This is a genomic window from Bradyrhizobium sp. th-b2 (assembly GCF_000426785.1).
GTDB classification, from domain to species: Bacteria; Pseudomonadota; Alphaproteobacteria; order Rhizobiales; family Xanthobacteraceae; genus Bradyrhizobium; species Bradyrhizobium septentrionale.
In genome coordinates this window covers 112,201-168,735 of sequence record NZ_AUGA01000021.1, presented here as the reverse complement: position 1 = coordinate 168,735, position 56,535 = coordinate 112,201, and the positions used below count along the sequence as shown (strand labels likewise).

The window sequence follows — 56,535 nt, the reverse complement described above, 5'->3', positions numbered from 1 at the left end:
GGGACCTCGCATCGAATTCGTCTTCCGGGAGATAGGCGGCCTGATCTGGCTCCAGATTACATTGATTGTACTCGTCCTACGGATCGGTCTTTCGGCGATCGCCGGGCTTTGGCGCATGACCGCGCGCCGCGACCGGGTTTTGTATCGGTTACCGGAAGAGTAGTCATTTCTCGGCACGGCATCTGCATGTTGGGCTGACACCACGACCACTACAACAGGATCGAGCGATGGAACCAGCGACCCTGCCTGCCACCGCCTTCAAGTCGCCGGCGATCAGCCTTTCAGGCGTCGTCGACTACAATATGTATACCGCATTTCGAGCCCAGTTCGACAACGCTGCCGATAGAGACCTTGTCGTCATCGAACTGACGACACTAGGCGGCGATCCAGAGGTCGCCCGAATGATGGGCGAGGACGTGCGGTTCGCGAGCGAGATGGAGCCGCAGAGACGGTTCGTGTTCCTTGGCAAGGCGGTGATCTATTCCGCGGGCGTTACGTTCATGAGCTTCTTCGCGCGGCCGAACCGATACCTCGCGCGCGGCACGCGGCTGATGATCCATGAGCGAAAGCTTTCAAAGAGCTTGGTGATCGATGGCCCTTTAACGACCTGCATCGCCGTCGTGAGGGCAACGCTCAACGAAATCGAATGCTCGATCGCTATGCAGAACGAGGGCTTTCAAAATCTCATCCTGGGATCCAACGTGACGATCGACGAGGTAATGCAGAAGGCGCCGTCGAACTGGTATTTGGAGGCGCAGGAAGCGAAGACATTGGGCCTGATCGAGACGGTTCTGTAATCCTCGAAAGCGGCTGCGACGATAGTAGCCATCGCCCCAATAGTCAGACGAGGTTATTTTCGGTCCTGGGGAGGGCGTTGGCATGTCAGACGTCAAGAACGGCCTATACTCGATCCGGATCGTGATGGTTGACGGATCAAACGCGCATGCTACCGGCATCATCGTTCTTCTCGACGGCCGCATCTTGGGCGGCGATAGCCACTTCTATTACTCAGGTTCGTACACGTTCACGAACGGAAAGTGGCGCGGCGAGTTGACGACCGGCCAACACGCCGACGCGGTCGGTGTGAATTTCCTGTTCGGCGGTCGTGAAGTAACGTGCGGCTTCACAGGTACGTATAGCGACGGCGTGGCAATGGTCGATGGAACGGCGCTTGTCGGCAAAAAGAGCGTGCCGTTTCGGGCCAAGCTCGATCTTAAAGCTGCGCTTGGCTGAACATCTTGCCTGTTGCCCTCATGACGATACCGAGACGTCTTCCTTCGCCTCGCCACGGGCGACGATCTTGAGTGCGTCGTCAGGCAACGGCCGCTGCAGCGCCTTTGCCTCATCCCACGGCGCGCGCATCCACACGTCACGTTCTTCGTCGGTCGTCAGAATGACCGGCATCGCCTTGGGATGGATCGGGGCGACGACGGCGTTCGGCGCCGTCGTCAGGAAACCGTAGACGTTATGAGGGCCGGCGATCGGCTTCGACTTGGTGCCGCGGTCGCCCTTGAACACTGTCCAGATGCCAGCGAACGCCGTCAGCGGCCGGTCGTCAGTCAATGCGAACCAAACGACGTCTTTCTTCATGGTCGCCGGGTTCAACTCCGGCGCGTATTCAGCGAAGCTGTTGAACGGCACTAGGCAGCGGTGTTCCGGCTTCAGCCAGCCGCGCCAGTGCGGCGATGATGTGTTGCGGATGTTCGTCACCGGCGGGCCGCCCGTACGCGGCGGGGGCGACATTCCCCATCGCATCATCGCGAGTTCGGTCCCGGCGTCAGTGTTGCGAACAACGGGTGCGTTGTAGTCTGGGAAGACGCCGGGCAGTGACGCCAAGTTGCCGACGTAGCGGTTGATCACCCGAAACAGGTTGATGATCGCGGCCTGGTTCGTCGTTATGCTGTAGAGGTTGCACATGCCTATTTACGACGAGGTTCGTAAGTCACGATGACCGGATCAGACGAAGATGCCGTCTGAACTTGAGCTTGTAACCCTGTTATCTGAAGTATTGGGCCGGCAGGGCGATCCACGGGTGTTGCGCGTTGCTCGTTCCAGTGCTCACGCCATGATCCAAGTTGCCGGATGAATTTCTCCATTTCACTTTCGATCCAATCATGGATCGCGATCGCTTCCTGCAACGTGAACTTTCCATCGTCGGTCGGCCTTGCCTTGCCGAGGTGAAAAACCTGTGGCTCAAGCATTGCGAATGTGTTTGCGAGGTCACCCTTTCTTGACCTGAAGCCCTCGATGAAGTCGTGGGCTCTGAAGTTGTTTCCCTTCTCCCCATTGGTCAGAAAGGCGGCCAGATTGCACGCCGACACAGCGAACGACGCTAGAAACGCATTCCAGTCGAGCCAGAAGGTGGCTTGGCTCAACTGGGCAACTGAGTACCTTGCCATCATCAATTCATAAGGCAGGTGCTCGTTCAGCCAATCCTTTTTCTGCTGCTCTTCGATTTCCAACCGCGAGGGCGTCATTGTGCGCCGAACCTTTCTTGGATCATCGTTCCTCAGGCCACCGGTGCGACGGCGGATTGTTGGTGGAAATCTTGGTGGGTCGCAGCGCGACGAGATAGCTGCGTTTGTAGAGATAGCCTCGGACCTCCGAGCAGCCCTTGCAACGCATGTAGCGCTCTAGCTCATGGACCGGCGTGGTCTTCGGCCGTCGCACATGTCGAGCGCGACTGTTTGATGCGTCTCATAGCCGAGGCATTTCACTTCCAGGTAGCGGTAGCCCGCATTGAGCGCGTCGCCGAGCGCCGGCGACGGCTGCGCTGGCCCTCGAAAGGCAAGCATGCGGACGTTCCATGCCTCCACGGCTAGTCTATCGGACTGCTTGCGGGCCTCCCGTGCCCGCTCAGCCGCCGCACGGACGGACGCGCCATAGATCATCTCGCGAGATTTCGTGCTCATGGAGGCATCAAACCGAAGCGAGCGCTGCGTTGCAAATTATCAAGCAGTTGTGGGGATGGCCACCGCTGAACTACCGAACGTGGTGGGTGTGGATAAATCGGCTTGTGCCGTCGGCGGGACGCGAGCGGGGGCGACTGTACTGATCGCCGCGTGCTATTTGCTTTGCCGTGACATCAACCGCAGGTTTGTAAGTGCCTAAATCCGCAAAACGGCATGCCGGAGGTCGCGCGACCGAGACGGGCATGGACTTTCAGGCCGAGGTCGCCACATGGGCGGCGGCGCATCTTCTTGCACGATTGCCGATCGGTGGTCGGTTTGGCCTCATAAATACTGCGCTGCCTATCGAAATGCGTCTCGAGACTGATGAAGGTCTAGATGACACCCACATCGTCCTAGACGATGGCTCTTGGATTGATTTGCAAAGCAAGACCACAGCAGGCCTTTCACCGAAACCATCTAGTCCGCTCGGCAAAACGATCGCGCAGCTTACAAGACTTGTGAGCGCCTCCCAGAAGGCGGGCAACGTCCTGGATCCAGCAAAGGCGCGGGCTGTGCTCTCGGTTGGCGTTGGCGCACCGCAGTCCTTGAACGATCTCGAAAAAGGATGTCGAGCGTTCGATCTGGGAGGCTCTTGGGCCGACACTAAAGCGCAGCGATCCAAGGCGGAAAGCGATGCACTTGAGTTGTTCGAGACCCATGCTCGAACTGCGTGGTCAACGCTATCGGGAGGCACGCTGACCGACGACGACCTAGTGCTGATGGCGCGTCTATTTCGGATCGTGCGTTTTTCGATGGACGAAGGTGACGATAATTGGCGCGAAGCATCGCGTATTATCGGAGCCCGCCTCTATGGCTCCAACGCCGCAGGTGACGGGCCCTTGCGTGATCTTAAGGCCATCGTTCGCGATCTGATCGGAAGTGGTGCGCCGGCAAATCGCAGCGGCCTACTACGCGCTTTGCGTGCACGCGGGCACAACGACGTCGGCGCGCCTGATTATGATGCAGACCTCAGCCGTATTGCCGCCACAAGCGACGCCGAATTGGAGCGGCTGACCGTTCATACCCGTCTGCCGATTGCGGGTGGTATTCCTATTCCGCGGGAAAGTGCTGTCCCGCTCGCTACCGCCCTCGCAAGCGGATCGCTTATCGTTGTTGGCGAACCAGGCGCCGGTAAGACCGGCGCCCTAGTCGCGCTAGCGAGGGCGCGCCGCGACGCTGGACAAGTGGTAGTGTTCCTTTCGGTCGATCGCTTTCCTGGCGTCGGAATAGCGTCCGATCTGCAATCCGAGCTTCATCTCGACCATCCCTTGGTCGACGTTCTCGCAGCGGCGCCGGGCGCGGAACCTAAGCTCCTCGTTGTCGATGCGCTCGACGCCGCACGTGGAGGCCCCGCTGAGGGCGTTTTTGCTCAGCTAATCGAGCAAGCGAGCGTCCTGGAAGAGGCAGGCTGGACGATCGCGGCTTCGATCCGCACCTTCGACCTTAGGAACGGACGGCGCTTTCGCGACGCCATGCGGGGATCGCCGCTTGATCCGGCGTTTTCCGACCCTTCGCTTGGCACGGTTCGCCACTTTCAAATTCCGCGATTAACCGACGCTGATTTAACGGCCGCCGGCGCGAACGCTCCTGCGCTTGACGATTTGCTCACAGCTGCTCCCAGCATGCTTCGAGACTTGCTGCGCAACGTGTTTAACCTCTCCCTCGCAGCGCAGTTGATAACCGACGGAGCAACGCCTGACAGCATTCGCACTGTTTCTACCCAATCGGACTTGATCGACGCCTATGAAGATCGTCGTCTTATCGGAACATCGGTCCAACAGGCCGCCGCCGCGACCGTGAATGAGATGGTTCGGCGCCGTCGCTTGGCCATCCGAAAAGTCGTCATCGGACATGAGCATCTCGACGACGTTATTCGCTCAGGCGTGCTCAGCGATGCCGGCGACCTAGTCAGCTTCTCCCATCACGTACTTTTTGATCATGTCGCTGGCCGCTTCTTCCTCGATTGGGATGACCCGTCGAGGCTGATCGGGCAACTCGGCGGCGATAGCTCGATTGCATTAATGCTTGCGCCTGGGCTCCGCTTTGCGGTTGAGCGGCTCTGGCGCTCGGATCGTGATGGCAAATCGGCCGTGTGGCACTTTATCGCAGACGTCTACGCGGAGGCGAATGTCGACCCAGTTCTGGCGAACGCCGCGCTTCGCACGGCTATCGAGCGCGTTGGGGACATATCTGACGTCATGGGGCTCGCTGCGCTCCTAGCCGAGCGCGGAAGCGAAGAACCGGTTGCCACGATGTTATCCCGGCTGGCCCGCTTTGTCGGGCTTGCAGTTGATTTAAGAGGCGCAGTGGCGGCCGATGAAGCTATAGCCTGGGCAACGATTGCTAAAGCGGCCGCAAACGCTGGTTCGCGCGCGCTATCCGATGCTTCCCATTCTTTGCTTATGATGTTGTTTAATAAGGGCGACCTAGCACAACCGCTGTTGCTTGACGTTTTTGGTCATGCGGCGCGATCGTTACTGACGTTGGCGTGGGCAGCTAATCCTTCGATGCAAATCATTACCACCAACGCGATCCGCTTTGTCGGCAAAAGCTTCGCATCGGATCCAGTAGCGTCACGCGCTCTGTTGGATCGCGCGCTTCGCGATCCGCACTTCTCGGCGCACGCCGACAAGGAGGCGACCTGGCTCGCCGAGCAGATCATGCCGATTGCACGGGCCGATCCTGATTTCGCGGTTGAAATCTTCCGCGTATTCTATTCGCGCGACATCACCGACGACAGCAAGTCTTTCATGGGCGGCCAGCCTAGCCGCATCATGGCCCTGTCCTCAAACCGTCGTCAGGATTATAGCGGTTGTCGGTACAATTTGGCGCGCCAATCCAGTCATTTGCTTGAGCTGTCCGCTAAGTGGGGCACAAGGGCTGCGATCGAGGCGGCGATTGGCGATGCCGATCGTGGGGCGGCCGGTGGCTATGATCGCAACCACGTAGCTGTAGCTGGGCGGCCAACCTTCGACCTCATAGGAATGGAGCGTGGTTTCAATAGCTGGGACGATCCGGGCAGGTATCGCCCTGATCAAGACTATGACGTTCTTACCCATTATGTGGCGTTCCTGCGCGGCTGCTCGATTGGCGCATTCTCCGAAAGCATCGAGGCCGCGGCGTCAGGCTATTCGAGCCCCGCGGTTTGGGCGCGATTACTTGGCGTTGGCGCGGCGCGCGTAGTTGAAGTTGTCGACCTCCTTTGGCCTTACGCGACCAATCCGAACCTCCTTGCTCATGAGGACATCGTCCGTGATGCCGTCCGCTTTTTGGCTGCGGCTTATTCGGTCCGCTCGGTGGATGACCGGAGAGCGTTCGAGGTTGAAGCGTTAAGACCCGATTTGTTCGATAATGACGGCGAGCGGCGCTGGTGGCGGCGTACGCTTGCGCGGCTGCTCTCAGTAGTCGACGAGACCGCGCTCACGACGGACGCGATGCGCGCACTACGCGCCGACCTCGCGGCCGCGGATGAACTCAGTGGAAATCCGCCATTGCGTTCGACGATGACGAGTTGGGGCTCGACCCGCGGAGTGGCGAGGAGCCTCCTATCTAGCGAGGGCGTCAACGTCGACGATGGTGTAGACGCAAGGATGCTGGCGCAATCGGAGGCTCTATACGAGCTTGTCCAAGCAACGCCGGCGGATAGCGATGCGGATAAGTTAGCGGAGCTATGGTCAGCTACTGTTGCAACGATAGCGCTATTCGATGCTCATGCTGGCGAAGTCCATGAGCGCGTCGAAGAGCCGGTGTGGGGCCACATAAGCAACGCCGCCGAACGTCTCGCAGGCGCGAGCACGTATGAGCCCGGCAAATCGGGCTTGCCGACGATTAGCGAGTTCCTCGCTCTTCTCCGTCGCTTGTGGTCAAGCCGCTTTCCAGAGCCAAGCAAGGATGACAAATCAGGACTGGGTTGGGGCAACTGGGAGGTTCGGGTCTACGCCGCCAGCTCGTATGTACGTCTAGCAGCCCGCTTCGGCGTTGAACACCACGAGATCGTCGAGATGTTTACTGAGATATTGGCCGATCCAGTTCCTCAGGTCCGTTTGCAGACTGCACAAAATTTGCAAGTTCTTTCGCAGATCGCGCCCGAGCAAATGTGGCGTCTCGCCGAAAGGATCGGAAGTAAGGAAACACACGAGGGAGTGCTCGGCTCCTTTCTCAATTCGGTTCTCTGGAGATTTACGTGGCAGGAGGTTGATCGTTGCGAAGCAATTATAGAAACGGTTTTGGCCAGGGTATTCGTCGGCGAGCGGAAGGTGGCCAGTGGTCGCGACCAGGTCGCAGCCCCGCTAGGTCATCTTTGCGCTGAGCTGTGGTGCCGGCAAGGACGCTCAACGGCACTTGGATGGCTTACTCGCTGGTCCAGTGATCCGATCAGATATCAAGAGCTCTTAACGTCTTTTCTTTCGATGCTGCGTGAAGCGTTTTTCGCACGTTACGCGTCCGCGGAAGCAGATCAGGACCTATCTGACCGAGCACAACGTGCTGCAATGGTGATCCTGCAGGCATGCTCGACCACCGCCGTTCAGAGCCACGCCACCGCCGTTTCGGAGACATCTGGAAGGGAGGTGCGCGACGAGGCGGTCACCCGCTATCGCGGCGCGGAGAGCGTCATCGGGTTTTTGATGAAGCAGCTATACTTTGGATCTGGCGCGTACACCAATGGAAAAGCTATTGGGCTGGGAAGCGCAGATGCGATGCGCTTGTTTCTGGTCGATTATGATCAGATGCTAGGGCTGCTCGCCAACTCACACGAGCCAGCAACGCATCATCATCTGGTTGAACTCTACGAATTTCTTATTCCCGGCGATCCTGCCAAGGTATTCGACGCGTTGCATGCGCTTTTAGTCGGTGCCGGCGCGCGCGAAGGGTATCACCATGAGGGTCTCGCCGCGCCCGTCATCGTACGTATGATCACACGCTACATCGCCGATCATCGCTCAATCTTTGAAGACGACGCGAGGCGCGCTCGTCTCGTTCAGATACTTCGACTTTTCTCGGACGTCGGGTGGTCTGAGGCGCTCAAGCTTCTCTTTGATCTGCCAGAGCTGCTGCGCTGATGTTCAAGCGTTCTCAGACAGATCCGGGACAGCCTGATCGCGATCGAAAGCTTAGGGCGCGTTCCCGAAAAGTGAGCCGCCGCCCATCCCGTTCGAATGAAGCGCGTACGGCGCGATTTCTAGCTCGGTCGACGTGCTGCCAAGCCGAGCGAGGGGTTTGAGAAACTGAACGGAGCGCGCTAAGGTTGTGAGCATAGCGCAGCTTTCGGGGCACTGGGGCACGGCCCTTCATCGAGGCTGTTGCAGGTCAGTGTGGTCGACTTGATCCTGAACACTTCAAGGAGATTGTCGCGGTTCTTGCAGGGTAGGAGGGGTGGTGGTTACGCAGAACGAATACGACGCCTACAAAGCAAAGGTTCTTCTTGGTTTGAAAGAGTTGCTGAATAGCACGGGCACCAGACCGGTCCTCTTTGCTGGTGCGGGCATTAGCCGTCGTTATCTTGGTGCGCCGAGTTGGTTCGAGCTCCTCAGGCACATTTCGCAGATCGTGGGCATCAATGATGACGCTTTCAACTTCATCAGCCAAAAGGCCAATAATGATCCCGGCACGATTGGCTCTCTTCTTGTCGATCCCGTACACGAATGGGCTTGGTCGAAGGGTAAGAATGACTTTCCTTCGGAGTATTTTCAGGCCGGACTGGACAAATCCATTTTTTTGAAACACTTGGCGGCGGAGCATCTAAAGACCTTCAAGAAATTCGCCAAAGACGCGAAAAGCAAAGCCGAGTTGGATTTGTTCAAACGCTGCTCGCCCCACGCAGTGATAACGACCAATTTCGATACCGTTCTTGAAAATCTATATGACGACTTTGAAGTGGTGCTGGGCGAACGCATCATTCCCATGTCAATGAGTATTGTGGGAGAGTTGTATAAAATTCATGGGTCGGTCACCGACCCTACGACGCTGGTTCTAACCCATGAGGATTACGAGCGCTTTGCGCGCAAGCGCAAATATATCAGTAGCAAAATGATGACCTACTTCGCGGAGTATCCCGTGATCATCGTTGGATACGGATTGGGGGATAGCAACGTCAATTCCATCATAGCTGACTTGGGTGAAGCGATGAGAGAGAAGGGAGGTCTTCTCGAGAACGTATACTACATCGAGTGGGTGCCGGATGTTTCGGCGCTTACTCACCTCAAAGAAGAGCACGTGGTGCCTGGCGATGGCACAAATCCGTTGCGGTTGCGTGCTGTGGTCACATCGGACTTCGAGTGGTTTTTGCAGGGCCTCGCCGACCTGAGTTCGCCGGTTCCCGTTAACCTTAAAATACTCCGGCACTTGGCATCGCGCGTTGTTGATCTAGTCAGGCACGATGTTGCAAAGAACAATGTTGAGCTAGATTACAAGAAGATAGAGCACCTTACGGATGATACAGGTGCCCTCGGAATGTTGCTCGGCATAAGCAACATTACTAATCCTAATGTTGAGTATCCGTTTCTCCTATCGCAGGTCGCAAAAAAGCTGGGCTACGATTACTGGCCCTCGCTTAATGGCCTAATCGCTCAAGCTAACGAGCAGCTCGGTTACGACATCAAGAAGTCTGATAATGATTATCACTTCGCATTTAAGTCGGGCAGCAAGAGCGAAACGCGAAAGTACTCTCAGAAGCTGGTCGACCTTTTGAAGTCTATCAAGGCAGAAAATGCAAAAGCCGCCGCGAAGAAGTGAGGATCATCTGCTCTACAAGGGGGCCGTCCTCAAGGTGAAGAAGCTCCGGAAGGGTTGGCGAGTGTTCGTGACACTGCCCGGCGCCGATATTCGAGAGTGCATTGCGCCAACGACTTTCGATGACGCTGCGCGAGAAGATGTAATTGACCAGGCAAAGACGCTTGTTCACAGGCACTCCGATTTTTGATGCTAAAAATTCGGGTGGGTGACCGCATAAGGCCCTTTCATAAGCACCCTGGTGGCGCCTGCGAGCTGTCGTTTGCCTTGCGATTAGCCGGGCCATTGTTTGGACCCAAATTTGGACCCAAACTCAGTTGGATCCAAGGAAACTAGACCGACTGGACCGCCCGATAAGCGGCGTTTTGGGCCGGAAACCCCGACCAAACCGTCCTAGTTTGTCCCGCCCAAACTGCTCAAAACGAGCCCTCGCGAACTCCAAAACCGGGGGTCGCAGGTTCGAGCCCTGCCACTCCTGCCAGATTTTCCCTAATCATTTGAAGGTGTTGGCCGAGGTCCCGGACCCCGGCCATGATTGTCTTCACTCACTTGATGAGCGGGCAGCCGCCGTCCTTCAGCGGCCGGAACGCCTGGTCGCCGGGCACCTCGGCGAGCACCTTGTAGTAATCCCACGGCGCCTTCGATTCCTCCGGCTTCTTGACCTCGAACAGGAACATCGAGTGCACCATGCGGCCGTCCTCGCGCACCACGCCGTTGTCGGTGAAGGCGTCGCGGACCGGGGTCGCGCGCATCTTCGCCAGCACCGGCTTGGTCTCCTTGGTGCCGGCGGCCTTCACCGCGTTGAGGTAGTGCAGGGTGGCGCTGTAGGTCGCGGCCTGATTCATCGTCGGCATCCGCTTCATGCGCTCGAAGAAGCGCTTGCCGAAGGCGCGGGTGCGGTCGTTGAGATCCCAATAGTAGGCCTCGGTGATGATCAGGCCCTGCGCGAGCTTCAGCCCGAGGCTGTGGATGTCGGAAATGAACATCACGATGCCGGCCAGATTCTGCCCGCCCGCGACGATGCCGAATTCGGCGGCCTGCTTGATCGCATTGATGGTATCGCCGCCGCCATTGGCGAGGCCGACGATCTTGGCCTTCGACGACTGCGCCTGCAGCAGGAACGAGGAGAAGTCCGGCGTGTTGAGCGGATGACGGGCGCTTCCGATCACCTTGCCGCCGGCCGCGCGGACCACGTCGCCGGTGTCGCGCTCGATCGAATGGCCGAAGACGTAGTCGGCGGTGATGAAGAACCAGCTGTCGCCGCCATTCTTCACGATCGCGCTGCCGACGGTGTGGGCGTTGGCATAGGTGTCGTAGGTCCAATGCAGCGTGTAGGGCGAGCAGGACTTGCCGGTGATATCGGAGCTCGCCGCGTCCGTCACGATCATGATCTTCTCGAACTGCTTCGACATCTCCATGCCGGCGAGCGCCGTCGCCGAGGTCGGCATGTCGATGATCATGTCGACATTCTCAGCCTCGTACCATTTGCGGGTGATGGTGGCGGCGACGTCGGCCTTGTTGAGGGCGTCGGCGGTGACGAGCTCGATCGGCTTGCCGAACATCGAGCCGCCGAACTCCTCGATCGCCATCTTGGTGGCCTCGACATTCCCGGCGCCGCCGATGTCCGAATAGACCGACTGGAAATCCGTGAGCACGCCGATCTTGAGCGGCGCCTGTTGCGCGAGCGCTGGCCCCGCCAGCACTGCTGCGATCAGGCCGGCGGCAGACAGACTCGTGACGATGGATTTCATGATGATGGACCTCCCAGATTTTCTTAGCGGCTCGGTGTTCTTATAAGTTTGTCCGACAAAGCTAGATTTGCCCGGTTCCGCTGTCAATTCTTGCCGGCCGGGTGCGACATTCAGACAGCAGAAAAGCCTATTTGACGCTCCATATGCCTTCGCCTATCCTTTGTCCGACAAACGACAATCGGGAGCCCGAGGGAGCCAAGGATGGCCGCCACGCCGCTGTTCCGGCGCATCGATGTCGCGCCGGCCTATCAGAAGGTCGCGGACGCGATCGAACGCGAGATCATCAACGGCCGGATCAAGCCGGGCGAGCCGATCGGCACCGAGCAGCAGCTGGTCGCGCAGTTTGGCGTCAACCGCTCGACGGTGCGCGAAGGCATTCGCGTGCTCGAGGAGGGCGGGCTGATCCGCCGCGATTCCAGCCGACGCTTGCAGGCCTGCCTGCCGCGCTACAACAAGCTCGCCACCCGGCTGTCGCGTGCGCTGATCTTGCACGAGGTGACGTTTCGCGAATTGTTCGAGACGTCGATGACGCTGGAGGTCGCGAGCGTGGAAGGCGCGGTGGAGCGCGCGACCGACGAGAACATCGCCGAGCTTGCCGGCAATCTCGAACGCAGCGCGGCGGTGGTCGGCAATCCGGTTGATCTTGCCGAGCTCGATGCCGAATTCCACCTGCTGATGGCCAAGGCTTCGCAGAACCGCGTGCTGCAGCTCGCCCGCGAGCCCGCCGCGCAGCTGTTCTTTCCGACCACCGAGATGATCGTCGGCGGCGTGCCCGAGGGCGGCGCGCGCCTCGTCGAGGCGCATCGCCACATCCTCGATGCGATCAGGCGGCACGACAAGGAGGCCGGCGTGCTGTGGACGCGCCGGCATTTGCAGGACTGGCGGCGCGGCTTCGAAAAGATCGCCTCGCTCGATCGCTCGGTCGAGCACACCTACATGGAGCACGCCTACGCCGCACGGCAGTAGCGACAGCGGCGCCAAGCCAAGACAACGACAACAAGCACATTCGGGAGGGACATATGAGCGGAGACATCGCAGCAACCATCCAGCGCGCCCGCGAGCACAGCATCGGCGATCTGCTGCGCCGGTCGGCCAAGCGCTACCCCAACAAGACCGCGCTGATCTGCGGCGCGGTGAGCTGGACATTTGCGGAGATGGACGCGATCTGCAACCGGCTCGGACGCGGATTGCTCGCGCTTGGCGTCGCGAAGGGCGACCGGGTCGCGGTGCTGTCGCGCAACTCGCATGGCTTCGCCGCGCTGCGCTTCGCGGTGGCGCGGATCGGTGCGATCCTGGTGCCGATCAACTTCATGCTCAATCCGGACGAGATCAATTTCATCCTCGCCAATTCCGGCGCAAAACTGCTCGCGGTCGGGCCGGATTTCGTGGAGACCGCGCACGCTGCGGCCGCCAAGGGCTCGGCGGTCGAGACCCTGATCTGGCTGCCGGGGGAGGATCCGGCCACCGCGCCCGAAGGCATCACGACCCTCGACAGCCTGCTGCACAGCGACGCGTCGGCACCGGACGTGTCGGTCGACAGCCGCGATCCCGCGCAGATCATCTACACCAGCGGCACCGAGTCGCTGCCGAAGGGTGCGATCCTCACCCATGAAGCTGTCATGTGGCAGTATGTCAGCTGCATCATCGACGGCGGCATGACGACCGACGACACCGTGCTGCATGCGCTGCCGCTCTATCACTGCGCGCAGCTCGACGTCTTCCTGGGCCCCGCGATCTATCTCGGCGCCACCAGTCTCATTACCGGCAAGCCGGTGCCCGACAATGTCCTGGCGCTGATCTCAGCCCACAGGATCAACGCGTTCTTCGCGCCGCCGACGATCTGGATCGCGATGCTGCGCTCGCCTTCGTTCGATGGCACCGATCTGTCGACCCTGCGCAAGGGCTATTACGGCGCCTCGATCATGCCGGTCGAGGTGCTGCTCGAATTGCAGCGCCGGCTGCCCGATGTGAAGTTCTGGAACTTCTACGGCCAGACCGAGATCGCGCCGCTCGCAACCGTGCTGGCGCCGGCGGACCAGCTGCCGAAGGCGGGATCAGCCGGCAAGCCCGCGATCAATGTCGAGACGCGGGTGGTGAATTCCGACATGACCGACGTCGGGGTCGGGGAGGTCGGCGAGATCGTGCACCGCTCGCCGCATCTGTTGTCCGGCTACTACAACGATCCGGTCAAGACCGCAGCGGCGTTCGCCGGCGGCTGGTTTCATTCCGGCGATCTCGCGACCGTCGATGCCAGTGGCTACATCACCGTCGTCGATCGCGTGAAGGACATGATCAAGAGCGGCGGCGAGAACGTCGCGAGCCGCGAGGTCGAGGAGATGATCTACCGGCTGCCTGCGGTGTCGGAGGTGGCGGTGGTCGGGCTGCCCGATCCGCGCTGGATCGAGGCGGTGACCGCGATCGTGGTGGTCAAGGCCGGCGCGAGCCTCGAGGCCGAGGCCGTCATCAAGCATTGCGCGGCGTCGATGGCCCACTTCAAGGTGCCGAAGCAGGTCATCTTCGTCGACAGCCTGCCGAAGAACCCGAGCGGCAAGCTGCTCAAGCGCGAGCTGCGCCAGCGCTATCTCGGCGGGGCTACGCTGGACCAGGCGGTCCAAAAGAGCTTTGCCGGCTAGGACACGGGCAGGGGGATGATCCGAAGCTTCGGCGCGCGTCAGGGCAAACGCAATCACTGGCCAGCCGTCGGCGCTCCCTTGTCCGACCACTCCGGCGGCAATCCGAGCTTGCCGGCGGCCATCCCGACCAGGCCGGGATTGCGCCCGAACGCTTCGCAGGCCGCGTATTTCGGCTTGCCGCCGAACGACGCGCCGATCTTGTCGAACGATGGCAGGTCCGGCGGCTTTCCGAACGGCGTAGCTCCGGTGACGACGAGCTTGCTGAAGTCGTCACTGAACGAGGAAGCGAGTTCGTAGGCGTCACCGGCACTCGAGACCATCGGCGAACTGGTGAATGAATTTGCGCCGCGAGCCCAGATCATCGCCGCCTGCTGGCGACTGGCCGGATCCCGCACCTCGGCTTCGACCGTCAGGCTGCCGAGCCCGACCGGCAACCGCGGCACCGGCACGGGGACGCCTGCGCCGAGCGCGGTCGGCAGGATGCCGACCACCTTGGAAGCGCCCGCGGCGACTTCGTCAGTGGGCGCCGCCTGCGTGACGCGCGCGTATGCGGTGAGATCCGCAGGCTGATCGAGCGCAACGACCTGAAGCCGCTCGCTCAGGCCGACGCAGAGCGAACGATCGATGGCATTGGCCACCAGCTTCCTCTGCTCTTGCGACAGCGTAGGTGACGCGCCCTGTGAGAAGGTCGCAGGAACGATATGGATGGTCTTTGCGGCAAGGACGTCGTCCTTGTTGACGCGAACCAGCGACTTCGCCAGCAGCCCGTCGGATTGCGCGAGGTTGTCGTAGGATGCCAATGATCCGCCTCGGGTCATAGGAGCGCTGGCGCAGCCCGACAACAACACCATCGCAACCGCAGCGCCGGCAAGTGAGGATGACCGATTGCGCAAGCCATCGCGCGACGCCCGGCCCGTGCCCTGCGCATCAGCCGCAACGCCCGGCTGAAATTCTAATCTCATGTCACCCCTCGAACGACCGCTCACCCCACGAACGATCGCACGTCACGATAGAACAGGGCCGCCCGGGTCGGGATTAAGAGATATTAAGTCAGATGTAGGCCGTGAAACCGCGCGACCTATTTGAGCCACATTTGGACGTGCAGGCTTAACAAAACGCTATATTTGCACGCTGCGCATGTGAGGCCGGCGCCTCTAAAATACCGTGATGCAAATCCTGGAATACGACCTCGTGGCTTTCCCCGTCACCAACGCGCGCATCCTCTGCGTCGAGGACGACGCCGATATCGCGCGCATGCTGGCCGAGGTCCTCCAGGACAACGGCTTCAGAGCGATGCTGGTCGGTTCGGCCATCGAGATGGATGCGCTGCTCAAGCGCGCGAGCTTCGATCTCATCGTGCTCGACGTGATGCTGCCGGGCGAGGACGGGCTGAGCATCTGCCGGCGCCTGCGCATGTCTTCCTCGATTCCCATCATCATGGTGACGGCGCGGAGCGAGGACATCGACCGCATCCTCGGCCTCGAACTCGGCGCCGACGACTATGTCACCAAGCCGTTCAATTCGCGCGAGCTGGTGGCCCGCATCCGCGCACTGTTGCGCCGGGTCGAGAGCGGCACTGCGTCGCGCTCGCGGCCGCGTCCCTTGACCTTCGCCGGATGGCGCATCAACCCCACCACCCGCGAACTGCATGACCCCGCCGGTGTCCGCATCACGCTGACCGGGGCCGAGTTCGATCTGCTGCTGGCGTTCTGCCGCAATCCGGGGCAGGTGCTGTCGCGCGAGCAACTGATCGAGCAGGCCTTCGGCGGCCTGATCGCCTCGGTCGAGCGCAGCGTCGACGTTCATATCAGCCGCATCAGGCAGAAGATCGAGCCGGATCCGAAGGACCGCTCGATGATCAAGACCGTGCGGCTCGGCGGTTACCTCTTCACGCCTGCGGTCGAGCAGATCTGATGGGATGGGCGCAGCGGCTGATGCCGCGCAGCATCGCTGCGCAACTCATGAGCCTCGTCGCGCTCTCGGAACTGATCGGCATCACGCTCGCAGCGGTGACCGTGATTTTTCTGTTCGATTCTCCCTCGATCAACGACACGCAGAAGTTTCTTGCGGGGCGGGTCTCGGAGGTCGCGCAGCTGCTGCGTTCCACGAAGACACCAACCGACGCGGATGAACTGCTGGCCGCGGCCAGGCGCGGCGGTCTCGACGTCAGGCGCGTCGCCTTGAGCGAACTCGTGCCGCGGACGGCCGGAGAGACGCGGCCGTTTTCCATAAGAGCATTTCGGCAACTGGCGGCCGAGTCTGGAATTGAGTTGCTGGAGGAGCTGCGCCATCCGGCAGGTTCGTCGTCACAGGTGGTCGTGAAGCTCGACAACGGCCACGCGTTGATGGCCGACGTCGCGGTCAATGGCGGCTTTTGGTCCATTCTGCTCCGCCCGGCGGCCGGAGGGGCAATCATCCTGCTGATATCCATGCTGCTGCTGTCGGTCTATGCCGTGCGCTGGGTGATCGCGCCGCTGGCCGAAGTCGCGAGCGCCGCCACCTCGTTCGGCCGCTCGCCGCGGGCTCCCGAGGCGCTACGCCGGCGCGGTCCGCTTGAAATCGCCCAGGTCGCCGACGCTCTGAACGACATGCGCACCCGGATCCGCGCGCTGCTCGACGACCGCACCCGCATGCTGGCCGCCATCAGTCATGACCTGCGGACGCCGCTGACGCGGCTCAGGTTGCGCGCCGAGCGTGTCGGAGAAGATACTCTGCGCCCGGCCATGCTGGGCGATATCGCCAAGATCACGCGCATGATCAACGAGACGCTGGAGTATCTTCGCGACGATGCGCGCTCGGAGGCAGTCTCGCACATCGATCTGCCGAGCTTTCTGCAGACCATCTGTTCCGAGTTCGCCGATTTGGGCCACGCGGTGTCCTACGCCGGGCCTCCGCGTCTTCCCTATGCCTGTCGGCCTCGCGCCCTGTCGCGCGCCGTCACCAATGTCGTGGAGAACGCAGTCAAGCACGGCAGCACGGTCGCGGTCGCGCTCCGTCCCAAGGACTCGAACCAGATTGAGATCGAGGTGGTTGACGACGGGCCCGGCATCCCGCCGGCGCTGCGCGACAAGGTGTTCGAACCCTTCTTCAAGGCTGATAGCGCGCGGCAGGATAGCGGCGGCTTTGGGCTGGGACTGTCGATCGCCCAGGATATTGCCAAACGCCATGGCGGCAGCATCGAACTGAAGCCGCGGGAGCCGGTCGGATTGCGGGTATCGATGCTGTTGCCGCTGAAGTCCCTCCTGGCCTAGACGAAGCGGGGCGGTGTGCGTTATCGCACGCGACAGGGGCTCCTTCTTGGCGCCAATCCCCGGCGGGAAGTCCCGGAGGTGCCCCGGCGCCCCGGCTAAGCCGTTGAACTGAAGGGATCAATGCCCGCTCGGCCCGCGCTTGGCCCTCGTGGGGCGCGACCTCGCCGACCTTGACGTTTGGCCGGTCCCGCAGTAGATACGCGGCACTCGCAGCCGGCCCGCTTTGATGGCGGATATCCGGCGCGGCCTAATTCCCCGAACATTCGAGCTCGTTTATCGGCTCAACCTTCAAACGAGGGCTGGGTCCGTAAGGTCGGCTGTTCGGATTCCTTGAAACGTTACAATCGTCCGGTCACGGACGCGGATCCCACGATGGCTTTCAGCCCGTTCAAATTCCTGCAGGAAGTGCGCTCGGAGACCGCCAAGGTCACCTGGCCGACGCGCCGCGAGACGACCATCACCACCATCATGGTGTTCGTGATGGTGGCGCTGGCCTCGGTCTTCTTTTTCGCCGCGGATCAGATCATCCGCTATCTGATCACGCTGATCCTGGGCATCCACTGATGAGCATGGGAACCCAATTGATGGACAAGCGCTGGTACATCGTTCACGCCTACTCGAACTTCGAGAAGAAGGTTCAGGAATCGATCCGCGAGCAGGCCAAGCAGCGCGGGCTGGAAGAGCTCTTCGAGCAGATTCTGGTGCCGACCGAGAAGGTCACCGAGGTGCGCCGCGGCCGCAAGATCGACGCCGAGCGCAAGTTCTTCCCGGGCTATGTGCTGGTGAAGATGAAGCTGACCGACGAGGCGTTCCATCTGATCAAGAACACCCCGAAGGTGACCGGCTTCCTCGGCGCGGAAAACAAGCCGATGCCGATTTCGGAAGCCGAGGCGATGCGGATTCTGCACCAGGTGCAGGAGGGCGTGGAGCGTCCGAAGGCGTCGGTGTCGTTCGAAATCGGCGAGAATGTGCGCGTGGCCGACGGCCCGTTCGCCTCGTTCTCCGGCGTGGTGGAAGAAATCGACGAGGCGCGCTCGCGCGTAAAGGTCGCGGTGTCGATCTTCGGCCGCGCGACCCCCGTGGAACTGGAATTCGGTCAGGTCGAAAAGGTGGTCTGACCGGACGGCGTGGGGTATATGCCCCCCGTCAAGTGAGAGGCCGTGGGAGGGAGGAGGCGGTCGCCAGCCCCTTCAACCGAACCACGGAACCTGAAACCGCCGGCACCGTCCGGCACAACAGGAGTGATAAATGGCAAAGAAAGTGACCGGATACCTGAAGCTTCAGGTCCCGGCCGGTGCGGCGAATCCTTCGCCCCCGATCGGCCCCGCGCTTGGTCAGCGCGGTCTCAACATCATGGAGTTCTGCAAGGCGTTCAACGCGCAGACCCAGAAGGAAGAGAAGAATACCCCAATCCCGGTGGTGATCACGATCTACGCCGATCGTTCGTTCACCTTCGAGATGAAGACGCCCCCGATGTCGTTCTTCCTCAAGCAGGCTGCCAAGATCCAGTCCGGTTCGAAAGCTCCGGGCCGCGACAAGGCCGGCAAGGTGACCAAGGCGCAGGTGCGCGAGATCGCCGAGAAGAAGATGAAGGACTTGAATTGCGACACCATCGAATCGGCCATGAAGATGGTCGAGGGCTCTGCCCGTTCGATGGGTCTGGAAGTTGCGGGGTAACGGGCCATGGCAATCGGAAAGCGTTTGAAGAAGGCCCGCGAGGGCGTCGATCGCGAGAAGCTCTACCCGCTCGCGGATGCCATCAAGATGGTCAAGGAGCGCGCCAAGTCGAAATTCGACGAGACGATCGAGATCGCGATCAATCTCGGCGTCGATCCGCGCCACGCCGACCAGATGGTCCGCGGCGTCGTCAACCTGCCGAACGGCACCGGCCGCACGCTGCGCGTCGGCGTGTTCGCGCGCGGTGCCAAGGCTGAGGAAGCCAAGGCCGCCGGTGCCGACGTCGTCGGTGCCGAGGACCTGGTCGAGAAGGTGCAGGGCGGTGCGATCGATTTCGACCGCTGTATCGCCACCCCCGACATGATGCCGCTGGTCGGCCGCCTCGGTAAGGTGCTCGGTCCGCGCGGCATGATGCCGAACCCGAAGATCGGCACCGTGACCATGGACGTCACCAACGCCGTGAAGGGCGCCAAGGGCGGCTCGGTCGAGTTCCGCGTCGAAAAGGCCGGCATCGTGCAGGCCGGCATCGGCAAGGCCTCGTTCTCCGAGGACAAGCTGGTCGAGAACGTCAAGGCGCTCGCGGATGCGGTCTCCAAGGCGAAGCCGGCGGGTTCCAAGGGCACCTACATCCAGCGCGTGGCGGTCTCCTCCACCATGGGCCCGGGCGTGAAGGTCGAGCCGGGCACGATCCTCGGCTGAGGTCTTTGGCCGTGACGAGATAAAGAGGGGCGGGATCGGGCAACCGGTTCCGCCCCTTTGTTTTGCCAGAGCGTTTTCGAGCGAGGTGGATACCGGTTCGCGTGAAGAAAACGCGTCAAAACAAAAATCCAGAGCCCGTTCCGATTCAACCGGAACGGAAAAGACTCCGGGTGAGGCCTCTCGCAGGAAACAACAACAATGCCCGATAAGGTCCTGGTCTATTCGCGCTTTCCCAGAAACGAACTGGTGCGCTTCGGTGAGCGCTACGAGCTTTTGAATGCCGCGGGCAGGCGGCTGACCGAGGTGTTTTCGGCGGCGGAGCTTGGCGATATCCGGGCGATGATCACGGCGGGCGGTACCCCGCTCGGCGGTGAGGCGATGGACCTGCTGCCGAAGCTCGGCGCGATCATCTGCTACGGCACCGGATATGAGGGGATCGATCTTGCCGCCGCCGACAGGCGCGGAATTGCGGTCGGCCACAGCCCCGGCGCCAATGCCGCCTCCGTTGCCGATATCGCGGTGACGCTGATGCTGGCGGCGGCCCGCCGCCTGCCGGTCGCCGACAACTACGTCCGCAGCGGCGACTGGATCGGCGCCAAGCCGTCGCCGATGATGCGGCCGCAGGCCGGCATGCGCGGCCGCAAGGTCGGCGTCTACGGCCTCGGCGAGATCGGCCGCAAGATCGCGGCGCGGGTTGCCGCGTTCGAAACCGAGGTCGGCTATTTCAGCCGGTCACGGCAGGACGTGCCGTATCAGCATTTTCCGAGCCTCGAGGCGCTCGCCGACTGGTGCAGCGTGCTGATGATCGCGGTGCGCGCCGGTGCTGATACGGTCCATGCCATCAATGCCGACATCCTGCGCCGGCTCGGCAGCAGCGGGATCGTCGTCAATATCTCGCGCGGCTCCGTCGTCGACCAGAAGGCGCTGGTTGCGGCCCTTGCCGATCAGTCCATCGCGGGCGCCGGGCTCGATGTGTTTGCCAGGGAGCCGCACGCGCCCGACGAACTGACGGCGCTGCCGAACGTCGTGCTGTCCCCGCATATCGGCGGCCACACCCTGGAATCCCACGTGGCGATGCAGGACTGCGTGCTCGCCAATCTCGAGGCGTTCTTCGCCGGCACGCCGCTCGCTTATCCGGTGCCGTCGGCGTCCTGACCGGCGGTCAATTCCGGCGCGGCGCGTGGCGCAGCTTGTCGGGGTTGCGGACGACGTAGATCGCCGCGATCCGGTTGGTTGCGGCGTCGATCGCCAGGCTGAGCGTGTGGTCGATCTCGCCATCGAGCAGGACCAGCGCGCCTGCGCTGCCGTTGACCATCATCGGCTCGACACGGACCTCGCTGCCGGCATTCTTGCCGGCAATGCCGATGATGAAGCGGACGATCTTCTCGGCTCCCTTGATCGGGTTCAGCGCCGCCAGCTTGCGGCCGCCGCCATCGGTGATCGCGATCGCATCCTCGCGCAGCAGATCGGCCAGAGCGGAGACGTCGCCGCTGGCTGCGGCCTGGCAGAATGCCGTCAGCAATCTTGCGTGGCCCTCGGGCGGAGCCGCCGGGTCAGGGCGGCTGTCGCGCACGGTCCGCCGGGCGCGCGCCGCGAGCTGCCGGCAAGCCACCTCGCTGCGCTCGAGCGTGCGCGCGACTTCCGCAAACGGCCGGTCGAACACGTCGTGCAGCAGGAACGCGGCGCGCTCGAGCGGTGACAAGGTGTCGAGCGCAAGCATCAGGGCGAAGGAGAGATCGTCGGCAAGTTCGGTCGCTGCTTCAGCCGACAGGCTCTCGTCGAACACCGGCTCGGGCAGCCATGCGCCGACATAGACCTCGCGCTGGGCGCGGGCGCTCTTCAGCCGGTCGAGGCAGAGCCGGGTCACCACCGTGACGAGGAACGCCTCGGGATTGTGAACGCCGTCGGCCGCGGCGAAGCGCGGCCAGGCGTCCTGCACCACGTCGTCGGCGTCGCTGCGGCTGCCGAGCATGCGATAGGCGAGCCCGGTCAGCCGCGCCCGATACGGGCCGAGCGGGTCGGATTCAGGCGGCCTGCTTGATGACATCGATCTGATGGCCGGCCACGGTCACGCGGCGACACTCCCTAGCATAGCCTAGCGCCAACTTCATCATGGGGAAGATACGTCCGATTTGCAGGGCCATGGCGAGGTCGATCACGCCTTTTTCGCCCCAGCGCGCGCGAACCGCGTCGCGGCAGGCGTCATCCTCCGTGGAACGCTGCACGATCGCATCCGCGAAGCGGAAGCCGAGCGCGGTGTCCGCCGACATCGCGTCAACGTCGCGCCTGAGCACGGCCGTGATCTGCCGCTCCGCCATCCCGGCCTCGATCGCCATGTCGGCGACCAGCTGCGCGCAGGGACCGCAATCTTCGGCCAGCGCGCCGGTGAGCTTGGCGGCGAAGCAGGCTTCGACGGGCGCAACCTCGCGGCAGGCTGCGGCCTTCATCGCGCCGGCGAACGTGAAGAATGACGTCGGCGATTGCTTCAGCATCATCTCGAGATAGCTGGTGTCGTAACCGTAGCGCTTGGAATAGGCGCGCAGCATACGGCGCGCGATGAAACTACGCATGGTGTTCTCCTGATTGTTCTCTCGGGCTTGGCAGGGCGGAATAGAGTGCGAGGGCCGCGGGCAGGATCACCGCGATCAGGTCGGACGCGGCATGGCGGTCATGGCCGCCGGCGATCATCGCAAGATGCAGCAGGCCATGGCCCGCCAGGAACGCGGCGCCCGCGACCGCCGCGGGCCACCAGGCCGGCCGCCAGGCTCGTGCGGCGAGACCGAGCCCGGCTGCCAGGAAAGCGATGCCGACGTCCTGAACCAAATGGGGGTTGAAGGGGCCGGTATCGGCGGCGCCGGGAACCAGCGACCACCAGATGGAACCGGCTGACAGCATCGCCAGCCCATTGCCGAGGTTGAAGAGGGCGAGAATTCCTGCAATCCATCGTTTCATGCGAGCCTCCAGCGCCCAGACGAGCCACACCGCCGTCATGTGACGTTGTGTAGGAGAAATTTTCGCTGGGCCGGGACAGATCGGTGAACTGGTCTGAATTTTGCTCTTGGCAAGTGAGGCAGGACCAGCTACATAGCGCCTTCCGGGCGTGCTGGCACTTGCTGGCAGGTCCGTGCTCGCATTCCGAAAACCTGAGGTGATAGGAGATCATTCCTTTCCGCATGCCCGCAAGGATGCTCGAAAGGAAGGAAACCCGTCGCCTCCAACGGAATGAGAGCAGGGCGTTCGGCCTCGGCCGATAGCCCGATCCTGTCCAAGACTGCAGGCGCCCGCGAGAACTTCGTGTTTTCAACGGCTTAATCGCATGGCCTGCATAGACGGGTGAAGACCGGATTTTGTGCTCCACGTCGCGGCCTGGTCGCGGCTGGGAGGCTGGGTTTGGTTCGAACCTCGACAGCCCATGGCCGCAAGGCTTTGGGAGGGCAGGCTTCTAGATGTCGTCTTGCCCGGCATGTCCGAAGGGTCTTGCGCCCCCAGGATCAGGTTTAGGGCGGGACGATGGGTGCAACCCGGCGGTCCTGCCTTCGCGGATAAGGCCGCCAACCGGAAAGAGCTTGCTGTGGAACGAGCGGCAAAAAAAGAGGCGGTCGGACAGCTCAACGAGGCCTTCAAGGCCACGAGCGTTGCGATCGTCGCTCACTATTCCGGCCTCACCGTGGCCCAGATGCAGAAGCTGCGCATGCAGATGAAGCAGGCGGGTGCGTCGGTGAAGGTCTCGAAGAACCGTCTCGCCAAAATTGCTCTTGAAGGCACTGACGTCGCTGCCATCGGTTCCCTGCTGAAGGGGCCGACTGTGATCGCTACTTCAAACGATCCGGTCGCGGCGCCAAAGGTTGCCGTCGAATTCGCCAAGGCGAACGAAAAGTTCGTCATCCTTGGCGGCTCGATGGGTAAGACCGTCCTGAATGTCGACAGCGTGAAGGCGCTTGCCTCACTGCCGTCACTCGACGAACTGCGCAGCAAGATCGTGGGCCTCCTCGTAGCGCCGGCGACCAAGCTCGCTCAGCTCTCGAACGCGCCTGCGGCCAAGCTCGCACGCGTCATTCAGGCTCATGCCTCAAAGAGCGAAGCGGCCTGACCCTTCGCTAATCTCAAAACCTGGTTCGAACCAAACGTTTAAGGAAACAGATCAATGGCTGACTTGCAGAAAATCGTCGACGACCTCTCGAGCCTCACCGTGCTCGAAGCGGCCGAACTGGCCAAGCTCCTCGAGGAAAAGTGGGGCGTCTCCGCCGCTGCCGCCGTTGCGGTGGCCGGCCCGGCCGGTGGCGGTGCTGCCGCTGCTCCGGCTGAAGAGAAGACCGAGTTCACTGTCGTGCTGGCTGCTGCCGGCGACAAGAAGATCGAAGTCATCAAGGAAGTCCGCGCCATCACCGGCCTGGGCCTGAAGGAAGCCAAGGACCTCGTCGAAGGCGCTCCGAAGCCCGTCAAGGAAGGCGTCAACAAGGACGAGGCCGAGAAGGTCAAGGCCCAGCTCGAGAAGGCTGGCGCCAAGGTCGAGCTCAAGTAATGCACGATCCGGGAGCGCCGCAGGGCGCTCCCGGGCCATGCAAACGGCGTGCGGCGGCTTGTCGCGGACGCGCCGGACACAAGAAAGTGTGGGGATCCGTGGACTTAACCCTCGAATCTCCTTTATTGCCTTCCCATATCGGGTTGGCAGCAAAAAAACACGGTCGGCGGCGAGAACGGCAGGGTTCTCGGCGTAAGCCGTTGGGAGACAGTCAGATTTCGGGCTTTTTCAGTCCGTAAAGCGGAGCGTTTGGACGAGCGGGTGCAGTGATGCGCCCCGCGCGTCGTTTTGCGTTTTGGAGGAAATAGGGGCCGGGCTGGGGATTTAATTCCTGACCTCGCGCTTCGTTCCTTCGGGACGATTCGAAAATTCAACCCGGGGCCGATGGCAGTCGCTCCCGGAAGGTTCGCCCCACAAAGGCGACGAAAATGAGAGGCCACGATGGCGCAGCAGACATTCACCGGTCGCAAACGCGTACGCAAGTTTTTCGGTCACATCAAGGAAGTCGCCGAGATGCCGAACCTCATCGAGGTTCAGAAGGCGTCCTATGACCAGTTCCTGATGGTTGACGAGCCGGCCGGCGGTCGCCTCGATGAGGGCCTGCAGGCGGTGTTCCGCTCGGTGTTCCCGATCTCGGACTTCTCGGGCACCTCGATGCTCGAGTTCGTCCGCTACGAGTTCGAACAGCCGAAATATGACGTCGACGAGTGCCGCCAGCGCGGCATGACCTTCGCTGCGCCGCTCAAGGTGACGCTGCGCCTCATCGTGTTCGATATCGACGAGGAAACCGGCGCCAAGTCGGTCAAGGACATCAAGGAGCAGGACGTCTACATGGGCGATATCCCGCTCATGACGATGAACGGCACCTTCGTGGTCAACGGCACCGAGCGCGTGATCGTCTCGCAGATGCACCGTTCGCCCGGCGTGTTCTTCGACCACGACAAGGGCAAGACCCATTCGTCCGGCAAACTGTTGTTTGCCGCGCGCGTGATTCCCTATCGCGGTTCCTGGCTCGACATCGAGTTCGACGCCAAGGACATCGTGTTCGCGCGCATCGACCGCCGCCGCAAGCTGCCCGTGACCTCGCTGATGTATGCGCTCGGTCTCGACGGCGAGCAGATCCTGTCGACCTTCTACAAGAAGATCACCTACAAGCGGACCAAGGAAGGCTGGCGCGTGCCGTTCGACGCCAACCGCTTCCGCGGTTACAGCACGATCAACGACCTGATCGACGCCGACACCGGCAAGGTGGTGCTCGAGGCCGGCAAGAAGCTGACCGTGCGCAGCGCGCGCCAGATGCAGGAAAAGGGCCTCAAGGCGCTGCGGATGTCCGACGCGGAACTGGTCGGCAACTATCTCGCCGAGGATCTCGTCAACCCGAAGACCGGTGAAATCTACGCCGAAGCCGGCGAGGAGATCACCGAGAAGTCGCTCAAGGTGCTCAACGAGCAGGGCTACAAGGACCTGCCGCTGCTCGACATCGACCACGTCAATGTTGGTGCCTATATCCGCAACACGCTGTCGGCCGACAAGAACCTGACGCGTGAGGACGCGCTGTTCGACATCTACCGCGTGATGCGTCCGGGCGAGCCGCCGACGCTGGATTCGGCGCAATCCATGTTCCAGTCGCTGTTCTTCGACAGTGAGCGTTATGACCTGTCCGCGGTCGGCCGCGTCAAGATGAACATGCGCCTCGAGCTCGATGCGCCCGACACCCATCGCACGCTGCGCAAGGAAGACATCCTGGCTGTCATCAAGACGCTGGTCGATCTGCGTGACGGCAAGGGCGAGATCGACGACATCGACCACCTCGGCAACCGCCGGGTGCGCTCGGTCGGCGAGCTCATGGAGAACCAGTACCGGATCGGCCTGCTCCGCATGGAGCGCGCGATCAAGGAGCGCATGTCGAGCGTCGATATCGACACCGTGATGCCGCAGGACCTGATCAACGCCAAGCCGGCGGCTGCCGCGGTGCGTGAGTTCTTCGGCTCCTCGCAGCTGTCGCAGTTCATGGACCAGACCAACCCGCTGTCGGAAATCACCCACAAGCGGCGCCTGTCGGCGCTTGGCCCGGGCGGTCTGACCCGCGAGCGTGCCGGCTTCGAAGTCCGCGACGTGCATCCGACCCATTACGGCCGTATCTGCCCGATCGAGACGCCGGAAGGTCCGAACATCGGCCTGATCAACTCGCTGGCGACGTTCGCGCGCGTCAACAAGTACGGCTTCGTCGAGACGCCGTACCGCAAGATTAAGGACGGCCGGGTCACCGACGAGGTGGTCTATCTGTCGGCGATGGAAGAGGGCCGCTACCGCGTCGCGCAGGCCAACGTGCCGCTCGATGCCAAGGGCCGCTTCACCGACGATCTGGTGGTCTGCCGTCATGCCGGCGAAGTGCTGCCGGTGACGCCGGACAAGGTCGACTACATGGACGTGTCGCCGAAGCAGCTGGTTTCGGTCGCCGCGGCGCTGATCCCGTTCCTCGAGAACGACGACGCCAACCGCGCGCTGATGGGCTCGAACATGCAGCGCCAGGCGGTGCCGCTGGTTCGCGCCGAGGCGCCGTTCGTCGGCACCGGCATGGAAGGCGTGGTCGCCCGTGACTCGGGCGCGGCGATTGCCGCGCGCCGCTCGGGCGTGATCGACCAGATCGACGCCACCCGCGTCGTGATCCGCGCCACCGAGGATCTCGATCCGACCAAGTCGGGCGTCGATATCTACCGGCTGATGAAGTACCAGCGCTCCAACCAGTCGACCTGCATCAACCAGCGTCCGCTGGTGAAGGTCGGCGACATCGTCAAGAAGGGCGACATCATCGCTGACGGTCCGTCGACCGATCTCGGCGAGCTCGCGCTCGGCCGCAACGTGCTGGTCGCGTTCATGCCGTGGAACGGCTACAACTTCGAAGACTCGATCCTGCTCTCCGAGCGGATCGTGAAGGACGACGTCTTCACCTCGATTCATATCGAAGAATTCGAGGTGATGGCACGCGACACCAAGCTCGGCCCTGAGGAAATCACCCGCGACATTCCGAACGTCTCGGAGGAAGCGCTGAAGAACCTCGACGAAGCCGGTATCGTCTACATCGGTGCGGAAGTCCGCGCCGGTGACATCCTGGTCGGCAAGATCACGCCGAAGGGCGAGAGCCCGATGACGCCCGAAGAGAAGCTCTTGCGCGCCATCTTCGGCGAGAAGGCCTCCGACGTCCGCGATACCTCGCTGCGCGTGCCTCCGGGCGTGCAGGGCACCATCGTGGAAGTCCGCGTGTTCAACCGCCACGGCGTCGACAAGGACGAGCGTGCGCTGGCGATCGAGCGGGAAGAGATCGAGCGTCTGGCCAAGGACCGCGACGACGAGCAGGCGATCCTGGACCGCAACGTCTACAACCGCCTCGCCGAGCTGCTGGAGAACCGCCAGGGCATCGCCGGCCCGAAGGGCTTCAAGAAGGATACCAAGATCACCCGTGCGGTGCTCGACGAGTATCCGAAGTCGCAGTGGTGGCTGTTCGCCTCGCCGAACGACAAGCTGATGGCCGAGATCGAGGCCATGCGGAAGCAGTACGACGAGTCGAAGAAGGGCCTCGAGCAGCGCTTCCTCGACAAGGTCGAGAAGCTGCAGCGTGGCGACGAGCTGCCGCCCGGCGTGATGAAGATGGTCAAGGTCTTCGTCGCGGTGAAGCGCAAGATCCAGCCCGGCGACAAGATGGCCGGCCGTCACGGCAACAAGGGCGTGGTGTCGAAGATCGTGCCGATCGAGGACATGCCGTTCCTCGAGGACGGTACGCATGCCGACATCGTGCTCAATCCGCTCGGCGTGCCTTCGCGCATGAACGTCGGTCAGATTCTTGAGACCCATCTCGGTTGGGCCTGCGCCGGCCTCGGCAAGCGCATCGGCCAGACCATCGACGCCTACTATCAGAAGCAGGATCTCAAGCCGCTGCGCGAGACCTTGAAGAAGATCTATGGCGAGGATGAAACCATCAAGTCGCTGAACGACAACGAGCTGGTCGAGCTCGGCCGCAATCTGAGCCACGGCGTGCCGATCGCAACGCCGGTGTTCGACGGCGCCAAGGAGGCCGACATCGAGGAGATGCTGAAGCTTGCCGGCTTCGACGCCTCCGGCCAGTCGACCGTCTATGACGGCCGCACCGGCGATCAGTTCGATCGCAAGGTGACGATGGGCTACATCTACATGCTCAAGCTGCACCATCTCGTGGACGACAAGATCCACGCGCGTTCGATCGGTCCGTACTCGCTCGTCACCCAGCAGCCGCTGGGCGGCAAGGCGCAGTTCGGCGGCCAGCGCTTCGGCGAAATGGAGGTCTGGGCGCTGGAAGCCTACGGCGCCGCCTACACGCTGCAGGAGATGCTGACCGTGAAGTCGGACGACGTCGCCGGCCGTACCAAGGTGTACGAGGCGATCGTGCGCGGCGACGACACCTTCGAGGCCGGTATTCCGGAATCGTTCAACGTGCTGGTCAAGGAAATGCGCTCGCTCGGCCTCAACGTCGACCTGCACAATTCCAAGGTGGGACCGGGAACGACGTCGGAAGCGGCCGAGTAACGCAGTGATCATGCCCGGCGCAAAACGCGCCGGGCCTTCGCACTCCGCTCGGACGTTGGACGGGGCGCGCGCTGAATAAAAGTTTCGAATTTGCTGCCGGTGACGATCGGCACGCGAGGAGAAGACCATGAATCAAGAGATTATGAATCTTTTCAATCCGACGACGCCGGCTCAGGTCTTCGACCAGATCCGGATTTCGATCGCGTCTCCGGAGAAGATTCTGTCCTGGTCGTACGGCGAGATCAAGAAGCCGGAGACCATCAACTACCGCACCTTCAAGCCGGAGCGTGACGGCCTGTTCTGCGCGCGCATCTTCGGGCCGATCAAGGACTACGAGTGCCTGTGCGGCAAGTACAAGCGGATGAAGTACAAGGGCATCATCTGCGAGAAGTGCTCGGTTGAGGTGACGCTGTCGCGCGTCCGCCGCGAGCGCATGGGCCATATCGAGCTGGCGGCGCCGGTCGCCCACATCTGGTTCCTGAAGTCGCTGCCGTCGCGCATCGGCCTCTTGCTCGACATGACGCTGAAGGATCTCGAGCGGATCCTCTACTTCGAATATTACGTCGTTCTCGAGCCGGGTCTCACCGCGCTGAAGGACCGTCAGCTGCTGTCGGAAGACGAGTATCTGAAGGCGCAGGACGAGTACGGCCAGGACAGCTTCACCGCCATGATCGGCGCCGAGGCGATCCGCGAGCTGCTCAAGGGTCTCGAGCTCGAGAAGCTCGAGGCGACGTTGCGCGCCGACATGGCGGAGACCGACTCCGACATCAAGCACAAGAAGCTCGCCAAGCGTCTGAAGATCGTCGAGGCCTTCCGCGTCTCCGGCAACAAGCCGGAATGGATGATCATGACGGTCGTGCCGGTGATTCCGCCGGACCTGCGTCCGCTGGTGCCGCTCGACGGCGGCCGGTTCGCGACTTCCGACCTCAACGACCTGTATCGCCGCGTCATCAACCGCAACAACCGCTTGAAGCGGCTGATGGAGCTGCGTGCGCCCGATATCATCATCCGCAACGAAAAGCGCATGCTGCAGGAGGCCGTCGACGCGCTGTTCGACAACGGCCGACGCGGCCGCGTCATCACGGGCGCCAACAAGCGCCCGCTGAAGTCGCTCGCCGACATGCTGAAGGGCAAGCAGGGCCGGTTCCGCCAGAACCTGCTCGGCAAGCGCGTCGACTATTCGGGCCGTTCGGTGATCGTGGTCGGTCCCGAGCTGCGCCTGCACCAGTGCGGCCTGCCGAAGAAGATGGCGCTCGAGCTGTTCAAGCCGTTCATCTATTCGCGGCTCGACGCCAAGGGCCTGTCCACCACGGTGAAGCAGGCCAAGAAGCTGGTCGAGAAGGAGCGTCCGGAGGTCTGGGATATCCTCGATGAGGTGATCCGCGAGCATCCGGTGCTGCTCAACCGCGCGCCGACGCTGCATCGCCTGGGCATCCAGGCGTTCGAGCCGGTGCTGATCGAAGGCAAGGCGATCCAGCTGCACCCGCTGGTCTGCGCCGCCTTCAACGCCGACTTCGACGGCGACCAGATGGCCGTGCACGTTCCGCTGTCGCTCGAAGCGCAGCTGGAAGCGCGCGTCCTGATGATGTCGACCAACAACATCCTGCATCCGGCGAACGGCCAGCCGATCATCGTGCCGTCGCAGGACATCGTGCTCGGCCTCTACTACGTCTCGATCATGCGCGAAGGCCTGCCCGGCGAGGGCAAGATCTTCGGCGACATGGCCGAGCTCGAGCACGCCCTGCATTCGAAGGTCATCCACCTCCACACCAAGATCAAGTACCGGTGGGAAGGCCTCGACGAGGAAGGCAAGCTGTCCAAGCGCTGGATCGAGACCACCGCCGGCCGCGTCATGCTCGGCAATCTGCTGCCGAAGAGCACCAAGATCTCGTACGACATCATCAACAAGCTGATGACCAAGCGCGAGATCTCCGGCGTGATCGACCAGGTCTACCGTCACTGCGGTCAGAAGGAGACCGTGATCTTCTGCGACCGGATCATGGCGCTCGGCTTCTACAACGCCTTCAAGGCGGGCATCTCGTTCGGCAAGGACGACATGGTCGTGCCGGCGTCGAAGTGGAAGATCGTGGACCAGACCCGTACGCTGGCGAAGGATTTCGAGCAGCAGTACAATGACGGCCTGATCACCCATGGCGAGAAGTACAACAAGGTCGTCGACGCCTGGTCGAAGGCCGGTGAAGAAGTCGCCAAGGCGATGATGAAGGAGATCTCCTCCACCAAGAAGACGGCGGCGGGGGCGGATGCCGACATCAACTCGATCTACATGATGGCGCACTCCGGTGCGCGTGGTTCGCCGGCGCAGATGCGCCAGCTCGCCGGCATGCGCGGCCTGATGGCCAAGCCGTCGGGCGAGATCATCGAGACGCCGATCATTTCCAACTTCAAGGAAGGTCTGTCGGTGCTCGAGTACTTCAACTCGACCCACGGCGCCCGCAAGGGTCTCGCGGACACCGCGTTGAAGACCGCGAACTCGGGCTATTTGACCCGCCGTCTGGTCGACGTCGCGCAGGACTGCATCATCACGCAGACCGATTGCGGCACCAAGCTCGGCATCAAGATGCGCGCCATCGTCGATGCCGGCACCGTGGTCGCCTCGCTCGGCTCGCGCATCCTGGGCCGCACGGCCTGCGATGACGTGCGCGATCCCGCCACCAACGAGATTGTCATCAAGCGTGACACGTTGATGGAGGAGACCCATGTCGACGCGATCCAGCAGGCCGGCATCCAGGAAGTGAAGATCCGCTCGGCGCTGACCTGCGAGCTGATCAACGGCATCTGCGCCAAGTGCTACGGCCGCGATCTGGCCCGCGGCACCCCGGTCAACCACGGTGAGGCCGTCGGCGTCATCGCGGCGCAGTCGATCGGTGAGCCCGGTACGCAGCTGACGATGCGCACGTTCCACATCGGCGGCGCGGCGCAGCTCAACGAGCAGTCGTTCGTCGAATCGAACTTTGACGGCAAGATCGTGATCCGGAACAAGGCCATCGCCCGCAATAGCGAAGGCAATCTGGTCGCGATGGTGCGCAACATGGTCGTTGCGATCGTCGATGCCGACGGCACCGAGCGTGCAACCCACCGTATTCAGTACGGTTCGAAGATGCACGTCGACGAAGGCGACACGGTCAAGCGCGGCCAGCGCATCGCCGAGTGGGACCCCTATACCCGCCCGGTGCTGAGCGAAGTCGAGGGTACGATCGGTTTCGAGGATCTGGTCGAAGGCCAGTCGATCTCGGAAACGCTCGACGAGTCCACCGGTATCGCCAAGCGCGTGGTCATCGACTGGCGCACGACGCGCGGCGGTTCGGACCTGCGCCCGGCCATCGTGGTCAAGGGCAAGGACGGCAAGGTGCTGAAGCTCGCGCGTGGCGGCGATGCCCGCTACATGCTGTCGGTCGACGCCATTCTGTCGGTCGACATCGGCGCGAAGATCATGCCCGGCGACATCCTGGCGCGTATCTCGACCGAGAGCGCCAAGACGCGTGACATCACCGGCGGTCTGCCGCGGGTGGCGGAACTGTTCGAGGCTCGCAAGCCGAAGGACGCGGCGATCATCGCGGAAACGGCGGGAACGATCCGCTTTGGCCGCGACTACAAGAACAAGCGCCGCATCTCGATCGAGCCGATGGACAAGACCGAGGAGCCGCGCGAGTACCTGATCCCGAAGGGCAAGCACATCCACCTTCAGGACGGCGACATCGTCGAAAAGGGCGATTTCATCGTCGAAGGCAATCCGGCGCCGCACGACATCCTGGCGATCAAGGGCATCGAGGAACTCGCTGCCTATCTGGTCAACGAAATCCAGGAGGTCTACCGGTTGCAGGGCGTGCTCATCAACGACAAGCACATCGAGGTGATTGTCCGTCAGATGCTGCAGAAGGTCGAAGTCACCGACCAGGGCGACACCGACATGATCTCGGGCGAGCAGGTCGACAAGATCGAGTTCGACGCGCTCAACACCAAGGCCAAGGAGGAGGGCAAGAAGCCCGCCACGGGTACGCCGGTTCTGCTCGGCATCACCAAGGCGAGCTTGCAGACCCGCTCGTTCTTCTCGGCGGCGTCGTTCCAGGAGACCACGCGCGTGCTCACCGAAGCTGCCGTCAACGGCAAGGTGGACCCGCTCGAAGGCCTCAAGGAGAACGTCATTGTCGGCCGCCTGATCCCGGCCGGCACCGGCGCCTCGATGGCGCGGATCCGCGAAGTCGCGGTCAAGCGCGACAAGCTGATCCTCGACGAGCGCGAGAAGCAGCAGGCGGCGATCGTGCCGACGGCTCCGGAAGCGGAGCCGCTGGCGCTGCCGCCCGCGGAATAGGCATCCGCAAGACTACGGTAATGGCGAGAAGGCCGGCGTTTTGCCGGCCTTTTTGCTGCTTTCTTTCCCTGCTGCGGTGCAGGGACGCAGTTTGTTCATCTTTCCTTCAGGCAAAAAAGTGCTTTTGCTAAGGTGACTTAGACCGGCTGTTTGGCTCGTGCCGGAGACGACGGAATCCATATGCTCGACTTGGCTATCGTAGGCGGCGGCCCCGGGGGGCTGATGAGCGCCTGGTATCTGAAACGCAAACTCGGCGATCTCTGCCGCGTCACCATCTTCGAGGCGTCGAACCGACTCGGCGGCAAGATCGTCACGCGCAAATTCGACACCGCGCCTGCGATGTACGAGGCCGGCGTTGCCGAGATCTACGATTACTCGATGACGGGACCCGACCCGCTGCGCGAGTTGATCCAGCATTTCGGCCTGCAGACGATCCCGATGGATGCCGAGCAGGTCCAGCTCGACGGCGAACTGCTCGCCGACGTGCCGGGCATGCGCCGCAAATACGGCGCGAAGACCGCGGCCGCGATCGAGGCGTTCCGCAAGCGCTGCAGCGACATGGTGTCGCCGCACGAATATTACGAGGGGATCGGCGCCCACGACAACGAGCACCCCTGGGCCTACAAGACCGCCGAGCAGATCCTCGACGAGGAGGTCGACGACGCGACCGCCAGGCGCTTCTTCAAGGTGATGGCGCGCTCCGACATCGCGACCGAGAGCCACAACACCAACGGCCTCAACGCGCTGAAGAACTACGTGATGGACGTCGACGGCTATATCGGCCTGTATTCGATCCAGAACGGCAACGAGCAGCTGATCGATTGCCTGCGCTCGGAGGTCAACGCCGACATCCAGCTCAACCATCGCGTTCTCAAGGTCGGCAAGACCGCAAGCGGCCGCTACCAGCTCAACATGATGAACGGCAAGGGGCCGGAGACGCGCGACTTCGACCTCGTGCTGGTCTGCCTGCCGCACTCCTGGCTCGCGACCATGCGCTGGGACGGCGAGCAGCTGCGCAAGTCGATGGTCAAGCACGTCGCCTATTTCGACCGGCCCGCGCACTATCTGCGCGTCTCGATCCTGTTCGACGAGCCGTTCTGGGGCGAGAAGGTCCCGGGCGCCTGGTTCATGTCGGAAGCGTTCGGCGGCTGCTGCGTCTACAATGAGGGCGCGCGCCACGACGTCGGCAAGCACGGCGTGCTGAACTGGCTGATCGCGGGCTCCGACGCGCTCGCCTTCGCCAATCTCAGCGACCAGGAACTGTTCGATGCCGCGCTGAAGTCGCTGCCGGCCTCGCTCGGCGATGCCCGCGCGCATTTCCTCGAAGGCAAGATCCATCGCTGGCTGTCGTCGGTCAACGCGCTGCCGGGCGGCCTGCCGGTGCGCGACGTCATGACCAACCACCGTCCCGAGCCGAAGGAGCATCCCGGCATCGTGGTGGTCGGCGACTATCTGTTCGATTCGACGCTGAACGGGCTGCTCGATTCCTCCGATGCGGCGACCGACATCGTCGTCACCGAGATGATGCGATTGCGGCGCGCCCGCGCGCAGGAAAGCGCCGAGGTCTCCGACAAGATCGACCGCGGCTATTTCGACAATTATCGCGGCGCCGGCCCCTACAGCGAAGCCTGGCGCAACTTCACCGACCCGGCCTATCTGACCGACCTGATCAAGACGGTGTGGGGCAGGGCGAAGGGCTACAAGCTCCTGATCGCCGGCTCCGCCAGCGGCGAGCTGGTCGGCGCGCTGCGCGAGCGCGGCATCGATGCCTGGGGCATCGAGAACAACCGCTACATCCACGGCAAGACGCAAAAGGCGCTGAAGAAGTACAACAAGCTCGGCTCGATCGCCGACCTGCCGTTCAAGGCCAATGAGTTCGACTTCGTGTTCGAGACCTCGCTGTGCCATCTCGGCGAGAAGCAGGTGGTGCGCGCGGTGCGCGAGCTCAACCGCGTGGTCAAGACCGGCCTCGTGTTCGCGTCGGTGACCTCGGACATGGCGCCGGCGGTGATCGATCGCTACGACCTGCTGCGCGGGGTGAAGAAGCTCGGCACCTGGTGGGAGTGGTCTGAATTGTTCTTCGGCAACGGCTTCGACCTGTCGATGCACCGCCGCGATTGCACCGACCAGCTGTGGGCGCTGACGCTGGGCGCCAACAAGGGGCCGGGGCAGTGGTACGCCGACTCCGACAGCCTGCGCTATTCGTTCTTCGACAAGGTCGAGGCCGACCTCGACGACTAGCGGCAGCGACGAGCGGGCATTCGGCGCAAGGCGGCCACCTTGCGTCAGACAACTGTCAAACGGCGGCATGGCTCCGATCCCGAATCGACGGGCGGTGCGAACACGCAGCGATCGTTGCAAACGCTTTGCCGAATGCATCCTGATCGCTTAGGATCGCCGCCGCGGTTTCGATTTTGCGGTCATGCCGGCCGTGGAGCATCGGTTGGTTTCATGGCGCCTAAACCTCCTGCATCAGACGATCCAAGTCGGGCCGATGCCGGCGATCCCGAGCTGAAGAAGAAGCCCGTCATCGTGACCGGTCTGCCTGCGGCGGCGGCTTCCGCGAAAGCGGCCGCGGCGCCGGATGATGATGACGAGGAGGATGAGGACGACGAGCTTGAGCTCGATGACGATGATGATGACGAGGACCTCGTCGTCTTCACCGCCAAGGAAGCCGCCGGCGCGCTTTCTACGATCTTCGGCTTCGTCAGGCCGATCCTGGCGGACTACAAGAAGCCTTTCGCCTTCGTCGCCATCGGCGTGCTGGTCGAGACGTTGTTCAACGTCATCATGCCGCTCAGCCTCAAATTCCTGATCGACGACGCCCTCGGCGAGGAGGATTTCGGAGCCCTCTACAAGATTCTCGGCGTGCTCGCGGTGGCCGGCATCGTCACCTCGATCATCGCGGTCTGGTACGAGCGCTGGGATGCGCGGCTTGCCGCCGGCATCATTGCCGATGTGCGGACCCGTATCTTCGACCACGTCCAGAACCTGCCGTCGGCCTATTTCGCACGCACCAAGCGCGGCGAGATCCTGTCGCGCTTCTCGATTGATCTGTCGGCCTTCGAGGGCTCGATCAAGACCTTCGCCAACAGCGCGGCGCTGCCGGGCTTTGAGCTGGTCGCCGGCATCATCCTGATGCTGTTCCTGAACTGGCAGCTCGCCGCGGTCGCCTTGCTGGTGTTTCCGATCACGCTGATCGGGCCGCGCATCCTGACGCCGAAGGCGGTGCAGGCCAATTACGAGCAGAAGCAGAACGAGGCGGCGCTGCTCGGAATGGTGCAGGAGAACGTCGCCGCCCAGGCGGTGGTCAAAGCGTTCAACCTGCAGCGCCGGGCGCTCGGCTGGTTCACGATGCGCAACCGCGACGTCCGCGCCAAGGCCGCCTCGGCGATGTTCCTGTCGACCATGGTGGAGCGCACCGTCACCATCTCGGTGCTGCTGCTTCACCTCGTGGTGCTGGCGATCGGCGCCTATCTCGCGACCAAGGGGCAGATCACGGTAGGCACCTTCGTGACCTTCGAGAGCGCGTTCTGGGAGGTGTCGTACAACATCGCCCATCTGATGCACTTCATTCCGGTATCGATCTCGTCGGCGGCGGCGGTGCGGCACATCCAGGAACTGCTCGACGAGCCGACCCGCGGCGCCGATCGTCCCGGCGCGCCGGATCTGCCGCGGATCACCAACGACATCTCATTCGACCGCGTCACCTTCCAGTATGAGGGGGCGCAGACGCCGGTGCTCGACAATCTCAGCCTCAAGCTCAATGCCGGCAAGAGCATAGCGATCGTGGGTCCCAGCGGCTCCGGCAAGAGCACGCTGATTAACCTGATCCTGCGGCTCTACGTGCCGGACGAGGGCCGTGTCGCGATCGACGGCGTCGACATCCGCCGGGTGACGCGCGAATCGCTGCGGGCGAGCATGGCGGTCGTGTTCCAGGAGAACATGCTGTTCAACATGTCGATCCGCGAGAACATCCGGCTCGGCAAGGAAGGCGCGACCGATGCCGAGGTCGAGGACGCCGCCAGGAAGGCCGAGATCCATCGCTACATCATGGGCCTGCCGCAGCGCTACGACACGCCGGTCGGCGAGCGCGGCGATACCTTGTCGGGCGGCCAGCGCCAGCGCATCGCGATCGCGCGCGCGATCATCCGCAACCCGTCCGTGTTGCTGCTCGACGAGGCGACCTCGGCGCTCGACCAGACCACGGAAGCGGCGATCAACCGCACGCTGCTCAAGGTCGCCGAGGGCCGCACCATGATCTGGTCGACCCACCGCCTGACGTCGGTGGTCGAGATGGACGAGATCATCGTGATATCAAGCGGCAGGGCGATCGAGCGCGGCTCGCACGAGGAGCTGCTGGCCAGGAACGGCGTCTACCGCAAGCTGTGGGACGACCAGGGACATCACGGCACAGACGACGAGGATGACGACGACGCGGACGACGATGACGATGACGACGAGGAGGATGAGGGCGAAGACGAGGAGGCGTGACGCCCACGCCGCCTTGCCGCTGATGTCCGGGCGCGCTCTTCAGCCGATCCGGCCCTTACGCCCTGTCGGCTGCGTGCGGACGCTGCCGGAAGCGATTGGCCGGCCGGGCTGCTGACGATGCCGCCAGTGGGCCGTGCAGCCGGCGCAGCCAGCTCCGGCCGATATAGCCGAAGAAGCGCGCCCAGCGCTGGGCTTGCCAGTAGGGCCCGGTACCGATCGAGACCTCGCGGAAGCTGAATGCCTTGCCGTTCGACCAAGCGTCGCATTCCGTCTTGACCGGATCGTCGTAGAACGTGGTGATCTTATCCTCGCCCATGCCGTCGGTCGCAAGCCAGGCCGGGATATGGACGTTGCAGAGCTGGGCCACGTCAGTGAACACCTTGTCGGTCCCGGTGCCGGTGACCGGGCAGGTGCTGGCGAAGGCATCGCCGACCAGCACGACGCCGGCCTGCCGATAGCCGGTGCTGACATAGACATCGGCGGGCCTGATCTTGACGTCGCCGACGACGTCGAACTCGCCCGTGAGCCGGCGCAACCGCGGCAGCGCGGCGTTCAGCGTCTCGACCGGATTGCGCCGCATCGCGCGCAGCCAGGGATCGTCGGCCTGACGGTAGGTGAAGAGGTTGGCGCGCATCCGGTTCACGACCGGAAACAGCGTGATGTAGGGGATGCGGTCGCTCGGCCGCTCCGAGAAATAGGTCATCGCCGCGAACGGGAACGCGGGGCGGCCGACGGGGACGAAATCGAAGCCGAGCGAGATCGAGTGGCTGTGGCTCGTGACCAGCCGCTCGATGCCGAGGGTCCGGCGCAGCCCGACGTTGAGGCCGTTGGCGAGCACCACGAGCCGCGCCGAGATCTCCTCGCCACCGGAGAGCACGACCTTCTGCCGCTCGGAGCTGGTCGCGACATTGGCGACCTTGTCGCTGATGAATTCCGCCGGCCCCGCGATTTCGTTCCGGATCGCCGCGATCAGCGCGTCGTACATGATGCCGTATTGCCGGCTCGGCTGCCGGTCGAGCAGATAGCCGAATCGCGCGATCCAGTTCTCGCCGTCCAGCGTCGCCGAACGGAGGACGGATTCGGCAAGGCCGGTCCTGGCGAATCGCTCGAGCTGGAGGTCGCCGGCGATCTTTTCGACGCGGAAATCGAACGGGTAGACCTGATGTGGGTCGATCAGGATGCTCGGTATCCCGGCACGGCCGAGCATGGCGGCCGCGATCGAGCCCGCAAGGCCGCCGCCGATGATCGCGATGTCGGTGTACCGCATGAGTGAGTTCCGTGGCCGTAGACCCCGATTTTTGCGCCGCGAATGGCAAATAAAGGCTTAGTTTCGAAGTTTGCCTTCAGGTCTAAGTTGGGGAGAGTTGTTTCTATTCTTGTTTTATCCGGGTATAATATGATTCTGCCGGGTGGCCCGCGACTCGGTCAAAGGGCGAGGGGAGGTGCGCAGGCTGTCCTATTCCGTCGCGCGCCGTGCCGCGGCGAAATGCAAAATCTGCAAGCGCCAGAGGCGTTTCTTTGCTTGTCGTTTTGCTTGACTTCACTATCTCTCGATTATACAAGGCGGCCACTTAACGACAGGCGGTGAGCTACGCCAGCGTCGGAACGGAACACCCGAAGGCCCTTTTTTAGGAGCCGGACGGGCACCAACCTCGACGAATGCCGCTCAAACGCTGTCGATGATAGCTAGGCAATGCCAGGACGATTTTAGTTCTCTTGAGCACGTCCTCTTGAGAGTGAATTCGGATGCATGACCTCGGTGGCGGACCGAACAGCGAACGCTGAACGGTCCGGGATCGCGGTCCTCTGTGGCGTCGATGCGCTTTCCGCTCAGCGATGAGTGGTTGGCGCGATTTCGCTTTGCGCGGTTGCTTGTTCCGCGTCGAGCGGGCCGTACGGGACGGCTAGTCCTGAGAAGAAATTTGCGGAGCCATTCAAGGCTTTCGCGCGAACTAAAGGGTGAAGGCTGCATGCCGACGATCAACCAGCTGATCGCAAAACCACGTGAAGTGCAGAAGTCGCGCAAGAAGGTGCCGGCGCTGCAGCAGTCGCCGCAGAAGCGCGGCGTTTGCACGCGCGTCTACACCACGACCCCGAAGAAGCCGAACTCGGCGCTTCGTAAGGTCGCCAAGGTGCGCCTGACCAACGGCTTCGAGGTGATCGGCTACATTCCGGGTGAAGGCCATAACCTGCAGGAGCACTCGGTGGTCATGATCCGCGGCGGTCGCGTCAAGGACTTGCCCGGCGTGCGCTACCACATCCTCCGCGGCGTGCTGGATACCCAGGGCGTCAAGAACCGTAAGCAGCGTCGTTCGAAGTACGGCGCGAAGCGTCCTAAGTAAGCGGGAAACGATCAGATGTCGCGTCGCCATTCTGCTGAGAAGCGTGAAGTTCTTCCGGACCCGAAGTTCGGGAACATCATCATTACGAAGTTCATGAACTCGGTGATGTACGCCGGGAAGAAGTCGGTTGCCGAAAACATCGTCTACGGTGCGCTCGGCATGATCGAGGCCAAGACCAAGCAGCCCCCGCTCGGCGTGTTCGAGCAGGCGCTCGAGAACGTGATGCCGACCATCGAAGTCCGCTCCCGCCGCGTCGGCGGCGCGACCTACCAGGTCCCGGTCGAAGTCCGTTCGGTGCGCCGTCAGGCGCTCGGCATCCGCTGGCTGATCTCGGCCGCCCGCGAGCGCAACGAGAAGACCATGACGGAGCGCCTCTCGGCCGAACTGCTCGACGCGTCGAACAATCGCGGCAACGCCGTCAAGAAGCGCGAAGACGTGCACCGGATGGCGGAAGCCAACCGCGCCTTCTCGCACTATCGCTGGTAACGGCGAAACACGGAATTTAAGGAACAGCCTATGCCTCGCGTTCATGCCATAGAGAACTACCGCAACTTCGGTATCATGGCGCATATCGACGCCGGTAAGACCACGACCACCGAGCGCATCCTCTATTACACCGGCAAGAGCCACAAGATCGGCGAAGTGCACGAAGGTGCCGCGACGATGGACTGGATGGAGCAGGAGCAGGAGCGTGGCATCACGATCACCTCGGCTGCGACCACCGCGTTCTGGAACGGCAAGCGTCTGAACATCATCGACACCCCCGGCCACGTCGACTTCACCATTGAGGTCGAACGTTCGCTGCGCGTGCTCGACGGCGCCGTTTGCGTGCTCGACTCCAACCAGGGCGTCGAGCCGCAGACCGAGACCGTCTGGCGCCAGGGCGACAAGTACAAGGTTCCGCGCATCGTCTTCGCCAACAAGATGGACAAGACCGGTGCCGACTTCTTCAAATGCCTGGCCGACATCGTCGACCGCCTCGGCGCCAAGCCGATCGCGATCCAGCTGCCGATCGGTGCCGAGAACAATTTCAAAGGTCTCGTCGACCTCGTCGTCATGAAGGGCGTCATCTGGAACGATGAATCGCTCGGCGCGAAGTTCGACTATGTCGACATTCCGGAAGACATGATCGAGCAGGCCAAGGAATATCGCGAGAAGATGGTGGAAGCCGCCGTAGAGCTCGACGACGACGCTCTGGCTGCCTTCCTCGACGGCAAGGAGCCCGATGAGGCGACACTGAAGCGTCTGATCCGCAAGGCGGTGCTCACCGGTGCATTCTATCCGGTGCTGTGCGGCTCCGCGTTCAAGAACAAGGGCGTTCAGCCGCTGCTCGACGCCGTCGTCGACTATCTGCCGTCGCCGGTCGACGTGCCCGCGATCAAGGGCATTGATGACGACGGCAACGAAGTCGTGCGCAAGGCGGACGACAAGGAGCCCCTGGCGCTGCTTGCGTTCAAGATCATGGACGACCCGTTCGTCGGCACCATCACCTTCTGCCGCATCTATTCCGGCGTCCTGCAGTCGGGCACCGGCGTGGTGAACTCGACCCGCGACAAGAAGGAGCGGATCGGGCGGATGCTGTTGATGCATGCGAACAACCGCGAAGACATCAAGGAAGCCTATGCCGGCGACATCGTCGCGCTGGCTGGCCTGAAGGAAGCGCGCACCGGCGATACGCTGTGCGATCCCGACAAGCCGGTCATCCTCGAAAAGATGGAATTCCCGGAGCCGGTGATCGAAATCGCGATCGAGCCGAAGTCGAAGGCCGACCAGGAAAAGCTGGGCGTCGCGCTTGCCAAGCTCGCCGCGGAGGATCCGTCGTTCCGCGTGTCGACCGACCAGGAGTCCGGCCAGACCATTCTCAAGGGCATGGGCGAACTGCACCTCGACATCAAGGTCGACATTCTCAAGCGCACCTACAAGGTCGATGCCAACATCGGCGCGCCGCAGGTGGCGTTCCGTGAGCGCGTGACCAAGAAGGCCGAAGTCAAGTACACGCACAAGAAGCAGACCGGCGGTACCGGTCAGTTCGCCGAAGTGTCGATCGTCGTCGAGCCGAACGAGCCCGGCAAGGGCTACGAGTTCGAATCGAAGATCGTCGGCGGCGCGGTGCCGAAGGAATACATCCCCGGCGTCGAAAAGGGCCTCAACAGCGTGATGGGCTCCGGTGTCGTTGCCGGCTTCCCGGTGGTGGACGTCAAGGTGCAGCTGGTCGACGGCAAGTATCACGACGTCGACTCGTCGGCGCTGGCGTTCGAAATCGCATCTCGCGCCGCGTTCCGCGAGGCGCTGACGAAGGGCAAGTCCGTCCTGCTCGAGCCGATCATGAAGGTCGAGGTGGTGACCCCGGAAGACTACACCGGTTCGGTCATCGGCGACCTGAATTCCCGGCGCGGCCAGATCCAGGGCCAAGACATGCGCGGCAACGCCAACGTCATCAACGCGATGGTGCCGCTCATGAACATGTTCGGTTACGTGAACAACCTGCGCTCGATGAGCCAGGGTCGCGCGACCTTCACCATGCAGTTCGATCACTACGCCGAAGCACCGGCGAACGTGTCGGCTGAAGTCCAGAAAAAGTTTGCTTGATTGTCGTTGGTTAGCAACTAACGACTGAACGGAGAGTCAAATGGCCAAAGCAAAATTCGAGCGTAACAAGCCCCACTGCAACATCGGCACCATCGGTCACGTCGACCATGGCAAGACCTCGCTGACCGCAGCGATCACCAAGGTGCTTGCAGAGACCGGCGGCGCGACGTTCACCGCCTACGACCAGATCGACAAAGCGCCGGAAGAGAAGGCGCGCGGCATCACGATCTCGACCGCTCACGTCGAGTACGAGACGAAGAACCGTCACTATGCCCACGTCGACTGCCCCGGCCACGCCGACTACGTCAAGAACATGATCACCGGTGCCGCCCAGATGGACGGCGCGATCCTGGTCGTGTCGGCTGCTGACGGCCCGATGCCGCAGACCCGCGAGCACATCCTGCTCGCCCGCCAGGTCGGCGTGCCCGCGCTCGTCGTGTTCCTCAACAAGTGCGACATGGTCGACGATCCGGAGCTGCTCGAGCTCGTCGAACTCGAGGTCCGCGAGCTGCTCTCGAAGTACGAATTCCCGGGCGACAAGATCCCGATCATCAAGGGCTCGGCGCTCGCCGCCCTCGAAGACAAGGACAAGACGCTCGGCCACGATGCCATCCTCGAGCTGATGAAGAGTGTCGACGAGTACATCCCGCAGCCGGAGCGCCCGATCGACCAGCCGTTCCTGATGCCGGTTGAAGACGTGTTCTCGATCTCGGGCCGCGGCACCGTCGTCACCGGCCGTGTCGAGCGCGGCATCATCAAGGTCGGCGAGGAAATCGAGATCGTCGGGATCCGCGACACCCAGAAGACCATCGTCACCGGCGTCGAAATGTTCCGCAAGCTGCTCGATCAGGGCCAGGCCGGCGACAACATCGGTGCGCTGCTCCGCGGCACCAAGCGCGAGGAAGTCGAGCGTGGCCAGGTGCTGTGCAAGCCCGGTTCGGTCAAGCCGCACACCAAGTTCAAGGCTGAGGCCTACATCCTCACCAAGGAAGAGGGCGGTCGTCACACCCCCTTCTTCACCAACTACCGGCCGCAGTTCTACTTCCGCACCACCGACGTGACCGGTGTCGTGCATCTGCCGGAAGGCACCGAGATGGTGATGCCGGGCGACAACATCGCGATGGAAGTGCACCTGATCGTGCCGATCGCGATGGAAGAGAAGCTGCGCTTCGCGATCCGCGAAGGCGGCCGCACCGTCGGCGCCGGCGTCGTCGCCGCCATCATCGAGTAAGTACGCGAATAGGGAATGGCGAGTAGCGAGTGGATCGATCCATTCGCTGTTCGCTACTCGCCACTCACTAAAGAAAGAATACGGCAATGAACGGCCAAAACATTCGTATCCGTCTCAAGGCGTTCGACCATCGAATCCTCGATACGTCGACCCGTGAGATCGTGAACACGGCGAAGCGCACCGGTGCGCAGGTTCGCGGACCGATTCCGCTGCCGACCCGCATCGAGAAGTTCACCGTCAACCGTTCGCCGCACGTTGACAAGAAGAGCCGCGAGCAATTCGAGATGCGCACCCACAAGCGCCTCCTCGACATTGTCGACCCGACCCCGCAGACCGTCGATGCGCTGATGAAGCTCGACCTGGCCGCCGGTGTCGACGTCGAGATCAAGCTCTAAGGTTTTGGATTTTTACGTCCGCCGCTTGCGGACAGAAAGACAGGAAGCACGCCGATGCGCTCCGGAGTGATCGCACAGAAGGTCGGGATGACGCGGGTCTTTACGGAGACCGGCGAGCATATCCCTGTGACCGTGCTGAAGTTGGGCAACTGCCAGGTGCTGGGCCACCGCACGACCGAGAAGAACGGCTATGTCGCCCTTCAGCTCGGCTCCGGTGCCCGCAAGACGGTGTACATGCCGAAGGCCGAACGCGGCCAGTTCGCGGTCGCCAAGGTCGAGCCGAAGCGCAAGGTCGCCGAGTTCCGCGTGTCCGAGGACGCGCTGATCCCGGTCGGCGCGGAAATCCAGGCGGACCATTTCGTGGTCGGCCAGTTCGTCGACGTGACCGGTACGTCGATCGGTAAGGGCTTCGCCGGCGGCATGAAGCGCTGGAATTTCGGCGGTCTGCGCGCCACCCACGGTGTGTCGGTGTCGCACCGCTCGATCGGTTCGACCGGTGGCCGTCAGGACCCCGGCAAGACCTTCAAGAACAAGAAGATGCCTGGTCACATGGGCGTCGATCGCATCACTACGCTCAACCTGCGCGTGGTTTCGACCGACGTCGAGCGCGGCCTGATCCTCGTCGAAGGCGCCGTTCCCGGCTCCAAGGGCGGCTGGATCTCGGTGCGCGACGCGGTGAAGAAGCCGCTGCCGAAGGAAGCTCCGAAGCCCGGCAAGTTCAAGGTTGCCGGTGGCGAAGCTGCCGAGGCTGTGGCCGAGAAGGAGGGCGTGTGAGATGGAACTGAAAGTCACCACCCTTGAAGGCAAGGAAGCTGGCTCGGTTCAGCTGTCGGACGAGATCTTCGGTCTCGAGCCGCGCAAGGACATCATTCAGCGCTGCGTGCAGTGGCAGCTGAACAAGCGTCAGGCCGGCACGCACAAGACCCAGGGCCGCGCCGACGTCTGGCGCACCGGCAAGAAGATGTACAAGCAGAAGGGCACCGGCGGCGCCCGTCACGGCTCGGCCCGCGTGCCGCAGTTCCGCGGCGGTGGCCGTGCGTTCGGTCCGGTGGTTCGCTCCCATGCGACCGACCTGCCGAAGAAGGTGCGCGCGCTCGCGCTGAAGCATGCGCTGTCGGCCAAGGCCAAGGACGGCGGGCTGATCGTGATCGACAATGCGCAGCTCGAGGCCGCCAAGACCAAGGCTCTGATCGGGCACTTCTCGGGTCTCGGCCTGACCAATGCGCTGATCATCGACGGCGCGGAGCTGAACAACGGTTTCGCGATCGCGGCCCGCAACATTCCGAACATCGACGTGCTGCCGATCCAGGGCATCAACGTCTACGACATTCTCCGCCGCCACAAGCTGGTGCTGACCAAGGCTGCGGTTGATGCGCTGGAGGCGCGCTTCAAATGAAGAACATCGATCCGCGCCACTACGACGTCATCATCTCGCCTGTCGTGACGGAAAAGGCGACGCTCGCCTCCGAGCACAACAAGGTGCTGTTCAAGGTCGCCGGCAAGGCGACCAAGCCGCAGATCAAGGAAGCGGTCGAGAAGCTGTTCGACGTCAAGGTGAAGAGCGTCAACACCCTCGTCCGCAAGGGCAAGACCAAGGTGTTCCGCGGCAATCTCGGCTCGCAGTCGGACTCCAAGCGCGCGATCGTGACCCTTGAAGAGGGCCACCGCATCGACGTGACTACCGGACTATAAGGCGCAACGACGATGGCATTGAAAACCTACAATCCCACGACGCCGGGCCAGCGCCAGCTGGTCATGGTCGATCGTTCGGCGCTCTACAAGGGCAAGCCGGTGAAGGCGCTGACCGAGGGCAAGCTCGGCAATGGCGGCCGCAACAACACCGGCCGCATCACCGTGCGCTTCCGCGGCGGCGGCCACAAGAAGGCCTACCGCACCGTCGACTTCCGCCGCGACAAGGTGGACATGCCGGCGGTCGTGGAGCGGCTCGAGTACGATCCGAACCGCACCGCGTTCATCGCGCTGATCAAGTATCAGGACGGTGAGCTGGCCTACATCCTGGCGCCGCAGCGTCTGGCGGCGGGCGACACCGTCGTCGCCGGCAACTATGTCGACGTCAAGCCGGGCAACGTCATGCCGCTCGGCAACATGCCGGTCGGCACGATCGTGCACAACATCGAGCTGAAGATCGGCAAGGGTGGCCAGCTGGCGCGCTCCGCCGGCACCTACGCCCAGATCGTCGGCCGCGACCAGGACTACGTGATCGTCCGCCTGAACTCGGGCGAGCAGCGTCTCGTGCACGGCCGTTGCCGCGGCACGATCGGCGCGGTCTCGAACCCCGATCACATGAACATCTCGATCGGCAAGGCCGGTCGTACCCGCTGGCTCGGCTGGCGTCCGCATAACCGCGGCGTCGTCATGAACCCGATCGACCATCCGCACGGCGGTGGTGAAGGTCGTACCTCGGGCGGTCGCCACCCGGTTACTCCGTGGGGCAAGCCGACCAAGGGCAAGAAGACCCGCACCAACAAGTCGACCAACAAATTCATTCTCCTCAGCCGCCACAAGCGGAAGAAGTAAGGAACGCCGGACATGGTTCGTTCAGTCTGGAAAGGCCCGTTCGTCGAGGGTTCTCTGCTCAAGAAGGCAGATGCCGCGCGCGCGTCCGGCCGTCACGACGTCATCAAGATCTGGAGCCGCCGCTCCACCATCCTGCCGCAGTTCGTCGGCCTGACCTTCGGTGTCTACAACGGCCAGAAGCATGTGCCGGTGGCGATCAACGAGGAAATGGTGGGTCACAAGTTCGGCGAGTTCTCGCCGACCCGGACCTTCCACGGCCACTCGGGCGACAAGAAAGCCAAGAAGGCTTGAGGAATAGACGATGAGCAAACCAAAGCGCGAACGTAGCCTCGCGGACAATGAGGCCAAGGCGGTCGCCCGCATGCTGCGCGTCAGCCCGCAGAAGCTGAACCTGGTGGCGCAACTGATCCGCGGCCGCAAGGCTGCGGCTGCGCTCGCCGACCTGCAGTTCTCGCGCAAGCGGATCGCGGTCGACGTCAAGAAGTGCCTGGAATCGGCGATCGCCAACGCCGAGAACAATCATGACCTCGATGTCGACGCTCTCGTCGTTGCCGAGGCGCATGTCGGCAACGGCATCGTGATGAAGCGTTTTGCTCCGCGCGGCCGTGGCCGTTCGGGCCGTGTGTTCAAACCGTTCTCGCACCTGACCATCGTGGTTCGTCAGGTCGAGGCCGAGGCAAGCGTCTAAGAAGGGCGCAGGAGAAGACGATGGGTCAAAAGATCAATCCAATCGGGCTGCGTCTCGGCATCAACCGGACCTGGGACTCCCGTTGGTTCGCCGGCAAGCAGGAATACGGCAAGCTCCTGCACGAGGACGTCAAGATCCGCGAGATCCTGCACAAGGAGCTCAAGCAGGCGGCCGTCGCCCGCATCGTGATCGAGCGTCCGCACAAGAAGTGCCGCGTGACGATCCACTCGGCCCGTCCGGGCGTCGTGATCGGCAAGAAGGGCGCCGACATCGACAAGCTGCGCAAGAAGGTTGCCGACATCACCTCGTCGGACGTCGTGATCAACATCGTCGAAATCCGCAAGCCGGAACTCGACGCGACCCTGGTCGCTGAATCGATCGCCCAGCAGCTCGAGCGCCGCGTTGCGTTCCGCCGCGCCATGAAGCGCGCCGTGCAGTCGGCGATGCGTCTCGGCGCCGAGGGCATCCGCATCAACTGCTCGGGCCGTCTCGGCGGCGCCGAAATCGCGCGCATGGAGTGGTACCGCGAAGGCCGCGTGCCGCTGCACACGCTGCGCGCCGACGTCGACTACGGCGTTGCCACCGCGTTCACGACCTTCGGCACCTGCGGCGTCAAGGTCTGGATCTTCAAGGGCGAGATCCTCGAGCACGATCCGATGGCCCAGGACAAGAAGATGGCCGAGGGCGACAATACCCCGCGTTCGCGCCGCGACGCCGCTTGAGGCAAAGCAGGAATTTGAGGGCTTAAAGCCATGATGCAACCTAAGAAAACGAAGTTCCGGAAGGCGCATAAGGGCCGTATCCACGGCGTTGCGACCTCTGGCGCGACGTTGGCGTTCGGCCAGTTCGGCCTGAAGGCGATGGAGCCTGAGCGCGTCACCGCCCGTCAGATCGAAGCCGCTCGCCGCGCGCTGACCCGTCACATGAAGCGCGCCGGCCGCGTCTGGATCCGCGTGTTCCCGGACGTGCCGGTGTCGAAGAAGCCCGCCGAAGTCCGCATGGGCTCGGGCAAGGGTGCGCCGGAATTGTGGGTGGTCCGGATCAAGCCGGGCCGCGTGATGTTTGAGATCGACGGCGTGCCGGCGCAGACCGCCAAGGAGGCGCTGTCGCTCGCCGCCGCCAAGCTGCCGATCAAGACGCGCTTCGTTGCGCGCATTGCGGAGTAATCGCCATGGCCGATATGAAAGTTGAAGACATTCGCGCGATGAGCGACGACCAGCGGGAAGACGCGGTCCTTAACCTGAAGAAGGAACGCTTCAACCTGCGTTTCCAGCGCGCCACCGGGCAGCTGGAGAACACCTCGCGGATGCGGGAAGCCCGCCGCGATATCGCTCGTATCAAGACCATCGCCGCGCAGCTGCGCGCGAAGAAGAAGTAAGGGAAGCCTATGCCGAAACGTACTCTGCAGGGCGTGGTCGTCAGCGACAAGCAAGCCAAGACCATCGTGGTGCGCGTCGATCGCCGCTTCACCCACCCGATCTACAAGAAGACGATCCGCCGTTCCAAGAACTACCACGCGCACGACGAGAACGACCAGTTCAAGCCGGGCGACATGGTCTGGATCGAGGAATCGAAGCCGATCTCGAAGCTGAAGCGCTGGACCGTGGTCCGGGGCGAACACAAGAAAACGGCCTGATCACTTCGGCCTGGCCGAGGGAATTCAGGAAAATTTTGGGCGCGCTAAAGCGCAGAAAGAGGACGAGGTGCATCAATGATTCAGATGCAGACCAACCTCGACGTGGCCGATAATTCAGGCGCACGCCGTGTCATGTGCATCAAGGTTCTTGGAGGTTCCAAGCGCCGCTATGCCACCGTGGGCGACGTTATCGTTGTGTCGATCAAGGAAGCCATTCCGCGTGGCAAGGTGAAGAAGGGCGACGTGATGAAGGCCGTCGTGGTCCGGGTCCGCAAGGACATCCGCCGCGCCGACGGTTCGGTCATCCGTTTCGACCGCAACGCCGCCGTGCTGATCAACAATCAGTCCGAGCCGGTCGGCACCCGTATCTTCGGGCCGGTGCCGCGCGAGCTGCGCGCCAAGAACCACATGAAGATCATTTCGCTTGCGCCGGAGGTGCTGTGATGGCTGCCAAGATCCGCAAGGGCGACAAGGTCATGGTGCTCACCGGCCGCGACAAGGGTCGCACCGGCGAGGTGTTCGAGGTGCGTCCGGACGAGAACAAGGCTCTCGTGCGCGGCATCAACATGGTGAAGCGTCACCAGAAGCAGAGCCAGACCCAGGAAGGCGGCATCATCTCCAAGGAGATGCCGATCCACCTGTCCAACGTTGCGTATGTCGGCAAGGACGGCAAGCCGACCCGCATTGGGTTCAAGATTCAGGCCGATGGCAAGAAGGTTCGTGTTGCCAAGAGCTCGGGAGCAGAGATCGATGGCTGATACAGCAGCTTACACGCCGCGTCTGCGCGCGGAGTATGACAAGAAGATCCGCGGCATGATGACCGAGAAGTTCGGCTATGCCAACGTGATGCAGGTGCCGCGCCTCGACAAGGTCGTGCTCAACATGGGCGTCGGCGATTCCGTCAACGACCGCAAGAAGGCCGAGACCGCCGCTGCCGAATTGAGCTTGATCGCCGGCCAGAAGGCGATCGTGACCTATTCGCGGATCGCGATCGCGACCTTCAAGCTGCGCGAGAACCAGCCGATCGGCTGCAAGGTCACGCTGCGCAAGACCCATATGTACGAGTTCATCGACCGCCTGGTGAACGTGGCGCTGCCCCGCGTCCGCGACTTCCGCGGCCTGAACCCGAAGAGCTTCGACGGCCGCGGCAATTATTCGCTCGGCATCAAGGAGCACATCATTTTCCCCGAGATCGACTTCGACAAGGTCTCGGAAGCGCGTGGCATGGACATCACGGTGTGCACCACCGCCAAGACCGACGACGAGGCACGTGCCTTGTTGGCCGCTTTCAATTTCCCGTTCCGGCAGTGAGTAGCTGAGCCAAAGCCACTCAAACGCGGATACCCAGGAGCCAAGCATGGCAAAGAAGAGTTCGATCGAGAAGAATAACCGGCGCAAGCGGATGGCGAAGAATGCTGCCCCGCAGCGTGAGAAGCTGAAGGCGATCATCGCCGACAAGACCAAGCCGATGGAAGAGCGCTTCGCGGCGACGCTGAAGCTCGCCGAGATGCCGCGCAACTCGTCGCCGACGCGCATCCGCAACCGCTGCGAGCTGACCGGGCGTCCGCGCTCGAACTATCGCAAGAACAAGCTCTCGCGCATCGCGCTGCGTGAACTCGGCTCTAAGGGCCTGGTTCCCGGGCTCGTGAAGTCGAGCTGGTAAGGAGGGTCGGAACCATGTCTACGCACGATCCGATCAGCGATCTCATCACCCGCATCCGCAACGCGCAGATGCGCTCCAAGTCCAAGGTTTCGACCCCGGGCTCGAAGATGCGCGCCAACGTGCTCGAAGTGCTGAAGTCCGAGGGTTACATCCGCGGCTACGCCAGCGTCGAGCATGCCTCGGGCCGCAGCGAGCTCGAGATCGAGCTGAAGTATTTCGACGGCGAGCCCGTCATCCGCGAGATCGAGCGGGTGTCGAAGCCGGGCCGCCGCGTTTACGCCTCGGTGAAGAACCTGCCGCGCGTGAACAACGGTCTCGGCATTTCGGTGTTGTCGACGCCGAAGGGAATCATGGCTGACCACGAGGCGCGCGACGCCAACGTGGGCGGCGAAGTTCTCTTCACGGTGTTCTGAGGAAGGATTTTACGATGTCACGTATCGGCAAAAGGCCGGTGGCGATCCCGTCGGGTGTGACGGCGACCGTCGAGGGCCAGACCGTCAAGGTGAAGGGGCCGAAGGGCCAGCTTCAGTTCGTGGTGCATGACGACGTCGAGGTGAAGTTCGAGAACGGCCAGGTCAAGGTCGCTCCGCGCGTCAAGACCAACCGCGCCCAGGCGATGTACGGCACCGCGCGCGCGCAGGTCGCCAACCTCGTCGAGGGCGTCACCAAGGGCTTCGAGAGGAAGCTCGAGATCACCGGCGTCGGCTACCGCGCGGCGATGCAGGGCAAGAACCTGCAGCTCGCGCTCGGCTACAGCCACGACGTGGTCTACGCGATCCCGGAAGGCATCACCATCGCGGTGCCGAAGCCGACCGAGATCACGATCACCGGCAACGATCCGCAGCGCGTCGGCCAGGTCGCCGCTGAGATCCGCGCCTACCGTCCGCCGGAGCCCTACAAGGGTAAGGGCGTGAAGTACGCCAACGAATTCATCTTCCGCAAGGAAGGCAAGAAGAAGTAACGGAGCCGGTCATGTCACTCAAGGTTACGAATGCCCGGCGCAAGCAGCGCGTGCGCCTTGCGCTTCGCCGCTCGGCAGGCGGCCGTCCGCGGCTGTCGGTGTTCCGCTCGTCCAAGCACATCTACGCCCAGGTCATCGACGACCAGAAGGGCGAGACGCTCGCGTCCGCCTCGTCGCTGGAGAAGAACCTGCGCGACGCCGGCAAGACCGGCGCCGACATCGATGCGGCGAAGGCGGTCGGCAAGCTGCTCGCCGAGCGCGCGGCGCAGAAGGGTGTCAAGGAAGTCGTGTTCGATCGCGGCGCCTACATCTATCACGGGCGCGTCAAGGCGCTCGCGGATGCGGCGCGCGAAGGCGGATTGAGCTTCTAAGCGAATCGAACGATTACAAGGAAAGAGGCTTGGGCCTCCTAGAGATTGGAAAACACCATGGCAGGTGAACGCGAACGCGGCGGACGCGAACGGAGCAGGGATCGCGAAGAGCGCGACAGCGAGTTCGTCGACAAGCTCGTCCACATCAATCGCGTGGCGAAGGTCGTCAAGGGCGGCAAGCGCTTCGGCTTTGCGGCGCTGGTCGTGATCGGCGATCAGAAGGGCCGGGTCGGGTTCGGCCACGGCAAGGCGCGCGAAGTGCCGGAGGCGATCCGCAAGGCGACCGAATCGGCGAAGCGCAATCTGACGCGCGTCGCGCTTCGGGAAGGCCGCACGCTGCATCACGACATCGCCGGCCGTCACGGCGCCGGCCGCGTCTACCTGCGTGCCGCTCCGGCCGGTACCGGCATCATCGCCGGCGGCCCGATGCGCGCGGTGTTCGAGACGCTCGGCATCCAGGACGTGGTGGCGAAGTCGATCGGCTCGTCGAATCCCTACAACATGGTTCGCGCAACCTTCGACGCGCTGAAGCATCAGGATTCGCCGCGCTCGGTGGCGGCCCGCCGCAACATCAAGGTCTCCACCCTGCAGTCGCGCCGCGTCGGCGGCGATGCCGAAGCGGTGGCGGAATAACCCGCGCGACCAGCGCTTTCTGGAGTTCAAGACGATGGCCAAGGCCAGCAAGACGATCAAGGTCGAGCAGACCGGCAGCGCGATCCGCCGCCATCACTCGCAGCGTTCGACGCTGATCGGCCTCAAGCTCAACAAGATCGGCCGCACCGCCGAGCTTCAGGACACCCCTGAAGTTCGCGGCATGATCAGCAAAGTCCAGCATCTCGTCCGCGTCGTCGGCGAGTAAGCAGAGATAAGGAGAAGGGCGATGAAGCTCAGCGATATCGCCGACAACGCCGGCTCGCGCAAGAAGCGCATGCGTGTCGGCCGTGGCATCGGTTCCGGCAAGGGCAAGACCTCGGGCCGCGGCGGCAAGGGCCAGACCGCGCGTTCGGGCGTCCGCATCAAGGGTTTCGAAGGCGGCCAGATGCCGATGCATCGCCGTCTGCCGAAGCGCGGCTTCAACAACATCTTCCGGCTCGACTTTGCCGAGATCAATCTCGACCGTCTGCAGGAAGCGATCGACAACAAGCTGGTGGACGCGTCCGCCACGGTGAACGTCGAATCGCTGGTGAGGGCCGGCGTGCTGCGCCGCGCCAAGGACGGCCTGCGGCTGCTCGGTCGCGGCGAGATCAAGACCAAGCTGACGATCGAGGTGCACGGCGCCTCCAAGTCGGCCATTGCCGCGGTCGAGAAGGCCGGCGGCTCGGTCAAGATCCTGGCCCCCGCCAAGGAAGAAGGCGAGGCGGCGTAACATCTGCGTCATTGCCCGCGATCTGCGCGGGCAATCTGCAGATCGAATGATTGGACTTATCGAGGCCGAGCACCAGATAATGTCCGGTGTCTGCCGACTCCCCAAAGGGGGCGTCGGCGAAGGGGGCTCCGGGAGAAAGCCGAAAATGGTCTCAGCAGCCGAACAACTTGCCGCCAACCTCAATTTCGGACAGCTGGCGAAAGCCGACGAGCTGAAGAAGCGCATCTGGTTCACCCTGGGTGCGCTGCTTGTTTATCGGCTGGGCACCTACATCCCGCTGCCGGGCATCGATCCCAACATCTGGGAGCAGGTGTTCCGCAGCCAGTCCGGCGGCATCCTCGGCATGTTCAACATGTTCGCCGGCGGCGGCATCCACCGCATGGCGATCTTCGCGCTGAACATCATGCCGTACATTTCGGCATCGATCATCGTGCAGCTGTTGACCACTGTGTCGCCGCAGCTCGAGGCGCTCAAGAAGGAAGGCGAGGCTGGCCGCAAGACGCTGAACCAGTACACCCGCTACCTGACGGTGATCCTGGCCGCGTTCCAGTCCTACGGTATCGCGATCGGCCTCGAAGGCGCCGGCAATGTCGTCAGCGACCCCGGCATGTTCTTCCGCCTGTCGACCGCGATCACGCTGACCGGCGGCACCATGTTCCTGATGTGGCTCGGCGAGCAGATCACCTCGCGCGGCATCGGCAACGGTATTTCGCTGATCATCCTGTCCGGCATCGTCGCCGAGCTGCCGTCGGCGCTCGCCAACATGCTGGAACTCGGCCGCCAGGGCGCGATGTCGACCGGCCTGATCCTGATCGTCATCGTGATGGCGGTCGCCGTGATCGCCTTCATCGTGTTCATGGAGCGCGCGCAGCGCCGGCTGCTGATCCAGTATCCGAAACGTCAGGTCGGCAACAAGATGTTCGAGGGCCAGTCCTCGCATCTGCCGCTCAAGCTCAACACCTCGGGCGTGATTCCGCCGATCTTCGCCTCGTCGCTGCTGCTGCTGCCGACCACGGTTGCGAACTTCAACGCCGGCAAGGGCCCGGAGTGGTTCCAATGGATCACCACGCAGCTCAGCCACGGCCGGCCGCTGTTCCTGTTCATGTATCTCGCGCTGATCGTGTTCTTCGCGTTCTTCTACACCGCGATCGTGTTCAACCCGACCGAGACCGCGGACAATCTGAAGAAGCATGGCGGCTTCATCCCGGGCATCCGTCCCGGCGAGCGCACCGCCGAATATATCGACTACGTGCTGTCGCGCATCACGGTGCTCGGTGCGATCTATCTCGCGATCGTCTGCCTGATTCCTGAAATTCTGATTTCCTACGCCTCGGTCCCGTTCTACTTTGGCGGCACCTCGCTCCTGATCGTCGTTAGCGTGACGATGGATACGGTGTCGCAGGTGCAGGGCTATCTGCTCGCTCATCAGTATGAAGGGCTGATCAGGAAATCGAAGCTCAGGGGAGGCCGTCGCCGCTGATCACGGCGCGGCTTCAAACTCAAAACTCAGGTGTGCGGACCTCGCCCACCTAGCCGGGGGGCGAAACAGATATGAGATTGATCCTTTTGGGGCCGCCGGGCTCGGGCAAAGGAACCCAGGCGCAGCGGCTGGTGCACAAGCACGGCATCGTTCAGCTCTCGACCGGCGAGATGCTGCGCGCCGCGGCTGCCGCAGGCACGCCGGTGGGCTTGCAGGCCAAGGAGATCATGGCCAATGGCGGCCTGGTTCCCGACGAGGTTGTAGTGGGAATCATCGCCGACCGGATCGAGGAGCCCGACGCCAAGAAGGGCTTCATCCTGGACGGCTTCCCGCGCACCGTACCGCAGGCGGAGGCCCTGGACGAGCTCCTCAGGAAAAGACATCTCAAGCTCGACGCCGTTGTCGAGCTGCGCGTCAACGAAAGCGCGCTGCTCGCGCGTGTTGAGAAGCGCGCCGAAGAGACCCGCGCGCGCGGCGAGGAAGTGAGACTCGACGACACGCCGGAAGTGCTGACCAAGCGCTTGGCGCAGTACCGGTCGATGACGGAACCGCTGATTCACTACTATTCCGAGCGGCGGAAGCTCCTGACGGTCGACGGCATGATGACCATCGAGCACGTCACCCGTGACATCAACCGGATCCTGGCGGCGATCGGCGCCGTCGAATCGAAGGCCGACGAGCTAGCCAAGAGCGCTTCGAAGGCCACCAAGACGGCCAAGAAGACGACCAAAAAGCCGGCCAAGAAGGCAACTAAGTCGGCCAAAACGGCCGCCAAGCCGGCCCGGAAGGCCGCCAAGGGGACCTCAAAGGCGGTCGCCAAGGCCAAAGGTACCAACAAGGGTGCCAAAAAGGCTGCGAAGAAACCGGCCAAGAAGACGGCAAGGCAGGCTGCAAAGCAGGCCTCTCGTGCCGCGAATGCCCGGAAGGGGGCAAAAGCCGCCAAAAAGGCGGCAAAAAAGCTCACGAAAAAGCGAGCTAAACGTTAGGAGCGGTTGACGAAACCGACATGAATCCTTTAATAAGCCTCGCATCCAAGTTGGATAGTTTTATGACGATGCCGGGCCCCGAAGGACACGAGGGGAGGGCGTCGTGTTCGCGTTTGTGGACACAAGCCCGAGAGAACAAGAACTTGAGCAGCCCGTATCCGTGATGGATCGGCGACAGGAGAGAAGTCCGTGGCCCGTATTGCCGGCGTCAACATTCCGACCAACAAGCGCGTCCTGATCGCGCTTCAGTACATCCATGGCATCGGCCAGAAGAACGCGGCCGACATCATGGAGAAGACCAAGATTCCGGTGGACCGTCGCGTCAATCAGTTGACCGACCAGGAGGTCCTGCAGATCCGCGAAGTCATCGACCGCGACTATCTGGTCGAGGGCGACCTCCGTCGCGAGGTCGGCATCAACATCAAGCGGCTGATGGACCTCGGCTGCTATCGCGGCCTGCGTCATCGCCGCGGTCTGCCGGTGCGCGGTCAGCGCACCCACACCAATGCGCGCACGCGCAAGGGGCCGGCCAAGGCAATCGCCGGCAAGAAGAAGTAAGCTTTGCGAATTGCAGGTGGGGAGTAGCGAATTGAAATTCGCTACTCGCCATTTGCGTTTTGAGGTGTAGCCGCTGGCACTACGGCGGCGCTTGAGATCACAGGAAAGGTTTGAAATGGGCAAGGAAGCCACCC

Annotated in this window: 57 protein-coding genes and 1 pseudogene (2 of these 58 cut by a window edge); 49 read left to right on the top strand and 9 right to left on the bottom strand. The window is 62.7% G+C overall.

The window, feature by feature from the left end:
• The 3 genes from K359_RS0125085 to K359_RS52920 all read left to right on the top strand — a co-directional run.
• Positions 1-163, top strand: partial view of a hypothetical protein gene (locus K359_RS0125085; protein WP_156928648.1) — the 3' portion only. 152 nt of this gene lie to the left of the window's left edge; only the last 163 of its 315 coding nucleotides appear in the window; its start codon lies beyond the left edge, outside the window; its stop codon occupies positions 161-163.
• A 64-nt stretch (positions 164-227) separates the two neighbouring features.
• Positions 228-797 carry a hypothetical protein gene (locus K359_RS0125080; protein ID WP_029081795.1) on the top strand — a complete coding sequence of 190 codons (570 nt, stop codon included), beginning with the start codon at positions 228-230 and terminating at the stop codon, positions 795-797.
• 82 nt (positions 798-879) lie between these two features.
• Positions 880-1,233 (top strand): GrlR family regulatory protein, encoded by a 354-nt coding sequence (locus K359_RS52920; protein ID WP_035977025.1) that lies wholly within the window; start codon positions 880-882, stop codon positions 1,231-1,233.
• A gap of 18 nt (positions 1,234-1,251) precedes the next feature.
• On the opposite strand, the gene K359_RS0125070 is transcribed toward K359_RS52920, so the two are convergent.
• The 3 genes and pseudogenes from K359_RS0125070 to K359_RS52915 form a co-directional block, all read right to left on the bottom strand.
• Positions 1,252-1,917 (bottom strand): SOS response-associated peptidase, encoded by a 666-nt coding sequence (locus K359_RS0125070; protein WP_029081794.1) that lies wholly within the window; start codon positions 1,915-1,917, stop codon positions 1,252-1,254.
• Positions 1,918-1,919: 2 nt separating this feature from the next.
• On the bottom strand, positions 1,920-2,477 hold the full coding sequence (locus K359_RS0125065) for a hypothetical protein (protein WP_029081793.1): 558 nt from the start codon (positions 2,475-2,477) through the stop codon (positions 1,920-1,922).
• A gap of 22 nt (positions 2,478-2,499) precedes the next feature.
• A pseudogene (locus K359_RS52915) lies at positions 2,500-2,912 on the bottom strand (hypothetical protein).
• Between the two features lie 242 nt (positions 2,913-3,154).
• On the opposite strand from K359_RS52915, the gene K359_RS0125055 reads away from it, so the two are divergent.
• A complete protein-coding gene (locus K359_RS0125055; protein ID WP_245284710.1) occupies positions 3,155-8,011 on the top strand; it encodes an ATP-binding protein in 4,857 nt (1,618 codons plus the stop codon).
• A gap of 316 nt (positions 8,012-8,327) precedes the next feature.
• Positions 8,328-9,683 carry an SIR2 family protein gene (locus K359_RS0125050; RefSeq protein WP_198031177.1) on the top strand — a complete coding sequence of 452 codons (1,356 nt, stop codon included), beginning with the start codon at positions 8,328-8,330 and terminating at the stop codon, positions 9,681-9,683.
• Positions 9,684-10,225: 542 nt separating this feature from the next.
• Here K359_RS0125050 and K359_RS0125045 read toward each other — a convergent pair.
• Entirely contained in the window at positions 10,226-11,431 is a 1,206-nt protein-coding gene (locus K359_RS0125045; protein ID WP_029081790.1) for an ABC transporter substrate-binding protein, read from the bottom strand.
• Positions 11,432-11,632: 201 nt separating this feature from the next.
• Between K359_RS0125045 and K359_RS0125040 the strand changes: the two genes are divergently transcribed.
• Positions 11,633-12,397: a FadR/GntR family transcriptional regulator gene (locus K359_RS0125040; protein ID WP_029081789.1), complete on the top strand. Its 765-nt coding sequence runs from the start codon at positions 11,633-11,635 to the stop codon at positions 12,395-12,397.
• 53 nt (positions 12,398-12,450) lie between these two features.
• Entirely contained in the window at positions 12,451-14,064 is a 1,614-nt protein-coding gene (locus tag K359_RS0125035) for an acyl-CoA synthetase (RefSeq protein WP_029081788.1), read from the top strand.
• A gap of 53 nt (positions 14,065-14,117) precedes the next feature.
• Here the strand turns inward: K359_RS0125035 and K359_RS0125030 are convergent, their stop codons facing one another.
• On the bottom strand, positions 14,118-15,026 hold the full coding sequence (locus K359_RS0125030; protein ID WP_029081787.1) for a DUF3313 domain-containing protein: 909 nt from the start codon (positions 15,024-15,026) through the stop codon (positions 14,118-14,120).
• Between the two features lie 205 nt (positions 15,027-15,231).
• On the opposite strand from K359_RS0125030, the gene K359_RS0125025 reads away from it, so the two are divergent.
• From K359_RS0125025 to K359_RS0124995, 7 genes are all read left to right on the top strand, one after another.
• On the top strand, positions 15,232-15,978 hold the full coding sequence (locus tag K359_RS0125025; RefSeq protein WP_051346365.1) for a response regulator: 747 nt from the start codon (positions 15,232-15,234) through the stop codon (positions 15,976-15,978).
• A complete protein-coding gene (locus tag K359_RS0125020; protein WP_029081785.1) occupies positions 15,978-17,315 on the top strand; it encodes an ATP-binding protein in 1,338 nt (445 codons plus the stop codon). Before K359_RS0125025 ends, K359_RS0125020 begins: the two co-directional genes overlap by 1 nt.
• A gap of 372 nt (positions 17,316-17,687) precedes the next feature.
• Complete coding sequence (gene secE, locus K359_RS0125015; RefSeq protein ID WP_028335448.1) at positions 17,688-17,879, top strand: preprotein translocase subunit SecE; 192 nt, start codon at positions 17,688-17,690, stop codon at positions 17,877-17,879.
• A 20-nt stretch (positions 17,880-17,899) separates the two neighbouring features.
• Positions 17,900-18,433, top strand: coding sequence for a transcription termination/antitermination protein NusG (gene nusG, locus K359_RS0125010; RefSeq protein ID WP_021081670.1), 534 nt, complete (start codon positions 17,900-17,902; stop codon positions 18,431-18,433).
• Between the two features lie 130 nt (positions 18,434-18,563).
• Positions 18,564-18,992 carry a 50S ribosomal protein L11 gene (rplK, locus tag K359_RS0125005; protein WP_008136439.1) on the top strand — a complete coding sequence of 143 codons (429 nt, stop codon included), beginning with the start codon at positions 18,564-18,566 and terminating at the stop codon, positions 18,990-18,992.
• A 6-nt stretch (positions 18,993-18,998) separates the two neighbouring features.
• Entirely contained in the window at positions 18,999-19,691 is a 693-nt protein-coding gene (gene rplA, locus K359_RS0125000) for a 50S ribosomal protein L1 (RefSeq protein WP_029081784.1), read from the top strand.
• Positions 19,692-19,889: 198 nt separating this feature from the next.
• Positions 19,890-20,846: a 2-hydroxyacid dehydrogenase gene (locus K359_RS0124995; RefSeq protein WP_029081783.1), complete on the top strand. Its 957-nt coding sequence runs from the start codon at positions 19,890-19,892 to the stop codon at positions 20,844-20,846.
• A gap of 7 nt (positions 20,847-20,853) precedes the next feature.
• Here K359_RS0124995 and sigJ read toward each other — a convergent pair whose 3' ends face one another.
• From sigJ to K359_RS52905, 3 genes are read right to left on the bottom strand one after another with little or no spacing between them, the layout of a single operon-like run.
• Positions 20,854-21,738 (bottom strand): RNA polymerase sigma factor SigJ, encoded by an 885-nt coding sequence (gene sigJ / locus K359_RS0124990; protein ID WP_029081782.1) that lies wholly within the window; start codon positions 21,736-21,738, stop codon positions 20,854-20,856.
• A complete protein-coding gene (locus K359_RS0124985; RefSeq protein ID WP_029081781.1) occupies positions 21,716-22,261 on the bottom strand; it encodes a hypothetical protein in 546 nt (181 codons plus the stop codon). Before K359_RS0124985 ends, sigJ begins: the two co-directional genes overlap by 23 nt.
• A complete protein-coding gene (locus tag K359_RS52905; RefSeq protein ID WP_063618950.1) occupies positions 22,254-22,643 on the bottom strand; it encodes a hypothetical protein in 390 nt (129 codons plus the stop codon). Before K359_RS52905 ends, K359_RS0124985 begins: the two co-directional genes overlap by 8 nt.
• 619 nt (positions 22,644-23,262) lie before the next feature.
• On the opposite strand from K359_RS52905, the gene rplJ reads away from it, so the two are divergent.
• The 6 genes from rplJ (at position 23,263) to K359_RS0124945 (ending at position 37,597) form a co-directional block, all read left to right on the top strand.
• Positions 23,263-23,781, top strand: coding sequence for a 50S ribosomal protein L10 (gene rplJ, locus K359_RS0124975; RefSeq protein WP_029081780.1), 519 nt, complete (start codon positions 23,263-23,265; stop codon positions 23,779-23,781).
• A 54-nt stretch (positions 23,782-23,835) separates the two neighbouring features.
• On the top strand, positions 23,836-24,213 hold the full coding sequence (gene rplL / locus K359_RS0124970; protein WP_029081779.1) for a 50S ribosomal protein L7/L12: 378 nt from the start codon (positions 23,836-23,838) through the stop codon (positions 24,211-24,213).
• A gap of 441 nt (positions 24,214-24,654) precedes the next feature.
• The gene (gene rpoB, locus K359_RS0124965; protein ID WP_029081778.1) at positions 24,655-28,773 is read left to right on the top strand and encodes a DNA-directed RNA polymerase subunit beta; all 4,119 of its coding nucleotides are present in this window, start codon (positions 24,655-24,657) and stop codon (positions 28,771-28,773) included.
• Positions 28,774-28,900: 127 nt separating this feature from the next.
• Complete coding sequence (rpoC, locus tag K359_RS0124960) at positions 28,901-33,103, top strand: DNA-directed RNA polymerase subunit beta' (RefSeq protein WP_029081777.1); 4,203 nt, start codon at positions 28,901-28,903, stop codon at positions 33,101-33,103.
• A 180-nt stretch (positions 33,104-33,283) separates the two neighbouring features.
• On the top strand, positions 33,284-35,344 hold the full coding sequence (locus K359_RS0124955) for an FAD-dependent oxidoreductase (RefSeq protein WP_029081776.1): 2,061 nt from the start codon (positions 33,284-33,286) through the stop codon (positions 35,342-35,344).
• A 210-nt stretch (positions 35,345-35,554) separates the two neighbouring features.
• The gene (locus K359_RS0124945; RefSeq protein WP_029081775.1) at positions 35,555-37,597 is read left to right on the top strand and encodes an ABC transporter ATP-binding protein; all 2,043 of its coding nucleotides are present in this window, start codon (positions 35,555-35,557) and stop codon (positions 37,595-37,597) included.
• A 55-nt stretch (positions 37,598-37,652) separates the two neighbouring features.
• Here K359_RS0124945 and K359_RS52900 read toward each other — a convergent pair whose 3' ends face one another.
• The gene (locus K359_RS52900; RefSeq protein ID WP_035977020.1) at positions 37,653-38,864 is read right to left on the bottom strand and encodes an NAD(P)/FAD-dependent oxidoreductase; all 1,212 of its coding nucleotides are present in this window, start codon (positions 38,862-38,864) and stop codon (positions 37,653-37,655) included.
• Positions 38,865-39,567: 703 nt separating this feature from the next.
• On the opposite strand from K359_RS52900, the gene rpsL reads away from it, so the two are divergent.
• The 29 genes from rpsL to rpsK form a co-directional block, all read left to right on the top strand.
• On the top strand, positions 39,568-39,939 hold the full coding sequence (gene rpsL / locus K359_RS0124935; RefSeq protein WP_028168167.1) for a 30S ribosomal protein S12: 372 nt from the start codon (positions 39,568-39,570) through the stop codon (positions 39,937-39,939).
• A gap of 15 nt (positions 39,940-39,954) precedes the next feature.
• The gene (gene rpsG / locus K359_RS0124930; RefSeq protein WP_021081660.1) at positions 39,955-40,425 is read left to right on the top strand and encodes a 30S ribosomal protein S7; all 471 of its coding nucleotides are present in this window, start codon (positions 39,955-39,957) and stop codon (positions 40,423-40,425) included.
• A gap of 30 nt (positions 40,426-40,455) precedes the next feature.
• A complete protein-coding gene (fusA, locus tag K359_RS0124925) occupies positions 40,456-42,528 on the top strand; it encodes an elongation factor G (protein ID WP_029081774.1) in 2,073 nt (690 codons plus the stop codon).
• 40 nt (positions 42,529-42,568) lie between these two features.
• Entirely contained in the window at positions 42,569-43,759 is a 1,191-nt protein-coding gene (gene tuf / locus K359_RS0124920) for an elongation factor Tu (RefSeq protein WP_029081773.1), read from the top strand.
• 86 nt (positions 43,760-43,845) lie between these two features.
• Positions 43,846-44,154: a 30S ribosomal protein S10 gene (gene rpsJ, locus K359_RS0124915; RefSeq protein ID WP_002712302.1), complete on the top strand. Its 309-nt coding sequence runs from the start codon at positions 43,846-43,848 to the stop codon at positions 44,152-44,154.
• 54 nt (positions 44,155-44,208) lie between these two features.
• Positions 44,209-44,928: a 50S ribosomal protein L3 gene (gene rplC / locus K359_RS0124910; RefSeq protein ID WP_029081772.1), complete on the top strand. Its 720-nt coding sequence runs from the start codon at positions 44,209-44,211 to the stop codon at positions 44,926-44,928.
• A gap of 1 nt (position 44,929) precedes the next feature.
• The gene (gene rplD / locus K359_RS0124905; protein WP_029081771.1) at positions 44,930-45,550 is read left to right on the top strand and encodes a 50S ribosomal protein L4; all 621 of its coding nucleotides are present in this window, start codon (positions 44,930-44,932) and stop codon (positions 45,548-45,550) included.
• Positions 45,547-45,846, top strand: coding sequence for a 50S ribosomal protein L23 (locus K359_RS0124900; RefSeq protein ID WP_029081770.1), 300 nt, complete (start codon positions 45,547-45,549; stop codon positions 45,844-45,846). Before rplD ends, K359_RS0124900 begins: the two co-directional genes overlap by 4 nt.
• A gap of 12 nt (positions 45,847-45,858) precedes the next feature.
• Positions 45,859-46,692 carry a 50S ribosomal protein L2 gene (rplB, locus tag K359_RS0124895; protein ID WP_029081769.1) on the top strand — a complete coding sequence of 278 codons (834 nt, stop codon included), beginning with the start codon at positions 45,859-45,861 and terminating at the stop codon, positions 46,690-46,692.
• A gap of 12 nt (positions 46,693-46,704) precedes the next feature.
• On the top strand, positions 46,705-46,983 hold the full coding sequence (rpsS, locus tag K359_RS0124890) for a 30S ribosomal protein S19 (protein WP_018272137.1): 279 nt from the start codon (positions 46,705-46,707) through the stop codon (positions 46,981-46,983).
• Positions 46,984-46,993: 10 nt separating this feature from the next.
• The gene (gene rplV / locus K359_RS0124885; RefSeq protein ID WP_035977016.1) at positions 46,994-47,380 is read left to right on the top strand and encodes a 50S ribosomal protein L22; all 387 of its coding nucleotides are present in this window, start codon (positions 46,994-46,996) and stop codon (positions 47,378-47,380) included.
• A 20-nt stretch (positions 47,381-47,400) separates the two neighbouring features.
• The gene (rpsC, locus tag K359_RS0124880; protein WP_018272135.1) at positions 47,401-48,102 is read left to right on the top strand and encodes a 30S ribosomal protein S3; all 702 of its coding nucleotides are present in this window, start codon (positions 47,401-47,403) and stop codon (positions 48,100-48,102) included.
• 30 nt (positions 48,103-48,132) lie between these two features.
• Entirely contained in the window at positions 48,133-48,546 is a 414-nt protein-coding gene (rplP, locus tag K359_RS0124875; RefSeq protein WP_029081767.1) for a 50S ribosomal protein L16, read from the top strand.
• 5 nt (positions 48,547-48,551) lie between these two features.
• Positions 48,552-48,758 (top strand): 50S ribosomal protein L29, encoded by a 207-nt coding sequence (rpmC, locus tag K359_RS0124870; protein ID WP_029081766.1) that lies wholly within the window; start codon positions 48,552-48,554, stop codon positions 48,756-48,758.
• Between the two features lie 9 nt (positions 48,759-48,767).
• Entirely contained in the window at positions 48,768-49,016 is a 249-nt protein-coding gene (gene rpsQ, locus K359_RS0124865) for a 30S ribosomal protein S17 (protein WP_029081765.1), read from the top strand.
• Positions 49,017-49,091: 75 nt separating this feature from the next.
• Positions 49,092-49,460 carry a 50S ribosomal protein L14 gene (rplN, locus tag K359_RS0124860; protein ID WP_011473865.1) on the top strand — a complete coding sequence of 123 codons (369 nt, stop codon included), beginning with the start codon at positions 49,092-49,094 and terminating at the stop codon, positions 49,458-49,460.
• Positions 49,460-49,774, top strand: a complete 315-nt coding sequence (gene rplX, locus K359_RS0124855; protein WP_029081764.1) for a 50S ribosomal protein L24 — start codon at positions 49,460-49,462, stop codon at positions 49,772-49,774. Before rplN ends, rplX begins: the two co-directional genes overlap by 1 nt.
• Complete coding sequence (gene rplE, locus K359_RS0124850; RefSeq protein ID WP_035977013.1) at positions 49,767-50,327, top strand: 50S ribosomal protein L5; 561 nt, start codon at positions 49,767-49,769, stop codon at positions 50,325-50,327. The genes rplX and rplE overlap by 8 nt, the downstream gene beginning before the upstream one ends.
• 46 nt (positions 50,328-50,373) lie before the next feature.
• Entirely contained in the window at positions 50,374-50,679 is a 306-nt protein-coding gene (gene rpsN, locus K359_RS0124845; RefSeq protein ID WP_029081762.1) for a 30S ribosomal protein S14, read from the top strand.
• A gap of 14 nt (positions 50,680-50,693) precedes the next feature.
• On the top strand, positions 50,694-51,092 hold the full coding sequence (rpsH, locus tag K359_RS0124840; protein WP_029081761.1) for a 30S ribosomal protein S8: 399 nt from the start codon (positions 50,694-50,696) through the stop codon (positions 51,090-51,092).
• Positions 51,093-51,106: 14 nt separating this feature from the next.
• Positions 51,107-51,640, top strand: coding sequence for a 50S ribosomal protein L6 (gene rplF, locus K359_RS0124835; protein WP_016843759.1), 534 nt, complete (start codon positions 51,107-51,109; stop codon positions 51,638-51,640).
• A gap of 11 nt (positions 51,641-51,651) precedes the next feature.
• Positions 51,652-52,011 (top strand): 50S ribosomal protein L18, encoded by a 360-nt coding sequence (rplR, locus tag K359_RS0124830; protein WP_029081760.1) that lies wholly within the window; start codon positions 51,652-51,654, stop codon positions 52,009-52,011.
• Between the two features lie 57 nt (positions 52,012-52,068).
• A complete protein-coding gene (gene rpsE, locus K359_RS0124825; protein ID WP_029081759.1) occupies positions 52,069-52,644 on the top strand; it encodes a 30S ribosomal protein S5 in 576 nt (191 codons plus the stop codon).
• A 34-nt stretch (positions 52,645-52,678) separates the two neighbouring features.
• Complete coding sequence (gene rpmD / locus K359_RS0124820; protein WP_029081758.1) at positions 52,679-52,870, top strand: 50S ribosomal protein L30; 192 nt, start codon at positions 52,679-52,681, stop codon at positions 52,868-52,870.
• A 21-nt stretch (positions 52,871-52,891) separates the two neighbouring features.
• Positions 52,892-53,377, top strand: coding sequence for a 50S ribosomal protein L15 (gene rplO, locus K359_RS0124815; RefSeq protein ID WP_029081757.1), 486 nt, complete (start codon positions 52,892-52,894; stop codon positions 53,375-53,377).
• Positions 53,378-53,522: 145 nt separating this feature from the next.
• Entirely contained in the window at positions 53,523-54,857 is a 1,335-nt protein-coding gene (gene secY, locus K359_RS0124810; RefSeq protein WP_029081756.1) for a preprotein translocase subunit SecY, read from the top strand.
• Positions 54,858-54,928: 71 nt separating this feature from the next.
• Complete coding sequence (locus K359_RS0124805; RefSeq protein ID WP_029081755.1) at positions 54,929-55,843, top strand: adenylate kinase; 915 nt, start codon at positions 54,929-54,931, stop codon at positions 55,841-55,843.
• 189 nt (positions 55,844-56,032) lie between these two features.
• Positions 56,033-56,401, top strand: a complete 369-nt coding sequence (gene rpsM, locus K359_RS0124800) for a 30S ribosomal protein S13 (protein WP_029081754.1) — start codon at positions 56,033-56,035, stop codon at positions 56,399-56,401.
• Positions 56,402-56,516: 115 nt separating this feature from the next.
• Positions 56,517-56,535, top strand: the start of a protein-coding gene (rpsK, locus tag K359_RS0124795; protein ID WP_006021048.1) for a 30S ribosomal protein S11. It continues 371 nt past the right edge of the window; only the first 19 of its 390 coding nucleotides appear in the window; it begins with the start codon at positions 56,517-56,519; the stop codon falls past the right edge of the window.

Excerpts from the sequence above, each read along its gene's own strand:
- K359_RS0125020 (WP_029081785.1), top strand. The coding sequence starts at position 15,978 with ATGGGATGGGCGCAGCGGCTGATGCCGCGCAGCATCGCTGCGCAACTC.
- K359_RS0125030 (WP_029081787.1), bottom strand. The coding sequence starts at position 15,026 with ATGAGATTAGAATTTCAGCCGGGCGTTGCGGCTGATGCGCAGGGCACG.
- rpsL (WP_028168167.1), top strand. The coding sequence starts at position 39,568 with ATGCCGACGATCAACCAGCTGATCGCAAAACCACGTGAAGTGCAGAAG.
- K359_RS0125065 (WP_029081793.1), bottom strand. The coding sequence starts at position 2,477 with ATGACGCCCTCGCGGTTGGAAATCGAAGAGCAGCAGAAAAAGGATTGG.
- secE (WP_028335448.1), top strand. The coding sequence starts at position 17,688 with ATGGCTTTCAGCCCGTTCAAATTCCTGCAGGAAGTGCGCTCGGAGACC.
- nusG (WP_021081670.1), top strand. The coding sequence starts at position 17,900 with ATGGACAAGCGCTGGTACATCGTTCACGCCTACTCGAACTTCGAGAAG.
- rpsS (WP_018272137.1), top strand. The coding sequence starts at position 46,705 with ATGGTTCGTTCAGTCTGGAAAGGCCCGTTCGTCGAGGGTTCTCTGCTC.
- K359_RS0125070 (WP_029081794.1), bottom strand. The coding sequence starts at position 1,917 with ATGTGCAACCTCTACAGCATAACGACGAACCAGGCCGCGATCATCAAC.
- K359_RS0124900 (WP_029081770.1), top strand. The coding sequence starts at position 45,547 with ATGAAGAACATCGATCCGCGCCACTACGACGTCATCATCTCGCCTGTC.
- sigJ (WP_029081782.1), bottom strand. The coding sequence starts at position 21,738 with ATGTCATCAAGCAGGCCGCCTGAATCCGACCCGCTCGGCCCGTATCGG.
- rplC (WP_029081772.1), top strand. The coding sequence starts at position 44,209 with ATGCGCTCCGGAGTGATCGCACAGAAGGTCGGGATGACGCGGGTCTTT.
- rpsQ (WP_029081765.1), top strand. The coding sequence starts at position 48,768 with ATGCCGAAACGTACTCTGCAGGGCGTGGTCGTCAGCGACAAGCAAGCC.
- rpsE (WP_029081759.1), top strand. The coding sequence starts at position 52,069 with ATGGCAGGTGAACGCGAACGCGGCGGACGCGAACGGAGCAGGGATCGC.
- rplV (WP_035977016.1), top strand. The coding sequence starts at position 46,994 with ATGAGCAAACCAAAGCGCGAACGTAGCCTCGCGGACAATGAGGCCAAG.
- rpsJ (WP_002712302.1), top strand. The coding sequence starts at position 43,846 with ATGAACGGCCAAAACATTCGTATCCGTCTCAAGGCGTTCGACCATCGA.
- rplK (WP_008136439.1), top strand. The coding sequence starts at position 18,564 with ATGGCAAAGAAAGTGACCGGATACCTGAAGCTTCAGGTCCCGGCCGGT.
- rpmD (WP_029081758.1), top strand. The coding sequence starts at position 52,679 with ATGGCCAAGGCCAGCAAGACGATCAAGGTCGAGCAGACCGGCAGCGCG.
- rpsG (WP_021081660.1), top strand. The coding sequence starts at position 39,955 with ATGTCGCGTCGCCATTCTGCTGAGAAGCGTGAAGTTCTTCCGGACCCG.
- K359_RS0125040 (WP_029081789.1), top strand. The coding sequence starts at position 11,633 with ATGGCCGCCACGCCGCTGTTCCGGCGCATCGATGTCGCGCCGGCCTAT.
- K359_RS0124955 (WP_029081776.1), top strand. The coding sequence starts at position 33,284 with ATGCTCGACTTGGCTATCGTAGGCGGCGGCCCCGGGGGGCTGATGAGC.
- K359_RS0125055 (WP_245284710.1), top strand. The coding sequence starts at position 3,155 with ATGGACTTTCAGGCCGAGGTCGCCACATGGGCGGCGGCGCATCTTCTT.
- rpoC (WP_029081777.1), top strand. The coding sequence starts at position 28,901 with ATGAATCAAGAGATTATGAATCTTTTCAATCCGACGACGCCGGCTCAG.
- rplE (WP_035977013.1), top strand. The coding sequence starts at position 49,767 with ATGGCTGATACAGCAGCTTACACGCCGCGTCTGCGCGCGGAGTATGAC.
- K359_RS0124945 (WP_029081775.1), top strand. The coding sequence starts at position 35,555 with ATGGCGCCTAAACCTCCTGCATCAGACGATCCAAGTCGGGCCGATGCC.
- K359_RS52905 (WP_063618950.1), bottom strand. The coding sequence starts at position 22,643 with ATGAAACGATGGATTGCAGGAATTCTCGCCCTCTTCAACCTCGGCAAT.
- K359_RS0124805 (WP_029081755.1), top strand. The coding sequence starts at position 54,929 with ATGAGATTGATCCTTTTGGGGCCGCCGGGCTCGGGCAAAGGAACCCAG.
- rplR (WP_029081760.1), top strand. The coding sequence starts at position 51,652 with ATGTCACTCAAGGTTACGAATGCCCGGCGCAAGCAGCGCGTGCGCCTT.
- rplN (WP_011473865.1), top strand. The coding sequence starts at position 49,092 with ATGATTCAGATGCAGACCAACCTCGACGTGGCCGATAATTCAGGCGCA.
- rplO (WP_029081757.1), top strand. The coding sequence starts at position 52,892 with ATGAAGCTCAGCGATATCGCCGACAACGCCGGCTCGCGCAAGAAGCGC.
- K359_RS0124995 (WP_029081783.1), top strand. The coding sequence starts at position 19,890 with ATGCCCGATAAGGTCCTGGTCTATTCGCGCTTTCCCAGAAACGAACTG.
- rpsH (WP_029081761.1), top strand. The coding sequence starts at position 50,694 with ATGTCTACGCACGATCCGATCAGCGATCTCATCACCCGCATCCGCAAC.
- K359_RS0124985 (WP_029081781.1), bottom strand. The coding sequence starts at position 22,261 with ATGCGTAGTTTCATCGCGCGCCGTATGCTGCGCGCCTATTCCAAGCGC.
- fusA (WP_029081774.1), top strand. The coding sequence starts at position 40,456 with ATGCCTCGCGTTCATGCCATAGAGAACTACCGCAACTTCGGTATCATG.
- rplB (WP_029081769.1), top strand. The coding sequence starts at position 45,859 with ATGGCATTGAAAACCTACAATCCCACGACGCCGGGCCAGCGCCAGCTG.
- rplA (WP_029081784.1), top strand. The coding sequence starts at position 18,999 with ATGGCAATCGGAAAGCGTTTGAAGAAGGCCCGCGAGGGCGTCGATCGC.
- tuf (WP_029081773.1), top strand. The coding sequence starts at position 42,569 with ATGGCCAAAGCAAAATTCGAGCGTAACAAGCCCCACTGCAACATCGGC.
- rpoB (WP_029081778.1), top strand. The coding sequence starts at position 24,655 with ATGGCGCAGCAGACATTCACCGGTCGCAAACGCGTACGCAAGTTTTTC.
- K359_RS0125025 (WP_051346365.1), top strand. The coding sequence starts at position 15,232 with ATGCAAATCCTGGAATACGACCTCGTGGCTTTCCCCGTCACCAACGCG.
- rplX (WP_029081764.1), top strand. The coding sequence starts at position 49,460 with ATGGCTGCCAAGATCCGCAAGGGCGACAAGGTCATGGTGCTCACCGGC.
- rplF (WP_016843759.1), top strand. The coding sequence starts at position 51,107 with ATGTCACGTATCGGCAAAAGGCCGGTGGCGATCCCGTCGGGTGTGACG.
- rpsN (WP_029081762.1), top strand. The coding sequence starts at position 50,374 with ATGGCAAAGAAGAGTTCGATCGAGAAGAATAACCGGCGCAAGCGGATG.
- K359_RS0125045 (WP_029081790.1), bottom strand. The coding sequence starts at position 11,431 with ATGAAATCCATCGTCACGAGTCTGTCTGCCGCCGGCCTGATCGCAGCA.
- rplL (WP_029081779.1), top strand. The coding sequence starts at position 23,836 with ATGGCTGACTTGCAGAAAATCGTCGACGACCTCTCGAGCCTCACCGTG.
- rpmC (WP_029081766.1), top strand. The coding sequence starts at position 48,552 with ATGGCCGATATGAAAGTTGAAGACATTCGCGCGATGAGCGACGACCAG.
- K359_RS52900 (WP_035977020.1), bottom strand. The coding sequence starts at position 38,864 with ATGCGGTACACCGACATCGCGATCATCGGCGGCGGCCTTGCGGGCTCG.
- secY (WP_029081756.1), top strand. The coding sequence starts at position 53,523 with ATGGTCTCAGCAGCCGAACAACTTGCCGCCAACCTCAATTTCGGACAG.
- rplD (WP_029081771.1), top strand. The coding sequence starts at position 44,930 with ATGGAACTGAAAGTCACCACCCTTGAAGGCAAGGAAGCTGGCTCGGTT.
- K359_RS0125080 (WP_029081795.1), top strand. The coding sequence starts at position 228 with ATGGAACCAGCGACCCTGCCTGCCACCGCCTTCAAGTCGCCGGCGATC.
- rplP (WP_029081767.1), top strand. The coding sequence starts at position 48,133 with ATGATGCAACCTAAGAAAACGAAGTTCCGGAAGGCGCATAAGGGCCGT.
- K359_RS0125035 (WP_029081788.1), top strand. The coding sequence starts at position 12,451 with ATGAGCGGAGACATCGCAGCAACCATCCAGCGCGCCCGCGAGCACAGC.
- rpsC (WP_018272135.1), top strand. The coding sequence starts at position 47,401 with ATGGGTCAAAAGATCAATCCAATCGGGCTGCGTCTCGGCATCAACCGG.
- K359_RS52920 (WP_035977025.1), top strand. The coding sequence starts at position 880 with ATGTCAGACGTCAAGAACGGCCTATACTCGATCCGGATCGTGATGGTT.